Consider the following 57671-nt stretch of genomic DNA (forward strand, 5'->3'; position numbering starts at 1 on the left):
TGAGAGGCGACCCGCCGACCGGCCGTGGATAACTCCTGGACATCAGTTCATGGCGTCCACAAAACGGGGAGTTCGCGAAAGGCCTTGACAACTTCCTGCTCATAGAAGGGGACTTGCACCCCCTAGCTGTTGCGCATGCTCGGCGCACCAAAAAAAAGCCCGTATCGCAAGGATACGGGCGTACCGGAATTACTACTGCCACGCTGTGCTAATGGCGTTGAATCAGACTGACGCGGCGCCGGGTGGTTCCCCGAACGTTCAATTCGTCATGCAGCGCATTGCCTTGCAGCTACCGTAGGCGCTCTACCTGTAGCCGACAACCGCAGCGGTCCCACTACACACGACTGGCACGATTTGACAGCACTCGGCGGTTCATGATCGCGGCGACGCATGCCTAGCGGTTGCGTGCGGGATCCTCGCGCGGCGGTTCCGGCCGCGCGCGTACATTGCTCGCGATATCGCCGCGCAAGTCGCCTCGCGGCACGGGCGGCGTGAAATCGCGGCTGCGTGTTTCATTTTGCTGCCAGGCTTCGGCGGTGGCCGTGTGATCCGGCCGCCAGTTCCTGCCTTGTGGGCGCTGCTGTGCGAGCGCCGGTGCGGCCATTGATGAAACGACAATGCCGCACAGAAGCAGTGACATTGGTTTCATGCTGAGCTCCCGTCAAGCCGATCGACTCAAGGCCTGTTTGCATACACATACGGTATGCCGAGTAACGAAAGCACGCTGTAAGCAATAGTAAATGGATGTTTCACCGGCAACTATCGAGCCGCTGCGGGCAGCTGAAGCGAGTTGATAGGAAGATCGGTGAAGCGGGAAGGGACGACTGTGCTGGGCGCGCCGAGGAGCGGTGCCCATTGCAGGTCGGTCGGGCGTCGACATACGACGCACGGCGGGCGCCCGGAGGCCCGGATAAACGCCGGGCGCCCGCAGGCGCCCGGAGGCAAAGCAATTCGCGTCAGGCCATCTTGACCGGCGCGCGCCACGATTCCGGATTGGTCCAGAATGCGCCACGCAGGCGGTCGCGGCTCGGCGGTGCCGGCGGTTTCGCTGCGGTCGCGCCAATGCGCCCGCGCAGCGAAATTTCACGGCCGCTCGTGCCGAGTCGCTTAACTATTTCGGCGAGCGTACCATCGGCTTGCCATTCGTCGAAGCGACGGCGGCAAGTCGGCGGCGACGGATAGCGGCCCGGCAGTTTCGACCAGCCTTCACCCGTCGACAGCACCCAAAGCACAGCGTTGACAACCGCGCGTGCTTCCACGCGTGGCCGACCGCGCCGTTCGCTCCGTGCTGGCTCCGCACAGAACAACGCCTCGACCAGCGCCCACTCGTTGTCTCTCAAATCGTCGAACAGCATCATGTTTCACCTCAGCGAAGCTAACTCCGGTGCGCTGCCCCGCGCCGCGCACTCTCCATGCACTCGATAGGCGAGTGCCAAGGGGGGTCGGGCTTGCCACGAGCTGCTATTCAGTCAGAAGTCATGGCGCCGACCCTGTGTGCATGTAAATGCAGGAAGTGTGCCAAGTTAAGTCCAACCACCTGAAAGCCCTGTGACAGCGGGCCAGCGCGGGCGCTAGCTAGGGGCGTATAAGAATCCAAAAAACCCATCTCGCAAATCGGGACAATCACCAATCTTGTGCAATCAAGCCCGACCAGCGTGCGTTTGCGCCTTATTGCTGCATTGCAGCGAGATCACTAAACACGGCTGTGGTGCGGCATTTCGCCATACAATGCGCATCAAATGGAGTTATTGATGAGGTTGGTAAATGAATGTGACGCTGCGTCAGCTAAGGGTTTTCATTGAGGTCGCCCGCTTGCAGAGCTTCAGCCGGGCCGGCGATGAGATCGGCCTGACGCAATCGGCGGTCAGCCGCTGCGTACGCGAGCTGGAGGGGGAGATCGGTCTGAAGTTGATCGACCGCACTACGCGCGAGGTGCAGCTAACGGATGTCGGCGGCAATCTGGTATCGAGCGTGTCGCGCCTGCTGACGGATCTGGATGACGCGTTGCGCGAGATCCGCGAAATCGGCGAGCAGCGCCGCGGACGCGTGGTGGTGGCCGCGAGCCCGACGGTCGCCTGCCGGTTGATGCCCGGCGTGGTGGCGTCGTGCGGGCGCCAGTTTCCCTACATCACATTGGGTTTGCGCGACGACGTGCAAAGCGACGTGGTGCGCAAGGTGAAGTCGGGCGAGGTCGATTTCGGCGTGATCATCGGACCGTTTTCCGCCGACGACCTGTGGAGCGAATCGCTGATGACGGATTCGTTTTGCGTCGTGTCGCGCGATGACCACCCCTTGGCGGCGCAGGAGCGGGTGGCATGGACGGACCTCGAGGGTCAGCAGCTTGTCATGCTCGATTACGCATCAGGCAGCCGGCCGATCATCGACGCCGTGATGCAGGAGTACGGCGTGAGCGCCACCGTGGTGCAGGAGTTGGGGCATTCCGCGACCGTTTTTGGGCTGGTCGAGGCGGGTGTCGGTGTGAGCGTGCTGCCATGGCTGGCGCTGCCGCTGCCGGCGGGCGCCTCGCTGGTGGCGCGGCCGCTTGTGCCGCGTGCCGAGCGCACGGTTGAACTGGTGCGGCGGCGCGACCGCTCGCTGTCGCCGGCGGCGGAGGCGGTATGGGGCCTGATTCGTCAATTGCCGGCGCGGGCTGAGGATTTGAGCTGATGCGTGCACGGGGCACGCGTCGTCACCTCGTGACTTCGCCGTCCCAAAAACAGGCGCCGCGCTAAACTGTGGCGCTCCGCCAAGCGTCAGCCTTGACCCATTACCTGTCTATCACCCGTCTGGAAGCCTCGATGAGCGAATCGGATCTGCCTGTGCCCTCCGTCCCCAACGCGCGCGATGCCGTGCGCGCACTGCGTCCTTCGCAGATCCGTGAAGTCGCGAATGCCGGTTTCGGCGTCGCAGACGTACTGCCGTTCTGGTTCGGCGAGTCCGACCGGGTGACCCCGGCCTTCATTCGCGACGCCGCGAGCGCCGCGTTGGCCGCCGGCGCCACTTTCTACACGCACAACCTCGGCATTGCGCCGCTGCGCGCGGCGCTCGCGGAGTACGTCAGCGAGTTGCATGGGACAACCTCGCCCGATCACATTGCGGTGACGAGCGCCGGTGTCAACGCGCTGATGCTGGCCGCCCAGCTGGTAGTGGGCGCGGGTGACCGTGTCGTCGCGGTAACGCCGCTGTGGCCGAATCTGGTCGAGATTCCCAAAATTCTGGGCGCGCATGTGGAAACCGTCGCGCTGGGCTACGGCGAGCGCGGCTGGCAGCTCGATCTCGAGCAGCTGCTGGCGGCGCTGACGCCCGGCACGAAGATGCTGCTGATCAATTCGCCGAATAATCCGACCGGCTGGGTGATGAGTCGCGACGAGCAGCGCGCCGTGCTGGCGCATTGTCGTCGCCACGGTATCTGGATCGTCGCCGATGAAGTCTACGAGCGTCTTTATTATGCGCACGCTGAACCTGGCGCAGGCGACGCCCATTCGCGCACAGCGCCGTCGTTTCTCGATCTGGCCACGCGCGACGAGCGCGTGATCTGCGTGAATTCGTTTTCCAAGGCGTGGCTGATGACCGGCTGGCGGCTCGGCTGGATCGTCGCGCCAGCCTCGCTGATGGACGATCTGGGCAAGCTGGTCGAATACAACACGTCGTGCGCGCCGGATTTCGTCCAGCAGGCGGGGATCGCGGCCGTCCAGCAGGGCGAGCGCTTCACGCAGGAACTGGTGCTCGACCTGAAGGCGTCGCGCGACTATCTGGTGCGGGCGCTGTCCAGCGTGCCGGGTGTCGACGTGAAGGCGCCGCCCGGGGCGATGTATCTGTTTTTCTCGATGCCGGGTGCGTCGCGCAGTCTCGAGTTATGCAAGGCCTTGGTGCGCGAAGTGGGTCTGGGCGTGGCGCCTGGCAGCGCTTTTGGCCCGCAAGGCGAGGGCTTCGTGCGCTGGTGCTATGCCTGCGACACGGCGCGGCTCGATGCGGGTGTCGAGCGGCTTAAGCGGTTCCTGGCGCAACACGGCACGCATTGAGCCGCGGCGGAGCGGGCTGCCGGCCCGGTTTGAAGGCCTATTTCGGCCCGATGCCCGTGCATTTCGGCCTACTTTTCCGCGAAAGCTCGCGGGCGAAGCCAAAGCTAAAGAATGCGCCGGGGATTTCGTCTTTACGCACCGATTGTTTTTGCGTAATATGGCGCTCAGTCACGCGATTCCTTTCAGGAACATCGCTGCTCCGTCCGGCTGGGTTTGGCTCGATTGCCTGTTTCGCCTCCCCCCGGTGCGTGCTCCCATCAATATGACCGATCAGAATCGGGCGAGCGCGTCTTCAGTTCCACATCGTCTGTTTGATCCGGTTCTTTGACCACAGGGTCTGACCTAGCTGCATGAATACCCAAGAGGCGAAGATCGTCCTCGAGACTGCCTTGATCTGCGCGCAGGAGCCGTTAAAGCTCGGCGACTTGCGCAAGCTCTTTGCCGACGGCGTGTCGGCAGACACTGTTCGGAATTTGCTCGAAGACCTCAAGCAGGATTGGTCCGGGCGCGGTGTGGAGTTGGTCGGGCTGGCTTCGGGCTGGCGATTTCAAAGCAAGCCCGCGATGCGTTCGTACCTGGATCGATTGCATCCTGAGAAGCCGCCGAAATATTCGCGCGCGGTGCTCGAGACGCTCGCGATCATTGCGTACAGGCAACCGGTCACGCGCGGCGATATCGAAGAGATTCGCGGCGTCACGGTGAACACGCAGGTCGTCAAGCAACTCGAGGATCGCGGCTGGATCGAAGTGATCGGCCATCGTGATGTGCCAGGCCGCCCGGCGCTGTACGCGACCACGCGGCAATTTCTCGACGACCTCGGTTTGAAGGCGCTCGACGAATTGCCGCCGCTCGCCGATCCGTCGGCGCAGTTGAACGCGGATCTGCTCGGTCAGCATGCGATCGAATTTTCCGAGATCGAGGCCGCACAGGCGTTGGCGCCGGGCGAAGAGGCCCCGCTCGAAGAGCAGGCGGACTCCGCCCTAGGCGAGACAGCGGGAACGGAAATCGCCGGCGAACACGCCGAAGAGCACCAGGTACCGGTCGATCAGGTGCCGCAGGCGGAGTCGACCGAAGCAAACGAGGCAGCTGAACCTGCCGAGGCACTACATGGCGCGACGGATATCGCGCCCGCACCCGAGTCGCAACAGGATGCTGTAGCCACTGCTGGGCAAGAATATGCCGAATCGGCAAACGTTGAGCCGCAGGCCGGCGCCGCCGAGCCTGCACTGAATCACGATCCGGTCTCCCAGACCGATCTGGCAATACCCGCGCACGACTCGGGCGTACTCCGCGATACGGAGCACGCCGCCGAGCCGAACCCGACCACGGCGGCGCACGGCGATCCTGAGGATCGTCGCGATGCGGCGCAGGACGCAGGCATTCTGACCGACGACGAACCTGAGTCGCGCAGCGCCTGACGTAACCGAACTTTTTTTGCCGCGCCCGCAATGGGCGCGCGCGACCTGACATTTTGAGGTTGTTTTGACACATACCCACGACACCGATTCGTCCGAATCCGAGCGCGCCGTGCCGTCGGCGCGCGCCGACGAAGCGCGCACCACGCAAGCATCGGCAGGCGAGGGCGAGCGCCCGGCGCAGACCACGGAAGCAGACGGTGAAGACCGTCCGCGTCGCGGCCTGCGTCGCGGACCGCGCAGCCTGATCGCGCGCCGCCGCGCCGGAGCGAAGACGAAGGGCGCCGAAGGTGCGCCCGCGCAAGGAGCGCCGGTCGTCACTGAAGCGCCGCCGGACGGCGAGGTGGTTGCGCAGGTGCGCATGCCGCGCAAGGATGCCGGCGCCAAGGGCCCGCGCCGCAATGCGGGTGGCGCGAAGCGCGAGGGTGGTCAACGCGAAGGCGGACCTCGCGAAGGTCAGCGTGAAGGCGGTCGCGGTGAGCGTCAGCCGCGCGAAGGTGGTCAGCGTCAGAATCGCCGGGGCAGCGAAGCACCGGTGGCAGCCGCGACTGAAGCGAGCCCGGACGATCTGTTCTCGTACGTCACCTCGCCCGCATTCGATGCGGACAACAGCGCCACCGGCGGCGTGCGCGCCCCGATGCTGCGCCGTGGCAAGCCGGCCGCGCCCAAGCGTGTACTCGCCGCGGACGACGACGCACCGAAGCTGCACAAAGTGCTGGCCGAAGCCGGCATGGGCTCGCGCCGCGACATGGAAGAATTGATCGTCGCCGGCCGCGTGTCGGTGAACGGCGAGCCTGCCCACATCGGCCAGCGCATCATGCCGACCGACCAGGTTCGCATCAACGGTAAGCCCGTCAAGCGCAAGCTGGCCAATAAGCCGCCGCGCGTTCTGCTGTATCACAAGCCGACCGGTGAAATCGTCAGCCACGCCGATCCGGAAGGCCGCCCGTCGGTGTTCGACAAGCTGCCGCCCATGAAGACCGCCAAGTGGCTCGCGGTCGGCCGCCTCGATTTCAACACGGAAGGTCTGCTGATGCTGACCACCTCGGGCGATCTGGCAAACCGTTTCATGCATCCGCGTTACAGCGTCGAGCGTGAATATGCGGTGCGCGTGGTCGGCGAGCTGGCTGAAGGCATGCGTCAGAAGCTGTTGCACGGCGTCGAGCTGGAAGACGGTCCCGCGAATTTCCTGCGCATCCGCGATGGCGGCGGCGAGGGCACCAATCATTGGTATCACGTCGCGCTCGCCGAAGGGCGTAATCGTGAAGTGCGCCGCATGTTCGAAGCCGCCGGGCTGATGGTCAGCCGCCTGATCCGTACGCGTCACGGCCCGATTTCGTTGCCGAAGGGACTGAAGCGCGGTCGCTGGGAAGAGCTCGAAGACAATCAGGTGCGCGCGCTGATGGCGTCCGTCGGCCTGAAGGCGCCGTCGGAAGAAAAGGGCGGTCGCAGAGAGGCGCCGGAGCGTAAGCAGCCGGATCCGATGCAAACGTCGATGGGCTTCATTAGCCGCGAACCGGTGCTGATGTCGCATGGCCGTTTCGACCAGCAGCAGCCGCGCGGTCAAGGCCGCCGCGGTGCGGCGGGCGGCGGCTTCGGCGGCGGTGCGGGTGGTGGTTTTGGTGGTGGCGCCAGCGGCTACGGCAATCGCGGCGCTGGGCGCAGCGCAGGTGGTTTCAGCGGCCCGATGGGCGGCGGCGCGCCTGGTCCGCGTGGTGGCCGTGGCGGTGACGTCGACGGCAATCGCGCGCCGTCAGGTGGTGGCAATCGTGCGGGCGGCGGCGCTCAGCGCGCTGGCGGCCCTGGCGGCAATCCGGGTACGGGCGGGGGCGGTCGCGGGCCGGGCGGCAATCGTGGCGGTAACGCCAACCGCGCCGGTGGTGGTAACGCCAACGTGGGCGGTGCGAATCGTGGCGGCGGCGCGCCGCGCGGTCGCACGCGTGGCCGTTAAGCAGCAGGTGATGTAAGCATGACGGTTGGGCGGCTGATCGTTTCTCAACGATTTACGCGCCGCCACCGTCAGAATCGATCGACGAGCGCCGCGGATTTCATGTAGCGCATAAAACCGCGGAGTGTGCATAAGTAGGGGCAGAGTTTTCTGGCCCTGCTCGTCCGGCGTGGGTCTGGGCAGGCGCAGGCCGCCTTGCAAAAGGCCCGGAGCGTCGCCACATCGTTGAAAGATTCCCATGAAATCAAGCGGAAATGCGCTTCGCGCGGCGTTCTGCGGTTTGCGTTTGTCCCGAAAAATGGCTACAATCGCGGAGTCGCTGGGCGTGCGGCTTTTCATGTGCGGCTCAGGTGCGACCACCGGCAATAAGATGATGGGCGTTTAGCCCATTTTTTTTTGCCGCTCAGTTCTAAGTGGTTCGGCATCTCGGGTAGCACGAACGTGCGCCGGCTTGGCGCGCGGCCCGCATTGGTGTTTGCAGACAAACCCGGCAGGTCTCGCCGCGCGAACATCTTAGAGGGCACTGTGCAACTGACGGAACTGATTGAAACCACGGTCGTGGGACTCGGCTACGAGCTCGTCGATCTCGAGCGCACCGGGCGCGGCAGTTTGTGTATTTACATCGACCAGCCGGCCGGCATCGCGATCGAAGACTGCGAGAAAGTCACGCGTCAGCTCCAGCACGTTCTGACGGTCGAAAATATCGATTACGAGCGGCTTGAAGTGTCGTCGCCGGGTCTCGACCGCCCGCTGAAAAAACTGGCGGATTTCGAACGCTTCGCAGGCAGCGAAGTGGTAATCACATTGAAAAAGCCATTGGACGGACGGAAATCGTACCGGGGCATTCTGCATGCTCCGCAAGGCGAGACGATCGGTCTGGAATTTGAAGGGAAGGAAGGCGCCGCGATGCTCGATTTCACCGTCGCGGATATCGATAAGGCACGCCTCGTTCCGAAAGTTGACTTTAGGAGCCGCAAACAATGAGTCGCGAAGTGTTGATGCTGGTGGATGCGCTGGCACGCGAGAAGAACGTCGACAAAGACGTGGTATTTGCCGCGCTCGAGGCGGCCCTCGCTTCGGCCTCCAAGAAACTCTTCGAAGAAGATGCGGATATCCGCGTCCAGATCGACCGTGAAAGCGGCGAGCACGAAACGTTTCGCCGCTGGAAAGTGGTGCCGGACGAAGCTGGCCTGCAAGAGCCGGATCAGGAAATCCTGCTGTTCGAAGCACGCGAACAGAAGCCGGAGATTCAGCTCGACGAATACATCGAAGAACCGGTGCCGTCGATCGAATTCGGCCGTATCGGCGCGCAGGCTGCCAAGCAGGTGATCCTGCAGAAGGTGCGCGACGCGGAACGCGAGCAGATCCTGAACGACTTCCTCGAGCGCGGCGAGCACATCATGACCGGCTCGGTGAAGCGCCTTGATAAGGGCAACTTCATCGTCGAAACCGGCCGTGTCGAAGCGCTGCTGCGCCGCGACCAGCTCATTCCGAAGGAAAATCTGCGCGTGGGTGACCGCGTGCGCGCCTATATCGCCAAGGTCGATCGCACCGCTCGCGGTCCGCAGATCGAACTGTCGCGTACGGCGCCCGAATTCCTGATGAAGCTGTTCGAAATGGAAGTGCCGGAAATCGAACAGGGTCTGCTGGAAATCAAGGCGGCGGCCCGCGATCCAGGCGTGCGCGCCAAGATCGGTGTGGTTGCTTACGACAAACGCATCGATCCGATCGGCACCTGCGTCGGTATCCGCGGTTCGCGTGTACAGGCGGTGCGTAACGAGCTCGGTGGCGAAAACGTCGACATCGTGCTATGGTCGGAAGATCCCGCACAGTTTGTGATCGGCGCGCTCGCGCCGGCAGCCGTCCAGTCGATCGTCGTCGATGAAGAAAAGCATTCGATGGACGTCGTCGTAGACGAAAACGAACTGGCGGTCGCGATCGGCCGTAGCGGCCAGAACGTGCGTCTTGCCAGCGAACTCACCGGCTGGCAGATCAACATCATGACGCCGGACGAATCTGCGCAAAAGCAGAATCAGGAACGCGGTGTACTGCGTGACCTGTTCATGGCGCGTCTCGATGTCGACGAAGAAGTTGCCGACATCCTGATCGACGAAGGCTTTACGAGCCTCGAAGAGATCGCTTATGTGCCGCTCAACGAAATGCTCGAAATCGAAGCATTCGACGAAGACACCGTTCACGAACTGCGTAACCGCTCGCGCGATGCATTGCTGACGCAGGCGATCGCAAATGAAGAAAAGGTCGAAAATGTAGCGCTCGACCTGAAGAGCCTGGACGGCATGGATGCCGACCTGCTCGCCAAGCTTGCCGAACATCAGATCCAGACGCGCGACGACCTCGCCGAACTGGCTGTGGATGAACTGGTCGAGATGACCGGAATGGAAGAGGATGCCGCTAAGGCGTTGATCATGAAAGCACGTGAACACTGGTTCCAGTGAGAAATGACCATGGCGCACTAAATTGACCGCGGCCGTTAGGCCGCATGACAAGATGCTAACCGCAAGGAATCGGTCCTTGCATTAAGAGGAATGAATGGCGAGTAACAACGTAGCCCAATTTGCCGCGGAACTGAAAATGCCTGCAGGCGTGCTCCTTGAGCAGCTTCAGGCAGCAGGCGTCACTAAAGCGAGCGAAGACGACAGCTTGTCCGAAACGGACAAGGCGCGTCTGCTCGACCACTTGCGCAAGTCTCACGGCTCGACTGATGCGGACAAGCGCAAGATCACGCTGACGAAACGGCATACGTCGGAGATCAAGCAATCCGACGCGACGGGCAAAGCTCGCACCATTCAGGTCGAGGTGCGTAAGAAGCGCACTTTCGTCCGCCGCGACGAATCCGCCGCTGAAGGCGGCGATGCATCGAATCATGTGGCCGAGGCCGATGTCGACGATCTCGAACTCCAGCGTCGTGAAGAGGAAGCTCGTCACGAAGCCGAGCTGCTCGAAAAGCAGGCTCAGGAGCTGAAGGCGCGTCAGGAACAACTCGAACGCGAAGAAGCCGAACGTCAGGCGCGCGAACAGGCTGCTGAAGCCGAGCGCCGTCGTGCGGAAGAAGAAGCGGCGAAGAAGCGTGCGGCGGCTGCGGCCGAAGCAGCGGCTCGCGAGCAGGCTCAAGCGGCGAAGCCGGCTGCCCAGCCGGCGGCTGCGAAGGCTGAAGCGGTAGCGGCCAAGGCTGCGGAGCCGGTTGCTGCCAAGGAAAGCGAGCAGGACGACGAGCGCGCTGCGGCAGAACGCGCGGCACAACGCGAAGCGGCGAAGAAAGCGGAAGACGCAGCGCGTCAGGCCGCCGAGAAGACGCGCGCCGAGCAGGAAGAAATCAGCAAGCGTCGCGCGGCGGCAGAAGCCGAAGCGCGTGCGATTCGCGAAATGATGAACACGCCGCGCAAGGCGCAGGTCAAGGCGCCGGAACCGGCACCGAAGCCCGCTGAGCCGGCCAAGGCCGCGGAAGCCAAGGGCACGCTGCACAAGCCGGCACGTCCGGAAGGCGCAGCGCCGGCACGTCCGGCAGCCAAGAAGCCGGCTGCTGCGGCTCCGGCTGCAACGACCACGCCGGCCGCTGGCGACAAGAAGAAGCCGGGCGGCGGCAAGGGCGGCTGGCAAGACGACGCAGCGAAGCGCCGCGGTATCAAGACGCGTGGCGATTCGAGCGGCGGTGTCGATCGCGGCTGGCGCGGTGGCCCGAAGGGCCGCGGCAAGCATCAGGATCAGAACACCACGTTCCAGGCGCCGACCGAACCGATCGTGCGTGAAGTGCACGTGCCGGAAACCATCACGGTCGCCGATCTGGCGCACAAGATGGCAGTGAAGGCATCGGAAGTCATCAAGTCGATGATGAAGCTCGGCCAGATGGTCACGATCAACCAGATGCTGGACCAGGAAACGGCGATGATCATCGTCGAGGAACTGGGCCACCATGCGGTTGCGGCCAAGCTGGACGATCCGGAAGCCATGCTGGTCGAAGGCGAAATCACGGATGCAGAAGCACTGCCGCGTCCGCCGGTCGTCACGGTCATGGGCCACGTCGACCACGGTAAGACGTCGCTGCTCGACTACATCCGCCGCGCCAAGGTGGCAGCGGGCGAAGCGGGCGGGATCACGCAGCACATCGGCGCCTATCACGTCGAAACGCCGCGCGGCGTCATCACGTTCCTCGACACGCCGGGCCACGAAGCATTTACGGCCATGCGTGCCCGTGGTGCGAAGGCAACCGACATCGTGATTCTGGTGGTCGCAGCCGACGACGGCGTGATGCCGCAAACGAAGGAAGCGATTGCCCACGCGAAGGCTGGCGGCGTGCCGCTCGTCGTCGCGATCAACAAGATCGACAAGCCGGATGCGAATCCGGACCGCGTCAAGCAGGAACTTGTCGCGGAAGGCGTCGTGCCGGAAGAATACGGTGGCGATTCGCCGTTCGTGTCGGTGTCGGCTAAAACCGGCGCGGGTATCGACGAGTTGCTGGAAAACGTGCTGCTGCAAGCCGAAGTGCTGGAACTGAAGGCACCGGTCGAAGCACCGGCCAAGGGTCTGGTCATCGAAGCGAAGCTCGATAAGGGTAAGGGTCCGGTTGCAACGATCCTGGTCCAGTCGGGTACGCTGAACCGCGGCGACGTGGTGCTGGCAGGTAGCGCTTACGGTCGTGTGCGAGCCATGCTCGACGAAACCGGCAAGCCGACCAAGTCGGCAGGTCCGTCGATCCCGGTTGAGATTCAAGGTCTGTCGGAAGTACCGCAAGCAGGCGAAGAAGTCATCGTCATGCCGGACGACCGCAAGGCGCGTGAAGTCGCGTTGTTCCGTCAAGGCAAGTTCCGCGACGTCAAGCTGGCCAAGCAACAGGCCGCGAAGCTCGAGAACATGCTGGAACAGATGGGCGAAGGCGAAGTGGCGTACATGCCGCTCATCGTCAAGGCCGACGTGCAAGGTTCGCAGGAAGCTTTGGTGCAGTCGCTGCTCAAGCTGTCGACCGACGAAGTCCGGGTGCAGATCGTGCACGGCGCAGTCGGCGGCATCAGCGAGTCGGACGTCAACCTGGCTACGGCTTCGAAGGCGGTCATCATCGGCTTCAACACCCGTGCGGATGCACAGGCGCGCAAGCTGGCGGAAACCAACGGCGTCGATATTCGCTACTACAACATCATCTATGACGCAGTAGATGAAGTGAAGGCTGCGATGTCGGGCATGCTGGCACCGGAGAAGCGCGAAGTCGTGACGGGTACGGTCGAAGTGCGTCAGGTCTTCAAGGTACCGAAGATCGGTGCGGTGGCCGGCTGTATGGTCACGGACGGTTTCGTCAAGCGCTCGTCGTCGGTGCGCGTGCTGCGCAACAACGTTGTCATCTTCACGGGCGAGCTCGATTCGCTCAAGCGCTTCAAGGACGACGTCAAGGAAGTCCGTCAGGGCTTCGAGTGCGGTATGTCGATCAAGAACTTCAACGATATCGTCGAAGGCGATCAGTTCGAAGTCTTCGAAGTTACCGAAGTCGCGCGTACGCTGTAATCACGCGGCATTGGCTCAACGGGCGGAGCGGGCTTAAGCGCCCGGTCCGCCCGTTGTCTTTGGGCCGGCGCATTTCGCGTATTGCGCCCCGCGGTGGATTGCTGTCGCGATCAAGCCGCTTTGTCGCCGTCCCGGCAACAACCGCCACGGCTCGCGCGAACAACTTTATTGCATCCGTCAGACGGATCACACAAATACCATGCCTAAAAAACGTTCTTCCCCCAATCGCAACGTGCAGATCGCCGATCAGATCCAGCGCGACCTGTCCGAGCTGTTGCGCGAGGTCAAGGATCCGCGCATCGGCATCGTCACGATTCAAAGCGTCGAGCTGACGCCCGACTACGCGCACGCGAAGGTGTACTTCACGACGCTGACCGGCGACCCGCAACAGACGCTCGAAGCGCTCACGCACGCGGCCGGCCATCTGCACAATCAGTTGTTCAAGCGCCTGCACATCCATACCGTGCCGACGCTGCATTTCCATTACGACCAGACGATCGAACGAGCCGTCGAAATGTCCCGTCTGATCGACGAGGCGAACGCCAATCGCGCGAAAGAAGACTGAGCGCGCTGCACTGCGGTTCTGGTTGCACTGCCTCAGTTGCCGTTTTTTTAGCGCTGTTTCCGACCACTTCGAAGACCCTGTCTTTCTGACATGACCGCACCTCAACGCCCCCGCGTGCCGCGTCGCGCGCTCGACGGCGTGCTGCTGCTCGACAAGCCGCTCGGCCTGTCGAGTAACGACGCGCTGATTCGTGCGAAGCGTCTCTACCTGGCCAAAAAGGCGGGCCACACCGGCACGCTCGATCCACTCGCCACGGGTCTCTTGCCGCTGTGTTTCGGCGAAGCCACCAAGTTTTCGCAAGATCTGCTCGAAGCCGACAAGACCTATGAGGCCACCATGCGCCTCGGTATCCGCACGACCACCGGCGACGCCGAAGGCGAGCCGATCGACACGCGCGATGTGACGTGCGATCAGGCTGCGGTCCAGGCGGCGATGCAGAAGTTTCTCGGCGACATCGTCCAGGTCCCGCCGATGTATTCGGCGCTCAAGCGTGACGGCAAGCCGTTATACGAGTATGCACGCGCTGGTCAGACGGTGGAGCGGGAAGGGCGTCAGGTGACGATTCACGCGCTCGACATGCTTGCTTGTGCGTTGCCTGACGTGACGTTTCGCGTCATGTGCAGCAAAGGCACGTATGTGCGCACGCTCGCTGAGGATATCGGCGAAGCGCTCGGTTGCGGTGCGCATCTGGTCGCGCTGCGGCGCACCGGCGTCGGCGCGCTGACGTTGGAGAATTCGGTGACGCTCGACGCGTTGTCCGATGCGACGGAGAGCGAGCGCGATACGTGGCTGCAGCCGGTCGATGCATTGCTGTCCACCTTCCCGCTCATCACCCTGGACGAAGACGCAACGCGTCGCTTCATGCACGGTCAACGTCTGAAGCTCTCCGAGTTGACGATCACCGGCGACGCTGTGAATGCGCCCCGTGTACGCGTATATGCAGCAGAAGGGCGTCTGCTTGGCGTCGCGAAGCAAGGCGAGGGTGTATTGGCGCCCGAGCGATTGGTGGTCACCGCGGAGAGCTAGTTCGCCGGTCAGCCTGCGAACCTGCTAGCGCGCCAGCCTCAGCTGGGTTTGTGGGACGGCATGCGGCCGGTGCATAGACAACGCGGGTATCGACACGACATGCCACGCACAGGTAACCCATCCCGGCACCACGAGCTACAAACAAAAGGCGGGACCGCTACCCAGCGGTCCCGCCTTTTTTTCACACTATCTGCTGCTGAGGAAAGAGGCTAGAGCCTCAATGCGCCGCCGCAGCCGCCGCACCCGCATCGCCACCGGCGCGTTCCGGCTTTGCCATCCAGATCAGCGCGATCAGCGCGACAAAGATCCCTGCCGATACAAAGAACAGATCATTCACGCCCAACTGCGCGGCCTGCTGCGTAGCCATCGTATTGAACAGGCCATACGCCTGCGGCTGACTGTAGCCCGCCGCACCCATCTGGCGGATCGACTGATCGAACACCGGGTTGTAAGCACTCGCCTGTTCGGCCAGTTGCGCATGATGCATGATGGTGCGGTGATCCCACGCGGTCTGGAAAATCGATGTGCCAATACCGCCGCACATGATCCGCACGAAATTCGACAAGCCCGACGCAGCCGGAATCCGGTTGCCTGGCAAACCCGACAGCGTGATCGACACCAGCGGGATGAAGAATCCGGCCATGCCGATCCCCTGAATCAACGTGGGTAGCAGCAATGAATACGTATCGACGCCGGTCGTATAACGTGAGCGCATCCAGAAGCACAGCGCGAACACGAGGAACGACAAGGTCGCGATATAGCGCGGATCGGTGCGGGGCAGGACCTTGCCGGTGATCGGCGACAGCAGCACGGCGAACAGGCCGACTGGCGCCATCACGAGGCCCGCTTCGGTGGCGGTGTAGCCGATATCGGTTTGCAGCCACAACGGCAACAACACCAGGTTGCCGAAGTAGAGCCCGTAGCCGATCGACAACGCAATCGTGCCGCTTGTGAAATTGCGCCGGCTGAACAGCGACAGATCGACCACCGGATGCTCGGCAGTCAATTCCCAGACGATAAAGAACGCGAGCGAAATCACCGCGACGAGTGCCAGCACGACGATGGTGGTCGAGGAGAACCAGTCGAGGTCCTTGCCCTTATCGAGCATCACCTGCAGCGAGCCGACCCAGAGGATCAGCAGGCCGAGACCGACGCCGTCGATCGGTGCTTTTTTGATGACCGAATCGCGGTTGCGGAAGATCATCCACGTCGCTGCCGCGGCGATCGCGCCGACCGGAATGTTGACGTAGAAAATCCACGGCCACGAGATGTTGTCCGAGATCCAGCCGCCAAGAATCGGCCCGGCCACGGGTGCGATCAGCGTGGTCATCGCCCACATCGATAAAGCCATCGGCGCTTTGGCGCGTGGATAGCTGGCGAGCAGCAGCGTTTGCGACAGCGGGATCATCGGGCCGGCCACTGCGCCTTGCAGCACGCGCGAGGCAAGCAGGAACGGCAGCGTTGGCGCGAGGCCGCACATCCACGACGAGATCACGAACAGAATGATCGACGCCATGAACAGCCGAACCTGGCCGACACGCTCGGTGAGCCAGCCGGTCAGCGGCACGGAGATCGCGTTGGCGACCGCGAACGAGGTGATTACCCACGTGCCCTGGTCGGACGACACGCCAAGGTCGCCCGAAATGGACGGGATCGACACGTTCGCGATCGACGTGTCGAGCACGTTCATGAACACGGCGAGCGACACCGCGATGGTGCCGATCACCAGCTGCGCGCCCTCGAGCGGCGGGTGAGGGACTTGCGCCTGAGCCTGAGCCATTAATAAAGAAGCCTTGTATGAATCGTGGCGCGGCTTACATCAGCTTCGCGGCGGGCTTGGCCGCGGCCGCCTGAGCCGGCTTCAGCGTGCCGCCGTTCGGACCGGCATTTTCCGAAATGATGCGGGCGATTTCCGCGTCGGCCTGGTCACCGTACTTTTGGAACACGTTGGTCTGGTAGACCGTGTTCGGCGCTTCGCCGAGCTGGCCGCCGCTTTGATCCTTGATGCTGACGTCGGCTTGCATCGACAGGCCGATACGCAGCGGATGCTTTTCAAGTTCCTGCGGGTCGAGCGCGATCCGCACCGGCAGACGCTGCACCACCTTGATCCAGTTGCCGGTCGCGTTCTGCGCGGGCAGCAGCGAGAACGCCGAACCCGTGCCCGCTGAGAAGCCGACCACCTTGCCGTGGTACACCACCGACGAACCGTACACGTCGGCGGTCAGTTCGACCGGCTGGCCGATATGCATGTACTTCAGCTGCACTTCCTTGAAGTTCGCGTCGACCCACACGCCGCCCAGCGGCACGATGGCCATCAGCGGCGTGCCCGGCGACACGCGCTGGCCGACCTGCACCGAGCGCTTCGCGACGTAGCCCGTGACCGGCGCCGGCAGGTTGTTACGCGCGTTGTTCAGGTACGCGTCGCGGACCTTCGCGGCGGCGGCCTGCACGTTCGGGTGATTCGCAATCGTGGTGTTGGCGGTCAGTGCGCGGTTCGACGCCAGTTGTTGCTGGGCAGCGTCGACAGACGCTTGCGCGCTCTTCACGGCGTCGCGGGCGTGCGAGATTTCTTCCGCCGACACGGCGCCAGTTTGCGCGACCGTCAGGCGGCGCTTCAGGTCGTCCTGCGCGCGCGACAGATCGGACTGACGCTGGGCAACTTGCGCCTGGTATTGATTGTCGTCGGCGAACAGGCCCCGGACCTGGCGAACCGTCTGCGCGAGATTCGCTTCGGCCTGTTCGAGCGCGACGCGCGCGTCGGCCGGATCGAGCACGACGAGCGGGTCGCCGGCCTTGACGGTTTGCGTGTCGTCCGCGTTCACGGCGATAACCGTGCCGGTGACTTGCGGCGTGATCTGTACGACGTTGCCGTTCACGTACGCGTCATCAGTGTCTTCATGGAAGCGCGCGACGAGGAAATAGTAAAGGCCGTAGGCGATCGCGGCGATCAGGATCACGATGACGAGCAGCGTCATCATGCGCTTGCGTTTGCTGTTGTTCGCCGATTGTGCGGGGGCCGCGGGCTGCTGGGGGGTGCTCATTGATGTGCTCCGGGTTCTCTCAAGCGTCGTCGTTTATTCGGATGTTCGTGCGAGTGTGGATCGCGTCGATGTGGCTTCAGTTTGCAGCGGCCGTCGCGGCGGTGGCCGATGCCGGGGCATCGGTCGGCACGACGAGGCCCGTTTGCGTTGCGTCGAAACCGCCACCGAGCGCTTTAATGAGGCCGATCTGCAAATCGCGGCGGCGCATCTTCAGGCCCGTCACCGTCTGTTCGGCGGCGAGGCGGTTCTGGTCGGCGGTCAGCACCTGCAACTGGGGCGACAAACCAGCCTTGTAGCGGATCACCGCCAGCTGATAGGCCTTGGTCGACGCGTCGAGCGCGCGCTGTGCGTCGCCCGATTGCTGGTCGATGGAACGGATCGACGACACTTGCGTTGCGACATCCGAGAGCGCACTGATCAGCGTCTGGTTGTAGTTGGCCACGTCGAGGTCGAAATCTGCGTAGCGGCCCTTCAACTGTGAGCGCAACGCGCCGGCGTCGAAGATCGGCAGGTGAATTGCCGGGCCGAATTGCATCTGGCGGCTGCTGGATTTGAGGAAGCGGCCCCAGCCGAATGCATCGAAGCCGAAACCGGCCGCGAGGTTGACGTCCGGGAAGAACTCGGCTTTCGCTTCTTTCACGTCATGCATCGCGGCTTCGACCTGCCAGCGCGCGGCGACGATATCCGCGCGGCGGGCCACGAGGTCGGCAGGCAGGTTGTTCGGCAGCGCCACCGTGTTCCCGTTCGTCAGAACCGGCTTGGCGATCTGCAGGCCGCGATCCGGACCCTTGCCGAGCAACGCGCCCAATTGATAGCGCACGACGATGATCTGGCCGTCGAAATCGGTCAGGTTCTGCTGGCTGGTCGCAATGTTGCCGTTCGCGGTTTCCCGTTCGACGTTGGTATCGAGGCCGGCGCTCACGCGGCCGTTGGTGATGCGGCTGACATCCTGGCGGTTGGCGATTTCGCGTGCGGCGATGTCGCGGAACGCGTACAACTGGGCGAGCTGGTTGTACGTGCTCGCCACAGATGCGGCGAGCGTCACGCGCGCCTGCTGCATGTCGGCTTCAGCGGCTTTTTCCTGCGACACGGCCTGGCCCAGACGCTGGCGGTTCTTGCCCCACAGGTCGAGATCCCACGACGCGCTCGCCAGCACGTTGTTCTCGCTATACCAGGTGCCGCCATAGGGAGGCGGGTAGAGCGCATTCTCCGAGAATAGCTCGCGGGTCCACGAATAGCTGCCGTTGACCTTGGGGTACAGCGCCGAGCGCGAGCTTTCGATGTACGACGACGCCTTGGCGAGACGTGCTTGAGCCTGCGCGATCGACGGACTGCCTTCCAGGGCTTCGGCAATCAGCTTGGGCAGTTGCGGGTCGCCGAACTGGTTGGCCCAGTCGAGCGACGGCCACTGGCCGCTCTGGCCGGGCAGGCTATGGGCTGACTCGTACTGAGCCGGCGACGAGATCTGCTTGTCGCTCTTCATACCGAAGTAGTTCGCGCACCCCGTAAGGGCGAGCGCCGTCACCGCGGCGGCGACAGCGGCCCGGCTCGAAAGCGCGGGCGCGGACAGGGAAAGGGATTTCATCGCTCGACTCTTTGAGTGGAATGTAATGATGGACGCTGCAAGCAATTTATTACGATTTGCTGTCAAAATTGCTTGCTGCATCACGGGTTAGTCCCGTATGTTCGCCGGAATTGACGAGTACGCGGCGCAGCATGCTCTTCAGGAAGCCCACTTCCTCGGGGGTGAAACCGCCCAGCAGACTGTCAATTACGCCATTGAAAATGGCGGGCATTTTGGCCGCGATCGCATGACCTTCCGGCGTCAACGCCAAGCGTACGACCCGCCGGTCTTCGTTGCTGCGCACTCTGGTCAGCAGGCCGCGCTTCTCCAACCGGTCGACCAGACGCGTGACGGCGCTTGCGTCAATGCCGTATTCACGCGCCAGTTCGGCCGCCAGCAGGCACTTGCCGCTCGCTACCATGAACAGGATGCTGCCTTGCTGGCTGGTGATGCCCAGTTCGGCCATGCTGCGCTGGGTGATCAGGTTCGACATCGTCGATTTCACTCGCGAGAGCAGATAGCCGACGCTTTCGCCTAGCTGATATACGCTCAGCTCTGAGTCGGGTGTTGAGGACGGATCCGTCATGATTCTCGTGCGAATGCAATGGTTGACTAGGCAGGATTATAGGGGTCGGTTGATTGACGCGGCAAGCGTTATTACAGCTTAGGCAAGGATCTTTTCCCGCTCAAGACAGAATGCGTGCGGCTTTGCGTAGGCTATTGCCAAAGCAGGGCGGTCTCATTTCCTACGCACCGCTGCATGGAAGACGCAGGGCCTATCAGGGAATACCAGAAAGCTCCATTTGGGCGTGCTACAATATTGGGTTCCCAAAAGTGCGCTTTGGGCTTTGTTGGCTTCGTACACAATGCTGCTGCTGGCGCACTCAACTGTCTCCAGGTTCCTATGACTCGCGCCCTACGCAACATCGCCATCATTGCCCACGTCGACCACGGCAAGACCACGCTCGTCGACCAGCTCCTTCGCCAGACCGCCACGTTCCGCGACAACCAGCAGGTTGTCGAGCGCGTGATGGACTCGAACGACATCGAAAAGGAACGTGGCATCACGATCCTGTCGAAGAACTGCGCGGTCGAGTACGAAGGCACGCACATCAACATCGTCGACACGCCGGGCCACGCCGACTTCGGCGGTGAAGTGGAGCGCGTGCTGTCGATGGTCGACTCGGTGCTGTTGCTGGTCGACGCAGTCGAAGGCCCGATGCCGCAAACGCGCTTCGTGACCAAGAAGGCGTTGGCGCTCGGCCTCAAGCCGATCGTCGTGATCAACAAGGTTGACCGGCCGGGCGCGCGGATCGACTGGGTGATCAACCAGACCTTCGACCTGTTCGACAAGCTGGGTGCAACTGACGAACAACTCGACTTTCCGATCGTCTACGCATCGGGTTTGAACGGCTATGCCGGCCTGACGGCGGACGTGCGCGAAGGCGATATGCGCCCGCTGTTCGAAGCCGTGCTGCAACACGTGCCGGTTCGCCCGGCTGATCCGGCAGCGCCGCTGCAACTGCAGATCACGTCGCTGGATTACTCGTCGTACGTCGGCCGTATCGGCGTAGGCCGCATTACGCGTGGCACGATCAAGCCGGGCATGTCCGTCGCCGTGCGTTCGGGTCCCGATGGCGCGATCCTGAATCGCAAGATCAATCAGGTCCTGTCGTTCAAGGGTCTGGAGCGCGTCCAGGTGGAGTCGGCTGAAGCCGGCGACATCGTGCTGATCAACGGTATCGAAGAAATCGGTATCGGCGTGACCATTTGCGCACCGGAACAACCGGAAGCGCTGCCGATGATCACCGTCGACGAACCGACTCTGACGATGAACTTCCTCGTCAATTCGTCGCCGCTGGCCGGCCGCGAAGGCAAGTTCGTCACGAGCCGTCAGATTCGCGACCGCCTGATGAAGGAACTGAACCACAACGTCGCGCTGCGCGTGAAAGAAACAGGCGACGAAACCACGTTTGAAGTGGCAGGCCGCGGCGAGCTGCACCTGACCATTCTGGTCGAAAACATGCGCCGTGAAGGCTACGAGCTGGCCGTGTCGCGTCCGCGCGTGGTGATGACGGAAGTCGACGGTGTGAAGCATGAGCCGTACGAAAACCTGACGGTTGACATGGAAGACGGCCATCAGGGTGGTGTGATGGAAGAGCTGGGCCGCCGCAAGGGCGAAATGCTCGACATGGCGTCGGATGGCCGTGGCCGTACGCGTCTCGAGTATCGTATTTCGGCGCGTGGGCTGATCGGTTTCCAGGGTGAATTCCTGACGTTGACGCGCGGTACGGGGCTGATGAGCCACACGTTTGACTCCTATCAGCCGGTCCGGGAAGGTGGTGTCGGCGAGCGTCGTAACGGCGTGCTGATTTCGCAGGACGACGGCGCGGCAGTGGCGTACGCACTGTGGAAGCTGCAGGATCGCGGCCGTATGTTCGTGTCGCCGGGCGAGCCGCTGTACGAAGGCATGATCATCGGCATTCACAGCCGTGACAACGACCTGGTCGTGAACCCGATCAAGGGCAAGCAACTGACCAACGTGCGTTCGTCGGGTACGGACGAAGCGGTGCGCCTCGTGCCACCGATCCAGATGTCGTTGGAATACGCGGTTGAATTCATCGACGACGACGAACTGGTCGAAGTCACGCCGAAATCCATCCGTCTGCGCAAGCGTTACCTGAAGGAACACGAGCGCCGCAGCGCCAGCCGTAAGGGCGCAGTGGACTAAATCGGCACTGGCCCTAATCCTGGGCAAGCGGCTCGATGTCAGGCAAAAGCCACCTCCGGGTGGCTTTTGCCGTTTCTGGCGCTTATTCGCTTTGCGTGTAGTTGCCCGCAGTTGGCCGTCTGCTTGTCGTGTTTGTCCCCGTTTTTCGCAGAAGTCTGTTGCGAGTCCTGAAAACCCGGCCGAAAGCCCGTCGTAAAAGGCTTGAGCGGCAATCCGTCTGCTATCTGCACTATCCGTTCTGTGATATGCTCCCCGGGTGCAAAGTTTTAGGTCCTTCCAAGCAAGACTTGATTCGCGCAATCCGCTAAACGGTCAGGCCGTGTCGCGGAAGGTTCTGTAACCCGCTATTTCTCGAGAAACTCGAAGAAAGGTGAGCGTAAAAATGATGAAGCAATTCCAGTCGAACTCTTATCTGTTCGGCGGCAATGCTCCGTACGTAGAAGAAATGTACGAAGCGTATCTCGATAATCCGGCGTCAGTGCCCGAGAACTGGCGCAGCTATTTCGACGCGTTGCAGAACGTCCCTGCATCGGATGGCAGCAATGCCAACGACGTGGCCCATGGCCCGATCGTCGAATCGTTTGCGCAACGGGCCAAGGCTAACGCCTTCATCCCGCGCACGGCGGCTGGCGGCGAAGATCTCGCTACCTCCCGCAAGCAAGTCTATGTGCAGTCCCTCATCGGCGCATATCGCTTCCTCGGCTCGCAATGGGCCAATCTCGATCCCCTGAAGCGCCGCGAACGTCCCGCTATCCCCGAACTCGAACCCGCGTTCTACGACTTCACCGAAGCCGACATGGACCAGGAGTTCAGCGCAACGAATCTGTATTTCGGATTCGAGCGTGCTTCGCTGCGCGAGATTGTCCAGGCCCTGCGTGACACGTACTGCGGCACGATCGGCGCCGAGTACATGTACATCAGCGATCCGGAACAGAAGCGCTGGTGGAAAGAGAAGCTCGAGTCGATCCGTTCGACGCCGAACTTCTCCAAAGAAAAGAAAAAGCACATCCTGAATCGCCTGACGGCTGCTGAAGGCCTCGAGCGCTTCCTGCACACCAAGTACGTCGGCCAGAAACGCTTCTCGCTCGAAGGCGGCGAAAGCTTCATCGCCTCGATGGACGAAGTCGTGCGTCACGGCGGCGCCAACGGCGTGCAGGAAATCGTCATCGGCATGGCCCACCGTGGCCGTCTGAACGTGCTGGTCAATACGCTCGGCAAGATGCCGGCTGACCTGTTTGCCGAATTCGAAGGCAAGCACGTCGACGACCTGCCGGCCGGCGACGTGAAGTACCACAAGGGCTTCTCGTCGGACGTCTCGACCGAAGGTGGCCCGGTTCACCTGTCGCTCGCGTTCAACCCGTCGCACCTCGAAATCGTCAACCCGGTGGTCGAAGGGTCGGCCAAGGCGCGTATGGACCGTCGCGGCGACGACAGCGGCCTGCAAGTGCTGCCGGTGCAGATCCACGGCGACGCGGCTTTCGCAGGCCAGGGCGTCGTGATGGAAACGCTGAACCTCGCGCAAACGCGCGGTTACGGCACGCACGGCACGCTGCACATCGTCATCAACAACCAGATCGGTTTTACGACGTCGGACCCGCGCGACTCGCGCTCCACGTTGTACTGCTCGGACGTCGTCAAGATGATCGAAGCGCCGGTGCTGCACGTGAACGGTGACGATCCTGAAGCGGTCGTGCTGGCTACGCAGCTGGCCATCGACTTCCGGATGCAGTTCCACAAGGACGTCGTCGTCGACATCGTCTGTTTCCGCAAGCTGGGTCACAACGAGCAGGACACGCCGGCTGTGACGCAGCCGCTGATGTACAAGACGATTGCGAAGCACCCGGGCACGCGCGCGCTGTATGCTGAAAAGCTGGTGCAACAAGGCGTGATCACGGCGGAAGAAGGCGATGAATTCGTCAAGGCCTACCGCAAGGCGATGGACGAAGGTCATCACACCGTCGACCCGGTGCTCTCGAACTACAAGAGCAAGTACGCGGTGGACTGGGTTCCGTTCCTGAACCGCAAGTGGACCGACGCAGCCGATACGGCCGTGCCGCTGGCTGAGCTGAAGCGCCTCGCTGAGCGCGTCACCACGATCCCGGAAAACTTCAAGGTTCACCCGCTGGTCGAGCGCGTCATCAACGACCGTCGCGCGATGGGCCGTGGCGAAGCGAAGCTCGACTGGGGCATGGGCGAACACCTGGCATTCGCGTCGCTGGTCGCATCGGGCTACGCCGTTCGCCTGACCGGTCAGGACTCGGGCCGCGGCACGTTCACGCACCGTCACGCGGTGCTGCACGATCAGAACCGCGAGCGCTGGAACGACGGCACCTACGTGCCGCTGCAGAACATCGCCGAAGGTCAGGCGAAGTTCACGGTGATCGACTCGGTGCTGTCGGAAGAAGCGGTGCTGGGCTTCGAATACGGTTACTCGACCGCTGAACCGAATACGTTCGTCGCGTGGGAAGCGCAGTTCGGCGACTTCGTGAACGGCGCGCAAGTCGTGATCGACCAGTTCATCTCGTCGGGCGAAGTGAAGTGGGGCCGCGTGTCGGGTCTCACGATGCTGCTGCCGCACGGCTATGAAGGTCAAGGTCCGGAGCACTCGTCGGCACGTATCGAACGTTTCCTGCAACTGTGCGCAGACCACAACATGCAGGTCGTTCAACCGACCACGCCGGCGCAGATTTTCCACCTGTTGCGCCGTCAGATGATCCGCTTGTTCCGCAAGCCGCTGATCGTCGCTACGCCGAAGTCGCTGCTGCGTCACAAGGAAGCCGTGTCGGATCTGTCCGAACTGGCGAAGGGCGCGTTCCAGCCGATCCTCGGCGAAATCGACGAAGTGATTGAAGCGAAGAAGGTCAAGCGCGTGGTGGCCTGCTCGGGCCGCGTGTATTACGACCTGCTCGCACATCGCCGCGAAGCGAAGGCAAACGACGTCGCGATCATCCGTATCGAACAGCTCTATCCGTTCGCGCACAAGCAGTTCGAAGCGGAAATGAAGAAGTACGACAACGCGACCGAAGTGGTCTGGGTGCAGGACGAGCCGCAGAATCAGGGCCCGTGGTTCTACATCGAGCACCACTTGAAGGAAGGCATGAAGGAAGGGCAGAAGCTGGCATACAGCGGACGTCCGGCTTCGGCCTCGCCGGCAGTCGGCTACTACGCGAAGCACTACGAGCAGCAGAAGGCGCTGATCGAAGGCGCTTTCGGCCGCCTCAAGAGCGCGTCGATCGCCAAGTAACCAAAACAGACGAACCGGGAAAGCGCGCTGCGCTTTCCCGTGCTGTGCTCAGTAACCCAATAGTGGTTCGTTCGCGGCAGTTATGGTTCGCAGGCGGTCGTCGCGGGTCCATGGATCGCGCGCCGTCACCCGATACGTATTCAGGATATTCATAATGGCTATTGTTGAAGTCAAGGTTCCCCAGCTTTCCGAGTCGGTCTCGGAAGCCACGATGCTGCAGTGGAAGAAGAAGCCCGGCGAGGCTGTCGCTCAAGACGAAATTCTCATCGAAATCGAGACCGACAAAGTCGTGCTCGAAGTGCCGGCACCCTCCGCCGGCGTGCTTGCACAAGTGATCTCGAACGACGGCGACATCGTCGTCGCGGATCAGGTGATCGCCAAGATCGACACTGAAGGCACGGCAAGCGCCGCTGCTGTCGAAGCCGAAGTGAAGCCCGCTCCGGTTGCCGCAGCTGCACCGGCCGCTCAAGCTGCCTCCGCAACGGGTGCCAACACCGCTGCTTCGCCGGCTGCCGGCAAGCTGATGGCTGAGGCGGGCCTGGGCGCGGGCGACGTCGCCGGCACGGGCCGCGACGGCCGCATCACCAAGGGCGACGTGCTGAGCGCGGGTCAAGCGGCACCGGCACCGGCTGCCAAGGCTGCACCGGCTCCGGCCGCCGCACCGAAGGCTGCGAAGCCGTCGCTGCCGGACGTCAAGGCACCGGCCTCGGCCGACCAATGGCTGAAAAACCGTCCGGAACAACGCGTGCCGATGTCCCGTCTGCGTGCGCGTATCGCCGAGCGTCTGCTCGAGTCGCAGCAAACGAACGCCATCCTCACCACGTTCAACGAAGTGAACATGGCGCCGGTGATGGACCTGCGCAACAAGTACAAAGACAAGTTCGAAAAGGAACATGGCGTGAAGCTGGGCTTCATGTCGTTCTTCGTGAAGGCGGCTGTCCACGCGCTGAAGAAATTCCCGCTCGTGAACGCGTCGATCGACGGTAATGACATCGTCTATCACGGCTACTTCGACATCGGTATCGCGGTCGGTTCGCCGCGTGGCCTGGTGGTGCCGATCCTGCGCAACGCAGATCAGCTGAGCCTCGCCGAAATCGAGAAGAAGATTGCTGAATTCGGCCAGAAGGCTAAGGACGGCAAGCTGTCGATCGAAGAAATGACCGGTGGTACGTTCTCGATCTCGAACGGTGGTGTGTTCGGTTCGATGCTGTCGACCCCGATTATCAACCCGCCGCAATCCGCCATTCTGGGCGTGCACGCCACGAAGGAGCGCGCTGTGGTCGAAAACGGCCAGATCGTGATCCGTCCGATGAACTATCTGGCGCTGTCGTACGACCACCGCATCATCGACGGTCGCGAAGCGGTGCTGTCGCTGGTCGCGATGAAGGATGCGCTGGAAGACCCGGCACGCCTGCTGCTGGACCTGTAAGCGTCGGTTTGACGGGCGTCGACTTGTCATCGCACAAGTCGACGCCATATAAGCAGCACGTCTTTAGCATTCCGCAGTACTTGAACGACGCGCGCCACGAAGCGTGGCCGCGCGTCGCTCCGCCATCAAAAGGATTGTCATGTCCAAAGAATTTGACGTCGTCGTGATCGGCGCCGGCCCCGGCGGTTATATCGCCGCTATCCGCGCAGCGCAGCTCGGCAAGACCGTCGCATGTATCGAAAAATGGAAGAACCCGGCCGGCGCGCTGAAACTCGGCGGCACGTGTCTGAACGTGGGTTGCATTCCGTCGAAGGCGCTGCTCGCGTCGTCGGAAGAATTTGAAAACGCGTCGCACCACCTGGCCGACCACGGCATTTCCGTGTCGGACGTGAAGGTTGATATCGCGAAGATGCTGGCCCGCAAGGAAGGCATCGTCGAGAAGATGACCAAGGGTATCGAATTCCTGTTCCGCAAGAACAAGATCACGTGGCTCAAGGGCCATGGCAAGTTTACCGGCAAGACGGACGCCGGCGTGCAGATCGAAGTGAGCGGCGAAGGCGAAACCGAAGTCGTGACGGCGAAGAACGTCATCATCGCCACGGGTTCGAAGGCGCGCCATCTGCCGAACGTTCCGGTCGACAACAAGATCGTTGCCGACAACGAAGGCGCACTGACGTTCGACTCCGTACCGAAGAAACTCGCCGTGATCGGCGCGGGCGTGATCGGTCTGGAACTCGGCTCGGTGTGGCGCCGTTTGGGCTCGGACGTGACCGTGCTCGAAGCGCTGCCGGAATTCCTCGGCGCGGCAGATCAGGCGTTGGCCAAGGAAGCCGCCAAACAATTCAAGAAGCAAGGTCTGGACATCCACGTCGGCGTGAAAGTCGGCGAAGTGAAGACGACCGACAAGAACGTGACGATCGCTTACACGGACAAGGACGGCAACGCGCAAACGCTCGAAGCCGACCGCCTGATCGTGTCGATCGGCCGTGTGCCGAACACGGACAACCTCGGTCTCGAAGCGATCGGCCTGAAGGCCAACGAACGCGGCTTCATCGACGTCGACGACCATTGCGCGACGGCTGTGCCGAACGTGTACGCGATCGGCGACGTGGTGCGTGGCCCGATGCTCGCGCACAAGGCTGAAGATGAAGGCGTGATGGTGGCCGAAATCATCGACGGTCAGAAGCCGCATATCGACTACAACTGCGTTCCGTGGGTGATCTACACCGAACCGGAAATCGCGTGGGTTGGCAAGACGGAGCAGCAACTGAAGGCCGAAGGCCGCGAAGTCAAGACGGGCCAGTTCCCGTTCATGGCGAACGGCCGCGCGCTGGGCATCAACAAGGCGGATGGTTTCGTCAAGATGATCGCCGACGCAAAGACCGACGAGCTGCTCGGCGTGCACATCATCTCGGCGAACGCATCGGACCTGATCGCGGAAGCCGTGGTGGCGATGGAATTCAAGGCGGCGTCGGAAGACATCGGCCGCATTTGCCATCCGCACCCGTCGCTGTCGGAAGTCATGCGCGAAGCGGCGCTCGCCGTGGACAAGCGCGCGCTGAACATGTAATCACGCGCACGCCTGACTGAACGCAACTCTGGCATTACCACAAAGGCGGGCGGGTTCACTCCCTCCCGCCTTTCTTTTTGCAGCAACAAGATGAACGTCACCGAATACTACGAAAAAGAACTGCAGACGCGGGGTTACCAATCGGACCCGGCGCAACGCGCGGCGGTCGACCGTCTGCAGCGGTGCTATGAAGAGTGGACCGAATACAAATCGCGGCGCTCGAATGCGTTCAAGAAACTGCTCATCCATCCGGATCTGCCGCGCGGCGTGTACATGTGGGGCGGAGTAGGGCGAGGCAAGAGCTTCCTGATGGACAGCTTCTACATGATCGTGCCGCTGCACCGAAAAACGCGGCTGCACTTTCACGAGTTCATGCGCGAGGTGCATCGCGAACTGGAAGATCTGAAAGGCACGGCCGATCCGCTCGACGAACTCGCGCGCCGCATCGCCAAGCGCTACCGGTTGATCTGTTTCGACGAATTCCACGTGTCGGATATCGCCGACGCGATGATCCTGTACCGTCTGCTCGACAAGCTGTTCGAGAACGGCGTGCAATTCGTGATGACGTCCAACTACGATCCGGACACGCTGTATCCGGACGGCCTGCATCGCGACCGCATGCTGCCGGCAATCGAACTGATCAAGTCGAAGCTGGACGTGATCAATGTCGACGCGGGCATCGATTACCGGAAGCGCACGCTGGCTCAGGTCGAGGTGTATCACACGCCGCTTGGTGCGGCCTCGGACAAAGCGTTGCGTGACGCGTTTTCGCGCCTTGCAGCGGTTCCCGATGAGAGCCCAATCCTGCGCATCGAAAAGCGCGAGCTGAAGGCGCTGCGGCGCGCTGACGGCGTCGTGTGGTTCGATTTCGCGACGCTCTGCGGCGGTCCGCGCTCGCAGAACGACTACCTGGAACTGGCGAGCCGCTTTCACGCGGTGATCCTGTCCGGCGTGCCGCAGATGTCGGTGCGCATGGCCTCGGAGGCGCGCCGCTTCACCTGGCTGATCGACGTGTTCTACGACCATAAGGTCAAGCTGCTGATGTCGGCAGCGGTGCCGCCCGATCAACTGTACGTCGACGGGCCGATGGCCAACGAATTCACGCGCACGGTGTCGCGCATCGTCGAAATGCAATCGAAAGAATACCTCGACACGCCGCGCCGGATCGTCGATACGTCGCTGACTTAAGCGGCCGCGCGATGCGGGCGCCGATGCTTTTGCGATAGATCACGGTCCGCTCACCAAATGGGCGGTGTCCGAAGGCGCATTTTCAAGATTCGGATTGGTCTTATATTCCGTCAGCGGACGACTGGATATCTTGTTTGTCATGGTTCTGACAAAGGAGAAACCATGAATCCGTACCGTGATATCAATGATGAAGAATGGCAACGCGTCGCACCGTTGCTCCCTGAACTGCGTCCGCGCTCCGAACTGCGTGGCCGGCCGCTTGCCAATACCCGTTCGGTGCTCAATGGCGTGCTGTGGGTGATGTATAGCGGCGCGACCTGGTCCGCCATGCCGCGTAAATATCCTTCGTATCAGACTTGCCATCGCCGCTTCAAGGCATGGTATGAATCCGGCGTGCTCAAGCGCGTCATGGATCAGTTGTTCGGCGCGGCGAGCGAAGAACTCTGCAATCTGATGGAAGCGCGCATGCGCACGCATGTGAGCGCTGAACAGAAGAGCGTCGACGCGGAAAAGACTTCGGCCACGGTGCCCACGGCACCGGCGTACAGCCCGGCATCGGTCAAGCCGCTGCCTTCTTCTCCGTTCGCGTATTCGTCGCCCTTCAAGCACGCTGCATGACAACCCCAACCAGCCAGACTCAAACAAAAACGGCCGGACGATGGTGATCGTCGGCCGTTTCTTCCGGTTCCATCCTGGCAGCGGTAGCGGCCCTGATGGAACACCAGCTTCGCGCTTCAGGCATCGGCGCCTGAACTACCCGCTCACACTTTATTGCTGACGAACCCAGGTCTGCGAGCGGCCCAGCAGCGAAACGCCGATGTAGCCACGCACCACCAGCTTGTTCCCACCATCTTCCAGGTGCATCTTGCACTTGTAAACCTTGCCGTTCTCCGGGTCGAGAATCTGCCCGTGATCCCAGCCGTCGCCGTCCTTTTTCATATCGCTGACGATCGTCATGCCGAGAATCAGCTGGTCCTTGCGCGCGTCCGTACATTCGGTGCAGCGGCGATCCGGCTGATCGTTCGCATTGAGTCCTTTGACCACCTTGCCGTTCAGCGAGCCGCTGCTGTCCTGTGCAATTTGCACGAGTGCTTTGGGCTGGCCGGTGTGATCGTCGATGGTTTGCCACATGCCGACCGGGGAATCGGTCTGCGCCATTGCGGTGACGGCGCTGGCGAGCAGCACGCCGGCGAAGGCGGCATGTTTGGCTGTGCGAAGCGCCATTGCGCGTGCGCGCTGTGTGAATTGCATCATTGTCTTCCTCCTTGATTAAAGACGGCGCGATCATGGTCGCGTGGCGTTATTGGCATCTCGGGCGGCCTTCAACTGCCGGCCGCCGTGACGCACTGGTAGTGCCCCTCAGGTTCAACTTCGGCGACATCGGTCTGCGATTCGCGGCCAGCGTGCCGCGAGTCGCACATCGTCAGCGCAGAATACGTGAAAGTGCGCGCGGCGTTTGATAGTGGACCCTCTAATCAGGGCGCGGCATTTTTGAGTGTCAGTTCAGTTGATACGAGAATGTCGCGTTGATGCGTGGGTTGCGCGACGCGCTTTCCACCGGCGCGTCGCCGATCGGCTTGGCCACCGACAAATCCAGGCTGTAATACTTCGCGTCCGAGATCCGGAAGCCGAATGCAATCGACGACAGCTTCGACGGTGACGGCGTCCCCGCATGCAGATACACGCGGGCCATGTCGAACGAGACATAGGGTGTGAAGGTGCGCAGATAGGTGAAGCCCGGCGTAAAGCCCCGGTTGACTTCGAATATGGCGCCCCAGCCCGAATCGCCCGACGCCTCGCCCGGTTCATAGCCCTGCGCAAAACGTTGCGCGCCGAATGAGATCTGTTCCGACGTCGGCAGCGAGACGGCGCTGTACTGGCCCGTCAGCGAAACCGAGGTGCCGATCTTCAGCGGCCACTCGTTGGTTTGCGAAAAGCTTGCGCCGGTCCGCACGAAGTTGATCGACGCCGGATTCGTGACGGGCTGTCCGGGAACGTTCGAGTCGCCGGATTTCGATGCGCCCAGGATATCGAATGCCTTCGCCACATTGATGCTCGCGCGACGCACCTGACCCGTGTCCACGGCGGTGTAGTCGGCCTGCAGTTGCATCACCCGAATCTGCGAGCGTAAGCCGATCTGCGCGCCGGTGTCATGGTTGTTATAGCGATCTTCGTCGTGCGAGGCATAGACCGTGGCGGTGCCGATCACGCTTTGCTTGTTGTTCAACAGGAGCGGATAGGCCAGTGAGCCGCCGACCTTGTCGTTGATGACCGTGCGCTCGATGTAAGAGGGCAGGCCGGGGTTGTCGACCGGATTGCCGCGATAGTGTGACGCGTCGATCTTCCCGATCAGTCCATCGCTGCCGATCGGTACCGCGGCGTGCGCGGCGAGATAGGTGACGTTGTCACGGCCCTTCGGCAGCAAGGCCGACACGCTCAGCTGTTCGCCGAGTGCGGTCAGGCCGTTCTCAGTCGCCGTCAACAGGCCTTGCACGCCGGGGTGATTGAAGTCGATACCCGTGCTGACGTCGAACGGTTTGCGGTCCACATTCAACTCGAGCGTGGTGGCGCCGTCGGTATTTTGCGGAGGCGCCACGTTGGCCGCGACTTTCACGCCGGGCAACAGACCCAGCACGTTGATGTAACGTTCGAAGGTGGCACGCCGCAACGGCCGGTCGGCGACGATGTGGTCGGCGATCGCGCGTATCTTGTCTTCGACCGCGCCGGGCTTGCCCGTCACCTTGACTGCGGACACGTAGCCTTCGACCACCGTCACACGCACCACGCCGCCTTCGAAAGTTTGCGCGGGGATGAACGCGAACGAAAGCGCATAGCCGCGATCCTGATACAGCTTCGTGACGCCGTTGGCGACCTGGATCAGATCGCCGATGGTGGTGTCTTTGCCGACGAGCGGTGTGAAGCGCTGCGCGACTTCGTCGAACGGAATGGACTTCACGCCCTCGACCTGAATCTTTGAAGGCGTCAGATGGCGGGCGAGCAGTTCCTGAAGTTGGGGTGCTTGCGGCGTGACCTGCACGGTCACATTCGGGCCTTTGTCGGGCGCCTTGATCTGCGGCAACGTATCGAGCGGATTACCGCTGACTGTCGGGCGTGACTGCGCTTGTGCTTCTACTTGCATCCCGCTCGCCGCGATCGCCGCGAGCAGGAGGGTCCATTTGCTGCCGTACCCGAGTTTCATCGGATTTTCCTCGTATGCCGTTTTTGTCTTGCGGACGCGCCGCCTGGCCGGGCTGGTCGCGATCGCTTATGTGTGGCTCGACGCATACTGCCATGCTGCATGTATTACGTCACGTGCTCCGTCTGGCTTGAGCATTGGCTGCAAAAGCGCGGAGCACGTGATGAGGCGGACTGCTTATGCACGCTGTGTAACGGAACGTCCGACAGGACGTCTGGTACACGCGGCATCGATGAGCGACTTATGCGGACTACTTATGGCTCACCGGCACCAGGCCGCCGAGCAGGGACGTCAAGCCGCCCGTCGCGCTGCTTGAACCGCTCGTCGAACCTGCTGCCGAGCTGAGTGTGCCGGTCAACTGGCCGACGAGGGCGGTCACGGGGGCGAGCGGGTTGCTGCCGCTGCTGCTGCCCGATGCGCTGCTGGTGACGCCGGAGAGCGCGCCGGTCAGCGTCGACAGCGGATTCGATGCGCTACCTGTGCCGCCCAGCGTCGAGGTCAGCGAACTCAAGGGCGTGCCACCCAGCACTGACGTCAGCGAACCCAGCGGCGAGCCGCCCGTCGCCGAAGTCAGCGAACTTAAGGGCGTACCACCCAGCAAGGACGTCAGCGAACCCAGCGGCGAGCCACCCGTCCCCGAGGTTAGCGAACTCAAGGGTGTGCCGTTCAATACCGAGGTCAGGCCGGATAGCGGTGTGCCGCCGAGCAGTGTTGACAGCGAGCCGAGCGGGTTGTTGCCGAGCCCGAGACTCGCGAGCGAGTTTTGCAGCGGGCCGAACGGGCTGCCGTTGGCAGGCGGTCCATTGACGACGGCTACGTTCGTGCTGCCGACGAGGCTCGTAATCAAACCAGGAATCGGATTCGCACCATTCGGGCCGTTCGGATTGACCAGGCCGCCAGCGTTCGTCACCGTGTTGCCGAGCGAGCCGACCAGCGTGCCGAGATCTGCACCGACCGGATTCTTCGTTGCCGCGCCGACTTGCGAGCCGGCCGAGCTCAAGGCGCCGCCGACTTGCGCGAGCACGCCGCCTACCGGCGTGCCGAGGCCGGTCTGCGTGCCGACCGTCTGCGTCACGAGTCCAACGGTCTGCACGATCGGCGTGATCGCGGTGCTGATTGGTTGGGTGATCTGTTGCACTGGTGCCGAAGCCAGCGAATTGCCGAGCGTTGCGCCACCGGCGTTCAGTGCGCCGGCGGTCGTGGAAAGCACGGTTGCAAGCGGCGTGGTGAGCGGCGATAGCGGCGCGAGATTGCCGGTGCCGAGGCCGCCGACAGTGGTGCTCAAACCTTGCACGACACCGCTCGTCGAGCTGACCACCGAGCCGAGTCCGGCGACCGTGGTGCCGACCGGATTGGATGTCGTGCCGATTTGCCCAACCCCGCTGCTCACCGCATTGGCTAGCGAATTCAGCGTGTTGCTTGTGCTCGACACGGTGTTGCCAAGACCTTGCGTGACTTGCGGGCTGAGGCCCGGGATGGTCTGCGAGGCGATTGTGTTGCCGAGATCGCTGGTGGTCTGTGCGGCGGCGGTGGCAAGGCCGGTGGTGCCCGACGTCGCGGCGGTGGGCGTGCTGCCGCTGGTCGAACCCCCGCCGCCCGCGCTACCGCTGCCGGATGCGGTTGGCGGTGAGTTGAGGGTGTTGCCGCCACACGCCGCGAGCAAGCCTGCGACTGCTACGGCGATCAACGGTGCGCGCAACGACGACACGGTCGCGCACGCCGCATGGAGAGTAAAAAAACGTTGGGTGGACATGTGTGCTCCTCAGTGTCTTCTAGGTGTCGTGTGCGTTGTTTCCGTGCGCCGGTGCAACGGATGTCTGAGCGGCGCGGCTCAATTCAGCCAGGGTCCGGCAGAGCCGGGGCGCGGCTGGCAGGCCGCACTCCGGGTTCCTGGCGCCGGGTGCCCGGTTACTACACGTCTTTCGATGGCTTCGACGTCATTGCTTACTTCTTTCCCAGACCGCCGAGCAGGCTGCCTACGAGCGACGTCACCGGAGCAAGCGGATTGCTGCCCGATCCCTTGCCGCTGGTGCTCGACAGCGACAGGCCGGGGCTCGAGCTGGTCGAGGCGGTGGTCGTCGTGGCCGGCGTGGTCGCAACGCTACCAAGTGCACCGGTAACGCTCGACAGCAAGCCGGTGACCGGGGCGAGCGGGCTGCTGCTGCCGCCGGTCGCGCTGCTCAGGCCATTCGTTACGCTCGAGATCAGACCGGTGACAGGCGCCAACGGGCTGCCGCTGCTCGAGGTGCCGCCCAGGCCGCCCGTTACGCTGCCGAGCGCGCCGGTGAGCGGAGCGAGCGGGCCGCTGCTGGTGCCGCCGGTCAAGCCGCCGAGCGCGCTGGTGAGCGGAGCGAGCGGACCGCTGCTGGTGCCGCCGGTCAAGCCGCCGAGCGCGCCGGTGATCGGAGCGAGCGGGCCGCTGCTGGCGCCGCCGGTCAAGCCGCCGAGTGCGCTGGTGATCGGAGCCAGCGGATTGCCGCCGGTGCTGCCGGTGAGCAAACCGCCCACCGATGCGACCGTGGTGCCCGTATCCGTGACCGTATGGCCAAGAGCGGCCGTGATCGGATTGCCGCCGGTTGCGCTGATCAGCGTGCCGGCCTTACCGAGGCCGCCGCCGAGGGTCGAGAGCAGACCGTTCAGCGGCGCGCCGAGGCCGGTGGTGTTGCCGACTGTCTGCGTGGTCGCAGCGACCATCGACGTAATCGGCGTGATCGCAGTGCTGAGCGTTTGCGTGACTTGCTGCACCGGACCCGTCGAGAGCGCGGTGGTGAGGGTGTTGCCGCCGTTGGTGACTGCACCGCCGAGCGTATTGACGACGCCGCCGAGCGGCGTGGTGATGGCTGCCAACGGCGCGAGCGGACCACTGCCGAGGCTCGTCACGAGGCTGCCTGCATCCGTCACCGCGCCACCGACATGACTGACCACGCCACCAAGGCTCGAGACCGTTGTGCCGACCGCGTCGCCGCCGGTGCCGAGTTGGCCGAGCCCCTGCGAGACACCGTTGCCGAGCGTCGAAACCGCCGAGCCGACTTGCTGCACGATGCCGCCGGCGGCCTGAGTGGTTTGCGGGCTGACGCCTGGCAGCGTTTGCGAGCCGATCACAGTGCCGATGCCCGAGACCGTCGCGCCGGCATCGGTGACCACGCCGCCGCCGTTGCCGACTACCGTGCCGAGCGCATTCGCGACCGGGGTCGTGCCGGTTCCCGTTCCCGTTCCTGTCCCGGAGCCGCTTCCCGAGCCGTTGCTGCCGGTGCCGGTGTTGGTGCCGGAACCGCCCGAGCCCATCGAACCGCTGCCGCTGGTGGTGGAAAGCGCGCCGCCGGAGGAGCCGCTACCGCTGCTGCCAGTGCCGGCACTCAGGCTTCCCGAGCCGCCGCAAGCACCAAGAGAAAGCATCGCGGCCACGCTGGCTGCAATCAAGGTTGTTCGTACTGTGGTGTTGGCCGTTTGAATGTTCATGTCGCCCTCGCATCGCATGTGTTTTTGGGTGTTGCTGCGTGCCTACCTCTGCACGAGCCGTGCCATTTCGACTGAGCAATGCGAAAGATTTTTTTAGCGAAGGGTGTGAAGCCATGCGTGTTATGGCTTTGCGGTTGATTGATGGAGTGTCCGCTAACTCAGATATACCGCGTGAAAATGAATTCGCTAAACGTTTGCGAGGGCTGCGTAACGTAACGAGCCACTCGCGCCGTTACGAAACACGGCGTAACGCCAGCGCAACGAGAGGGGTCCGGACGCTTGAAACGTTCTGTTCAAACAAATAATTAGTGGAGCGAATCTAACTTATGGTTATTCCTATGTGCTGCAACGCACGAACTGCCGTTAACCTGAGTACGACGCAAAAACACATATGGCGTGAGGCTCAGGGCAGCGGACAATTGCTTAAATATGATTGTTCGGCTATAAAACCCGAAAGCATCAAGGATTGACGAGGGAGGTGCGTAATCGAACAGACAGGTCATAGACATCTGTTTTATCGAAGCCGGCTGTAAGGCAATGCTTCCGTGGCGCAACACGCAGGACCAGGAATGAGAGACCAATGGTCCGCAGCGTTAAAGGCTCCGTCATCCGAAGTAGCACGTAAACAAACGAACTAAATGAAAGTCCGAGGGTAAAAATGAAAAGGTTCACACAACGCTTCCTGAGAGATAACAAGGGCGTGACGGCCATCGAGTACGGTCTTATCGCGGGGTTAGTAGTGCTTGTCATCGCTGCCTCTGTCACGACAATTGGCGGGAACCTTAAGACCGTGTTGGACGCGGTTGGGGCTCTGATCGTCGTTCCGGCAGCCGCGTAAAGGGCAAACCGAAAACGCTCCGCGAAACAGCTGGCGTTATTGCGTCTGCTCGCTTTGCCGACGTTTTCTAACGCATCGCCAAATTGGCTAATGCGAATTGCATTGCAATTCGCATGGCGTTGCTTCGCCTGTCGAGTGCGAAATGAATGTCTCCGTCGGTACTTTGTTATTTATCGCCTGGGCCGCAGTGGTCGCTATCAGTGACTGCCGCAGCCGGCGTATTTCCAATTCAATTGTCGTCGCCGGTTTGGCGGCGGCATTCGGCTGCGCATTTCTTCAATGCGGGCCTTTCGGTGTTTCGTTGACCCGGGCTGCTATTGGAACGGTGATCGGTCTGGTCGCGTTGCTGCCGTTTTTCGCGCTCGGTGTAATGGGCGCCGCGGACGTCAAAGTGTTCGCCGTCCTCGGCGCGTGGTGCGGCATGCATGCGTTGCTTGGACTGTGGATGGCGGCCAGTTTTGCCGCGGGCGTGCACGCGCTCTGGCTGTTGATTACGACCCGCACGCGCCTCGCCGGTTTGGTCCGGCATCACGGCGCGACTTTCGAACTGGCCGGCAAAACCTCGACGCCGTACGCCGCGTGTCTCACGGTGGCCGCCAGTGCATGGCTTGCGCTTCAAGGACTGGCCGGAGGCCTGCGATGACGCCGATGACGCCGATGGCGATCCCGCTCGCGCGCGCTCCGCTCAAGCGCATCCCCCTGCGTCGCGTGCCTGCGCAGCGGGGCTCCACGGCGATCGAGTTCGCCTTGCTGTTCCCGCTGTTCTTCACGATCCTGTACGCGATCATTACCTTCAGTTTGATCTTCGTGGCGCAGCAGAACCTGACGCTCGCAGCGGAAGAGGGTGCGCGCGCCGCATTGAACTGGCAAAGCAGCACGTCGCTGCAAAACGCGCTTGTCAATCGCGGTAACGCTGCCTGCGCTGCGGCGAAGCTTCTGGTTGCGACTCTGGTGCAAACCACGCAGTGCACGTCGAGTTCCGCAGCCTGCGGCCCGGGTAACGCGATGCAGTGCGTGAATGTCTCGCTGACCTACAACTACCAGGCCAATCCGCTGGTGCCGACCTTGCCGCTGATGAGTTTCACGCTGCCTAACGCTTTGTCGAGCAGCGCCACGGTGCAACTCAACCCGGAGAATATTCAGTGACGCACGCGCCGGCTTCCAGTCTTTATGTCCGTGGATGCGGGTCCGAACGCTCGTACGGCACGGCATTATTTAACCGAAGCAGTGAGTCGTCATGCCGAATCTGACCAAAATTCTTGCTGGCGTGCTGATCGCCGTCGCGCTGCTGCTCGGCCTGTTCGCGTGGACGCTGTCGCGCCGTCCGGCGGCGGTGGTCGTGACCCCTGCGACGCATGCGAGCTTTCCGGTGGTCGTGGCCACTCAGACGTTGCCGGCAGGCAAGCCGATCACTATCGACGAACTGCGCGTGCAGTCGCTGCCGATCAATCCGAACGGCGCCTTCGCCGATCCGGCGCAACTGGCCGGGCGCGTGCCGAACGCGGAGATCGGCGCGGATTCGCCGGTGCTCGAAACGCAGTTATCGTCGGGACTCGCCGAGCGCATCGAGCCGGGTGAGCGTGCGTTGGCCGTGCGGGTCGACGAGGGCAACGCGGTTGGCAACCGGCTGCGTCCGGGTAATTTCGTCGACGTATTTTTCACACTCAAGCGCGACGGTGCGATCGGTAACAGCGGTGAAATCGATCGTACTCAGGCGCGTTTGCTGATGTCGAAAGTGCGCGTGCTCGCGTTCGGCAACGCAACCACCAGCGGCGACAGTGCCGGCGATCCGAACGGCATGGTGCGCACCGCGGTGCTGGCGGTACCGGTCGCCGACGTGGACCGCCTGACGCTCGCCGAAAGCGCCGGCCGTTTGATCTTCGCGCTGCGCAATCCGAAGGATGCCGAAGTAATCGATCAAAGTGTATTGCCGGCCTATCCGGGTGTGTTGAAAACGGCTGCCCGCGCCGGCGCGACCGAGCCGCTGCAAGATTCGACCCGCGCGGCAGCCGGCGTGTCGCTCGACGCCTTGTCGGGAAGCACCAATCCCGCGGGCGCCGGCACACGGCTGCCGCCGTTGCCGCATATGCCGCTGCCGCCTACGCGCGTCGCGGGCAACACCAACAGTACAAAGAGCGGTATCGAAGTGATACGGGGTGGGCGAGCCGAGACGGTCGCCTGGTAAGCGGTTTCAGGGAGCGGACGGCCATACGCGTCCATAACTACATGACACAACGGATTTTTGTTTTCGGGAAGGCGGCGTGGCTCGGGTTGGCCTTGCTCGCCGTATCGGCTGCGACTGACGCGGCCGGTCCGGTGCAGCGAGGGGATTCGGCACAGGCGTTCCAGGCTACGTCCTCGCAGACCATCGATCTGGTGGTCGGCGCGCAGCAGCCGCTCGCGACCGGCCATACGCTGAAGCGGGTCGCGATCGGCGACCCGGCGGTGGCCGATGTGCTGATCATCAGGGGCGACAAGCGTGGCGGCGTGCTGCTGGTCGGCAAGGCGGCGGGCACGACCAACCTGATGCTATGGGCGCGTGATCGCGATGCACCGCTGACCTATACGGTCAACGTCACCACCCCGGCTGCGGCGTCGCTGCTCGGGCCTGACACACCGAACGTCAAGGTGCTCGGCAGCACGGCGGTGATCTCCGGCTCGTCGGCGACGATGGAGGCGCACCAGCGCGCCGCGGTCGCGGCCGAAGGTTCGCTCGGCAAGGATGGCGCGGTGTTCGACACGTCGACGGTGGCGAGTCGCGCGGTGGTGCAGGTCGACGTGCGGGTGGTCGAGTTCAGCCGCTCGGTGCTCAAGGAGGTTGGCTTCAACTTCTTCAAGCAGAACAACGGTTTTTCGTTTGGCTCGTTTTCGCCGTCGGCGCTGACCTCGGTTTCTGCGACGGCGGGGCAGCAGCCGCAAACGACGATAACGACGCCAATATCGTCGGCGTTCAACCTGATTTTCAACTCCGCCACGCACGGGCTGTTCGCGAACCTGAGCCTGTTGGAGAGCAACAACCTTGCACGCGTGCTGGCCGAACCGACGCTGGTGGCCTTATCCGGGCAGAGCGCAAGTTTCCTCGCGGGCGGTGAGGTGCCGATCCCCGTGCCACAGGCGCTCGGTTCGACCTCGATCGAATTCAAGCCGTACGGTGTCGGACTCACGCTGACGCCGACTGTATTGAGCCCGCAACGCATTGCGTTGAAGGTGGCGCCCGAAGCGAGCCAGCTGGATTTCGCCAACGCAGTGACGATCAGCGGCGTGTCGGTGCCCGCGTTCACCACGCGCCGCGCGGACACCACGGTCGAGCTCGGCGACGGCGAGAGTTTCGTGATCGGCGGATTGATCGACCGCGAGACCGCATCGAATGTATCGAAGGTGCCCATGCTCGGCGATCTGCCGGTGATCGGCACCTTCTTCAAGCAACTGAATTACCAGCAGAACGAGAAAGAGCTGGTGATCATCGTGACGCCGCATCTGGTGTCGCCGCTCGCGAAGGGCGCGACCTTGCCGTCGACGCCGGGCGAGCAGTCCGAGCAGCGTAACGGCCCGGTATGGCGCTCGCTGATCGGCGGCGTGGCGTCGCGTGATGCAGCGCCGGGATTTTCGAAGTGAAGCCGGCGGGCGCCCAGACGGCGCGCCGGCTCGGTGGAGCAGTGAGCCAGCGTGCGTGCGAACCGCGTGCGCCTGCTGGCAAGCAGTACGACGCGGGGGCTTCGCAGCCCATGCCGCATAAGGATGTCCAACATGAACGCGAGAACGCATTCATTGACTGAACGCGCGGTCACCGATTATTTCGTGTTTGCGTCGCTGGCCGACGAGCACGTGCATTGGCTCGCCGATACGCTGGTGGGCGCAGGTGTGGTCGAAGCGGCCACACTCGATCCGTCGATGCTGATGCAGCGCATTGCGGCGCTGAATCCGTCGCTGGTGTTCGTCGACTTTTCCGGCGGCCGCGCTGCGGCGGCGAGTGCCGCGGCGAGCGCGGTGCGCACGGTCTATCCCGGCATGCAGATCGTCGCGCTCGGAACGCTCGCCGAGCCCGAAAGCGCCTTGGCCGCGCTGCGCGCCGGCGTGCGCGATTTCATCGACTTGTCCGCGCCCGCCGAAGACGCATTGCGGATCACGCGCCAGGTATTGGACAACCTCGTCGAACCGGTCAGCCGCCATGGCCATGTCACCGCGCTGCTAGGCGCGCGCGTCGGCATGGGCGTGAGCACGCTGGCCGCGAACCTCGCGGTGATGCTGCAACGGCGCGACGTCGCGCAAGGACGGCAGGCTGCCTTGCTCGATCTTGGCTTGCCGGCCGGTGACGGCTCGCTGCTCCTGAACACGCGCAGCGAATTCAATTTCGTCGAAGCCGTGCGCAACCTGCGCCGCTTCGATCAGACTTTCGTCCACACGGCGCTGTCGCACCACGCGAGCGGCCTCGCGCTCACCACGCTGCCGCCCAATCTCGCCGACATGCGCGAGGTCTCGTACTCGTCGTCGATCGGTTTGCTGAACCGGCTGCGCGCGTTCTTTGACCAGCAGATCGTCGATCTCGGCGGCTTCACCAACAGCGAGTTCATCGCTCACGTCGTGCAGGCCGCCGACGAAACCTGGCTGTTGTGCGATCAGGGCGTGGCTTCGATCGTCTCGGCGGTCAGCGTATTGGACGCGCTGCGCGAAGAGGGGGTGGATACGGCCAACGTGCGGCTGATCGTCAACAAATTCGACGCCGACCTCGGTCTCGCCGCCGCACAGATCGCACAGCGTCTGGAGATTCCGTTGCTCGCCACCTTGCCTGAGCGGCGCATCACGCTCGGCCAGGCGGTCAACCAGGGGCATCTGCTGGCTGATGTCGCGGCGCGCGATCCGTACGTGCGCGCACTCGAACCCTTGATCGAGCGGCTCGGCGGCGACGCCTGCGCGGCCGCGCAAGCACGCAGCAAATCCGCGCTCGGCGCGCTCAAGCGCTTCATTCCAACCACTTACAAGCGGTCATAGACGATGGCAAAAGAAATCGAATTTGCCGACGACGCGCCTTCGTTCGCGCATAGCCAGCAGTTCCAGGACATCAAGAACGCTGCGCACGAACACCTGCTGACGCGTATCGAAGAACTCGGCTCCGAGTTCGGCCGCTGGTCGCGTAACGCGATCAACCAGTTCGTCGATCTGGAGATGGACAGCTTCGTGCGGCTGCGCCGGATACCGATCAACGAGAGCGAAGTGCGGTTGATCGCCGAGGCACTGACCAAGGAGTTGGCGGGCTTCGGGCCGATCGAGGATCTGCTCGCCGATCCGGCCGTCGAAGATATTCTGATCAACGGCTACAACGACGTCTACGTGTCGCGTCACGGCATCCTGACCAAGATTCAGGTGCGCTTTGCCGACAACGCGCATCTGCTGCGGATCGTACGGCGCATTCTCGCGCCGATCGGGCGGCGTCTGGACGAATCGAATCCGATGGTCGATGCGCGCCTGCCGAACGGTGGGCGTGTGAATGTGGTGATCGAGCCGCTGTCGATCGACGGGCCGATTGTCTCGATCCGTAAATTCCGCAAAGATCCGATGCGTCCCGAGGATCTGCTTGCCAACGGCACGTACAACCCGGAAATCGGTGCGCTGCTCGATGCGGCGGTCGCCGCGCGCTGCAACATACTGGTGTCCGGCGGCACGAGCTCGGGCAAGACCTCGCTGCTCAACGCGCTGGCGTTTCACATTCCCGAGCCGGAGCGGGTCGTGACGATCGAGGACACGGCCGAACTGTCGCTGAATCACCCGCACGTGGTGCGGCTCGAAAGCCGGCCAGGCGGCTTCGACGGCGCGGGCGTCGTGACGATTCGCGATCTGCTGCGCAATACGTTGCGGATGCGGCCGGACCGCATCATCGTCGGCGAAGTGCGCGGCGGCGAGGTGCTCGAAATGTTGCAGGCGATGAACACGGGCCACGACGGCTCGATGGGCACCGTGCATGCCAGTTCGCCGCGCGAATGTCTGTACCGCCTCGAAATGCTGGCCGGTTTCGCGGGCTTCCAGGGTACGGAGTCGAGCTTGCGCCGGCAGATCGCCAATGCGATCGACTTCATCGTGCAGATTGGCCGGCTCTCGAACGGGCGTCGGCGGATTCTGTCGATCACCGAAGTCACGGGTCTGTCGGACAACATCATCGCGACTCAGGAGCTCTATCGCTACGAACCGGTCGCGACCGCGGAGGGCGATGAACTCGATAACTGGGTGTCGCTTGGCATTCATCCGCACTCGCCGAAACTGGCGCGTTTCCGTCAGGCGCTGGGCGCTGGCGAGGCACAGAGCGGGTTCGGCAACGCGGGCTTTGGCGGTGGTGGCGGGTTCAGCGGCGGTGGCTTCGGAGGCGGCAGCAGCGGCGGCTTCGGCGGAGGCTTCAATGTCTAGCGTGGTACTGGTCTTCGCGGCGCTCGCGCTGCTATGCGCGGCGTGCGCGTTGCTGTTATGGCAGCGTGGCGCGCAACGCAAGGACCAGGTGAGCACTGAGCGCTATATCGATAGCCGTATGGCGGCGGCCATGCCGGCCGGTGCGGGTGCGGGCGGTTCGGTGAGCGGCGCGGCGGGCAATCCGCGCGTCGCGCCCGCGCGCGCCGCCGCGGCGTCTGCCGCGCCCGCCGCGATCGCGCCGCAAGCGCCGCCGGCCGACGCGGGCTGGCTCGCGCATGGGCGCTACCTGCAAGCGCGCGTACGCTTCACGGTGCGGCACGCGATGGCGCGCGCGGGCATTGCCAGCGCCAAGGGTCCCGCCGCGATTGTCGGCGCAATCATGGTGCTGCTGTGCGGCTGGGCCGCGCTGGTAGGCGGCGTGCTCGCCGCCGGTGCGACGCTGATTACGTGCGCGATGTTCATCTATTTTCTGCTGGCGGTGCGCGCGAACAAGCGCCGTCAATTGATCGTGCGGCAATTGCCGCTGTTCCTCGACGGCATCGTGCGTTTGATTACGCTCGGCAACAGCGTGCCCGCCGCGTTTCAGGCAGCGTTGCAAAGCACGGAGACGCCGCTGCGCGAATGTCTGGATTACGTATCGCGGATGCTGCGCACCGGTGTCGAAATCGATCGCGCGCTGACCCAGGTCGCGGTGATCTATGGCGTGCGCGAGCTCGAACTAGTTGGCGCCGTGCTGCGTCTTTCGGTCAAATACGGCGGCCGTGCCGACGTGATGCTCGACCGCATGGCTTCGTTCATGCGGGATCTCGAACAGGCCGAGCGCGAACTTGTGGCGATGTCGGCGGAAACGCGGCTGTCGTCATGGGTGCTGGCGATGTTGCCGGTCGGTATCGGCGGTTTTCTGATCCTCTCCAATCCTAGTTATTTCGCGTCGATGTGGTTCGATCCGACCGGGCGGCAACTCGTCTACCTGGCGTTCGGCTTGCAGGTAGTCGGCGCCTATCTGCTGTATCGCCTCGCGAATCTGAGGACATGACGATGCAAGCCCATCAACTCGTCGCTCTCGCATTGGCTCTGGCCGCGCTCGCGCTGCTGCTGCTCGCCGGATTGGTGCTGGCGCGCGTGGCCGCCGTGCGGCGCAGCGAACGCACGCTCAGACACGCGCTCGACGAACGTGCGATGCAGACCGCGGCGCTCGCGGCCGCGGCGGCTGCACGTGGTGCGGACGGCGCGCAGGGCGCCTCGAAAGCGGCTTTGCGACACGTGCAGCCCAAGGGTTTCAAAGGACTGCTGGAGCGCTTTGCGCACACCGGGATTCGCTGGCTCGACACGCCCTTCGGCCGCCAGGTCGTCGCTGAGGAAGACCGCCGGTTGCTTGAGCAGTGCGGCTTCGTCGATACGCGCACGCGCGGCCTGTTTCTGGTAGCGCGGCTCGTGGGCGCGCTGGTGCTGCCGGCGGTGATGGGCACTCTCGCGCGCGGCTATCTGGACGGCTCGCGCTACGTCGTGCTGGTGGTCATCGCGATCGTAGTGGGCTTCATGTTGCCGAAGATCGTGCTGAAGCGGCGTGCCAGCAAGCGCCGGCTCGGCGTGGTCGACGAATTGCCCTTGCTGGTCGACCTGTTGCGTTTGCTGCAGGGCGTGGGCTTGTCGCTCGATCAGAGCTTGCAAGTCATGGTCAACGATTTCCGCACGATGCTGCCTGTGCTCTCGAGCGAGCTGGAAATCGCGCAGCGTCAGTTCGCGACGGGCCGCACCCGTGAGCAGTCGCTGAACCGGCTCGCTTCCAGTTATGACAACGAAGATTTGCGCGCGGTCGTGCGCCTGCTGGTGCAGGTCGACCGGCACGGCGGCGCCGTGCAGGAACCGCTCAAGCAGTTCGGCGACCGCCTGCGCGAATCGCGCCGGGCGATGTTGCGCGAACGCATTGGCCGTCTCGCCGTGAAGATGACAGGTGTGATGATCATCACGTTGTTGCCGGCGTTGATGATCGTCACCGCCGGCCCGGGTGTGCTGGCCGTCCAGCATTCGCTGGTCGCGATGCATCGGTAAGGATTTTGCAATGAATCACTGTTTATCGTTCGGACTTCTGACGCTCCCGGCCCAACACGCCCGCCGCGCCATGTGCTGTACCGTGGCGCTGGCCGCGTTGTCGCTGCTCGGCGCCTGTGCGTCCAAAGATGTCGTGGGTTACGGCGTCGGAGCGCAGGCCGAACGTGCGGCGATGGCCCAGCTGGCCAATCGCGATCCCGCTCCGGACACGCCCGGCATGTACCTTGGATTGATCGACCAGATGCAGTCGCAGGGGCTTTACTTCGCCTCGCTCGCGCATATCGACGCGTACGAAAAACAGTACGGCGCGAGCCCCGATACGATCTTGCTGCGCGCCGACGCGCTGCGTATGACCGATCAACCCGACGCCGCCGCGACTTCGTACGGACAACTGCTGAAGACACCGCTCGCCACGCGCGGCTATCGTGGGCTTGGCCTGATCGCCGGTGCGGCCGGCGACTTTGCGCATGCCGCGCAGGAACTGCAGCAGGCCGCGCAACTCGCGCCGACCGATGCGGTGACCCTGTCGGACCTTGGCTATGCGCGGCTGCGCGACGGCGATGTGAACGGCGCGCGCGTGCCGCTCATGAAGGCGGCCGAGCTCGATCAGAACAATCCGAAGATCGTCAGCAACATGGTGCTCTACCTGCTCGCCAACGGCGACCAGGCACAGGCGCTGGCGGTGATGAATCAGCAGAAGTTCACGCCGGATGTGCGTGCGGAGATTCGCAACGACGCGGCGAAGGTGGCGGCGGCGGGGCGCGCGCAAGTACGCGGATCGCCGGCGCAACCACAACAACAGTTCGGACAGGCAGGCGCAGGCGCCGGCACGGTCGCGAGCGCGCAGGGTATCGAGCCGGCGCCGCGTTTATTGCAGCGTTTCGCGCAGTGAGCGCGCAGTGACCCGATCAGGCAAACAGGGGAGTCGAGATGAATAGCAGAACAGCGAAGCGAGGCTGGAAGGCATCGGTGCTGTGCTTCGGTGTGACGACGGGCATCGCGCTAGGCGTGACGGCTTCAGCGGTTGCGCAGACAGGCGACGCCGCTCAGCCGGCACAGAGCGCGCAGCCGCCGGTCCAGGCGAGCGAAGTGGGTCACTCGACCCGCGCATGGCTCGACCTGCAAAGCAGCAACACGGAAGCCGCGCCCGCGCTGCCGATGCTCGGCGCCGAGGCCGGGCTTGCCTATCGTCGCTACATGGAATCGTTCAAGAGCAAGATTCCCGACCTGTACGGGTCCGCGCTGAATACCGGCAGCGGCAACGGTGGCGGTGGCGGCAGCGGTGGCGCGATGGGCGTCACCAGCGGGACGGGTCCTGGCGGCGGTTCGAACTGACATGCGCCAACCCTCGACCTTTGCCGCGTCCGCTCACTATCCGCGCTCGTTTCGTGCGCGGCGTGGCGGCGCGTCGATGCCTGGCGCGCGCCGCCAGCATGGCGCGATCGCGGTTCTGGCGGTGATCTGGTTGAGCATCGCGATTGCGGCGCTCGGCGCGATCGACATCGGCAATGTGTTTTTCGTGCGCAGGCAGTTGCAGCGCACGGCGGATCTGGCGGCTGCGGCGGGCGTGCAACTGGTCGCCAGCGCGGGTGGTTGCTCCGCGGCAACCGCAGCGGCCACGCAAAACGCGACGACTAATGGTCTGCCGACCAACGGCACCGTTGCGGTGTCGTGCGGCAGATGGGACCCGGCGACCAGCACGACGCTGACTACTCCTCCGACCGACGGAACGGGTTCACCGATCAACGCGGTGAATGTCACCGTCGGCCAATCGGTCCCGTACTTTTTTCTTGGGCCGGCGCGTAACGTACAAGCATCGGCGACGGCGAAAGCGACGAACGTCGGCACGTTCACGATCGGAACCTCGTTGATTTCGGTGGGCAGTAGCGGATGCACGGCTTCCTCCAGTACCCTGAACAGCATTCTTGGCGGCCTGCTTGGTGTCAATCTGCAGCTAGATGCGGTGTCGTACTGCGGTTTGGCCACTGCACGGATCAAGGTGCGTGATTTGGTGGTGGCGGCCAACGCGGGCACGGTCGACGGACTACTCAAGCTTCCGGTCACGGTGGGCAGTCTTGCCAATCTGATGGTGACCGCGCTGCAGCAGACGTCGATCGTCAATGCTAACTTGAGCTCCAGCATCGGCGCGCTGCAAACAGTGGTGAGCGCAAACGTGCCCGGGGGGTTCAACATCGGCGACAGCTCTTCAGCTTCGGGGTTGCTCTCGCTTGGCCTCGCCAATACGCAAGCTGCGCTGGATGCGACGATCAGCCCGCTGGACGCGCTGGTCGTGGCCGCCGAGATCGCCCAGAAGGGACAGCCGCCGATCAATATTGCGGCCGGGCTGAACCTGCCAGGACTCAGCACGACTTTGCAGGTGCAGGTGATTCAACCACCGGTGCTGGCTATCGGGGAAGCCGGCACGACGCCCGGGAGCAGCACGACGTGGGTCACCAGTGCGCGTTCGGCGCAGGTGCGGGCGTACCTGAAACTGACTCTGGGCACGTCGTCACTGCCGTTAGGTGCGCTTGGGGCGCTGATTCCGATCGATGTCAATCTGCCGCTTTACGTCGAGGTGGCGCCGGGAACCGCGGGCCTGAGTTCGGCCAACTGCGCTTCGACGCGCCAGGCGAGCCAATCTGTGATCGGTGTCCAGACGGGGCTGGCGAATATCTGTATCGGAGATCCGCCGGCCAATATGTCGGCGTCGCAAGCGTTTAGCTGCAGCAACCCCGCCACGCTGATAAACGTGGCGAATCTAGTGACCGTTCAGGCGGCGGCTTCGGTCGCTCTGGTTAATCCGCCGGCACAACCCACCTACCTGACTTTCGATGGCGTAGTCGACAACGAATATCAGTCGACCAATTCGAACCAGGTAGGCGGAGTGATTTCCAATGCTTTGTCTGGTCTCGGGACTCAACTGGCCCAGCCAAACGCGTTGAGCATTGGGCTGCCGCTGGGGATCAGTTTGCCGCTGGGCCCGATTGCCTCACCTATAGTGACGTTGCTCGGCCAGGTTCTTGCGCCCGCGCTCGGCGGCCTCGACACGCTCCTCGTTCCCGTGCTGCAACTTCTCGGCGCGCAGATTGGCGTCAGCACAATTCACGACCTGTCGCTGACATGCGGCGTCTCGCAACTGGTCAACTAGCGTAACCACGACAAGATGAGAACCAACCCCAAAATCGAGGAACTCGATATCTACGTCTGGGAAGGCAAGGCCGACATCGTCGACCGGGTCGCGCGCTGCATGGCGAGCTTCGACGTCGAAGTGATCCGCGCGGACGATATCGCGATCTCGCCTGAACGGACCGCGCTGCGGCCTTCGCTTGCGATCATCAGCGTCTCAGTGATCGACAGCGGCGCGCTGCTCATGCGCGACTGGCAGGCCGCACACGGCATTCCCGTCGTGTGGGTCGGCGCCGCGCCGCGCGATCATGACCCGGCGACTTACCCGTCCGACTATTCGCACATCCTGCCGCTCGACTTCACCTGCGCCGAATTGCGCGGCATGGTCATGAAGCTGGTGCTGCAACTGCGCGCGCACAGCGCCAAGACGCACGAGTCGGATGCGATGATCGCCAACTCGGAGTGCATGCAGGCGCTGCTGCACGAAGTCGACACCTTTGCCGACTGCGACACGAGCGTGCTGGTGCATGGCGAAACCGGCGTCGGCAAGGAGCGCATCGCGCAACTGCTGCACGAAAAGCATACCCGCTACGGCCAGGGGCCGTTCGTCGCGGTGAACTGCGGCGCGATCCCGGACGGTTTGTTCGAATCGCTGTTCTTCGGCCACTCGAAAGGCTCGTTCACGGGTGCGGTGGTCGCGCACAAGGGCTACTTCGAGCAGTCTGACGGCGGCACGCTGTTCCTCGACGAAATCGGCGATCTGCCGCTTTACCAGCAGGTCAAGCTACTGCGCGTGCTCGAAGACAGTGCGGTCACGCGAATCGGTTCGGCCACGCCGGTCAAGCTCGATTTCCGGCTGGTGGCGGCGACCAATAAACATTTGCCGCAACTGGTCAAGGACGGCACCTTCCGCGCCGATCTTTACTATCGGCTTGCAGTGATCGAATTGAAGATTCCGTCGCTCGAAGAGCGGGGCGCGGTCGACAAGATTGCGATCTTCAAGGCCTTCATCGCGCAGATCGTCGGCAGCGAGCGTCTCTCCGCGTTACCAGACCTGCCGTATTGGCTCGCCGACGCGGTGGCCGACACATATTTCCCCGGCAACGTGCGCGAACTGCGCAACCTGGCCGAGCGGATCGGGGTGACGGTGCGCCAGATCGGCGCGTGGGACGCGGCGCGCCTGCAGCGACTGCTCGCGCTTGCGCGCACCAGCCAGCCGGTGCCGGCCGAGAGCGCGGCGGAGGTGCTGGTGGACCGCAGCAAATGGGACATGGCCGAGCGCAACCGCGTGCTGGCCGCGCTCGACGCAAACGGTTGGCGCCGCCAGGATACGGCCCTTTATCTCGGCATCAGCCGCAAGGTTTTGTGGGAAAAGATGCGCAAGTACCAAATTTTTGATGAAGAGCCCGAAACACGCGAAAGTGAGTAATAATGAGACGGTTGTACTAAAACAAAAACTGTTCAAGCAGGATTTACATGGACCGAAAGTCGAAACTACGACAGATTGCCTTGGTTGCATTCATCGTAATGGGGGGTGTGCAGGGCGTGAACGCGCAGGCTCTGCCGGATAGCGGATCGAGCGCCGGCGTCGTTTCCCAACCGGGCACGACGACGGCCTTGCCGGCCACTGGACAGGCGCAGACGAGCGCGTTGACGCCGGACGAAGCCAAGCAGTCTGCCGCGGGCAATGTTGCGGAATTGCAGCAGATGATCCGCGGCTCGGATCTAAGCGAATTGCGCACGACGTACAACGGCAGCTACGGAGCGAGCTTGCTGTTTTACGGCAAGGAGATGACGTACTACGTGGCGTTGTTCCAGCAGAAGAACTTCTGGCGCGTCATCAAGACGCAGGACGCCACACGTGCGGACATGATCTACAAGGATTTTGTGCGTCAGACGCTGCAACTGTCGGACGTGGAGATTCGCCGCACCCAGCTGGAAGCGCAGAAGGCGTTCACTGAGCGCATGATTGCGTTGTCGCAGGACCGTGCAAACCGCTTGCAGGCTGACCTTGACGTTGCGCATCAGCAGCAGACGATTGTCACGAACCAGCAGCAGCAGACGCGTGCCGAAGCAACGGCGCTTGCGCAGCAGAAGGCGGCCGCCCAAGACCAACTGCGCGCCGCGCAGCGTCAGGTTCGCGAACTGCAGCGTCAACTGGAAACCGGCCTGCCGACGCACTGAGCGCGATCGCAGGGAGACCGGAAGATGGGAGGGCGAGGCGGCTTTGAAAGCGCCGCCCGGCCCATCGAACGTATAAGCCGTACACTAAGCAAGTCATCTATCCCGCAGCAAAAAAGCCTCGTTTCCGAGGCATCTCTGCCGCAAGAGCGGCGCCCCCCACACTTCCGGTTTCCCATGCGTACCCATCCGCGACGCACGCAGTGCGAAGCGGGAGCTGACGAGCCCTTTGTCACTCACGCTGAATGAGCGAGGGCACGGATTCCAGATGCACCACTACCCTCTCCAAGCCAGGGGACCGGCTTATGAGCTGGCGGTGTGAGCCGCTTTCTTTGCTTATCTTTCTTTGCGGCGGCAAAGAAAGTAAGTGCCGCCCCGCACAGGGGCAACGCTAATAGACCACTAAGAAAACAAGAAAAGGCCAACACCGCAAGCGCACAGAAAACACCCCCCGCGCAAGGCAAAAAAACCATCCCTAATGCCGCTTCTTCCCCCTCGAGGCTCCGCCTTCCTCCGGCAAGTGCCGTGGCTCACTCACATCGACGGCAATCGGATCACTAGCAGGAAAACTCTCCTCGAGTGCCTCATCGAGTCGGCTATCCGCGGACTCGGCCGGCTGCGTTGATTCCTTAGGCTGAGTTGCGTGGTGCTTCTGCTTAGTCATGACATGCTCCGTTAGAAGAGAGTCGACAATTCAGCATAGCGCAAAGCGGGCCCACGCGAGCATCCGCCGAACGGCCCGGACCCTCACGCCGTAAGCATTTCCTTCAAAACCCAAACCCTCGAAAACCAGATCAGAAAACAACGGGCAAAAAGCAAAACTTAAAACCATTCCGCATCAAGTCGTTCTGAGTGTGTCGCCCGGAAAACAAAAAAAGGCATCCGCCGGCCGCACCGCCAGGCAGACCGCACGGCATCACCGTGAACGGGCAACATCCAGCTCAAGAGGGGAGCCAACAAAAAACAGCGAACAACAAGGCAGCGAAACGACATGGACCGAAAAAACCCTGTGCGCGCGCAGCGCTTCAACGCGTTACACGTGGTGGAAGCCGAACTGGAACACCTGGATTGGGCAACAAGACAACCGGCGCTGCGCATGCTGGACGCCGTGTACTGGCGGCGCCGCGTGCTGGCGGTCAAATGCGGATATGAACTGACGGACTTGCAGGTAACGCGACTGGAGAAGATTTTGCAGCGGCTCGGCCATCCGGCGGAGTAGCCGGCCGCTGCGGCGGCGGTTTATTCGTTACCGCTCGGGGTGCCGCCATTGCCGCCATGATTGCCGCCGCCATGGTTGCCACCGCCATGGTTGCCACCGTCGCCGCCGCCCGTGCCGAACAGACGTCGGCGGCGTGTTACGACCACCGGACCGTCGGACGTACTGGTGCTACGATCGGACGCAGGGCGATCCGAAGACGGCGCGCCATACGACTCGCGCGGTTCACGCGGTTCACGATGGTCGCGCGGTTCACGCGAGCCGTGCGGGCCACGCGTGGTGTGCTCGCCGTGCGAAGGCCGTCCGGCGCGCGGCGCCGGACGCGTGCCGGTGTCGAGCTGGATCGTCGAGATCGCGCGCTTGTAGATGCCTTGCAGGCCGACAGGCGTGCGCAGCATCACCAGATACTGATCGAACGACTCGATGCACCCTGTCAGGCGAATGCCGTTGACAAGATAGATCTCGACGCGCTTTCGTTCTTTGCGCGCAGCGTTCATGAAGTCGTTTTGCGGATGCGATTCTGCGGAAGCCATGGACAATTCAGGTTAGTAAGACGGTTGTTCGCCGCGATTCTACCCTGTGTGGGGGCGGAACGCGTCGGCGGGCGAACTGCGTCCACTATAACGGCTTGCGCGCACATAAGCATCTGATAACTATTAGCTGTAACGTTGAGTTACGAATCTGCCGACGAATAGCGCTTTCTTCGGCCACCGTCGGGCGGTTCCGATGCGGATGGCGGAAAAAGATAGCGCAACCAATGTCGCACGCGGAATAAATCGCAGTCCGCTCACGTTAAGTCATGCATGGCAGCGCTGCATATCGCACGTGGCCGATCGGGTCGCCGGCTCGCGCGCACCGGCCAGGCCACTCATCAGGAGACTCACCATGAAAGTATCCCGCCTTCTTTCCTCCGTCTTCGTACTGCTGGCGCTCGCGCTAGGCTCGCTCGCAACGAGCGCCTGCACCTCCGCCACCGATAGCAGCGCCTCAGGAACCAGCGGTGGCTCCAGCAGCGGCAGCGGCGGCGGCTACTGAGCGTTGCCACGCCGGGTGAATTTCGAAGCGGAAGTTATTTCGTGGCTCCCGCAGTTGCGCCGCTATGCGCGCGCACTGACGGGCGACCGCGCCTGGGCCGACGACCTCGTGCAGGATACGGCGGAGCGCGCGCTCGCGCGCTGGGCGGCTTTCCGTCCGAACAGCAACCTGCGTGCGTGGCTCCTGACGATCCTGCGGCATCTTTACATCGATCAGTTGCGCGGCCGTCGCGAGATTGCCGTCGACGACGAAAGCGCGCCGTGGCGCAATCTCGAAGCGCCGCATGGCGAGGTCGACGGTCTGGTGCTGCGCGATCTTCAGCGCGCGCTGTATTGCCTGCCGGTCGAGCAACGGGAAGTACTGCTGCTTGTTTGCGTGGAGGAACTGTCGTATCAGGAAGCGTCGAAGGCGCTTGGCGTGCCGATCGGCACGGTGATGTCGCGACTCTCGCGGGCGCGGGAACACATGCGCGTGCTGATGACGGAGGGGCCGGTTGAAGGGGGCGCTGAAGGACTGGCGCGTAAAGTCCCGCCGTTGAAAGTAGTGAGAAATCCGTAATGAACAACGACCACGATTCCAGCTTGCCTGAGGGGCTCGATCTGCGAGCGCTGTCGGCCTTTGTCGACGGCGAGTTACCGCCTGCGGAGCGCGCCGCGATCGAGGCGCAACTGCCGCAGCAGCCCGAGGCTGCCGCGAGAGTGGCCACGTGGCGCGCGCAGAAAGCGGCGCTCGTGGCGCTGTGTGGTGCGCCACAACGCCACGAGCGCAATGAACGCAGTGGAAGTGTCGGGCAGAGCGCGGCCGATGAACCCGCTTTCATCGTGGTGCGGCGGCCGACTCCGTGGTGGCAACGCGTCGGCCTCGCGGCTTGCTGGCTTGCGGCGGGCGCGGGTCTCGCGCTCGCCTTGGGGCCGCTCGCACCGCGTCTGACGGGCGGCGCATGGAACGGTCTGGGCGGCCAGCCGCCGAGCTTTGCCGAGCGTGCCGACGTCGCCTATGCGGTGTACACACCCGAGCGGCGTCATCCCGTCGAAGTCGCCGCGAGCGAGGAAGAGCATCTGATCGCCTGGCTGTCCAAGCGCCTGAACCGGCCGCTGTCGGTGCCGTCATTGCAGGAGTACGGTTACTCGCTGGTGGGCGGGCGATTGTTGCCCGGCGAGGCGGGACCGGCCGCGCAGTTCATGTACGAGAATCCCAGCGGTGCACGGCTCACGTTGTACATCACCGGTATTTCGCGCGACGAAACCGCGTTCCGCCTGTTCCGCGACGGTAACCGCAGGACCTTCTACTGGGTCAACGACCGCATGGGCTACGCGCTGTCGGGACCGATTGCGGAAGGCAAGCTGCGCTCGATCGCCATCGAGGTGTGCAGCGCGCTTGGCGGCAAGCCGGAGGACTGGCAGTAACACTGAAAGCGCGGCAAGCACCGGGCTCGGGCATGTAAAACGCCGGCCACAAGATCTCGCTGCAACACGCGGTAACAGAAACGCCTGGCGCTCACGGGCGGCCGTCGGAATAGCGTCGCGCGGCGCTTCGTTTACTCGCTGCAGGACCATGCTGTTCCGCCTTGGATGCGCGCCGGAACGGCATGGTCCAGTGCGAGGCAAACCGACGGGGTCTTCACGGTGCCGATACGCTTTTTGCGAGTCGCAACGCCGGCGCGTCGAGGCAGCGAAATCATGCTTACTTTTCATCAGTTCGGCACAGGGCTGGGTTCCGGCATAGCGTGTCTGTGCCTGTGCGCCGGCTGCGCGGCGCCGGTCGAGGCGCAATCGGACGCAAATGCATCGTTCTATGACACCTCGACGTGCCGGTTCGTCGTGGGTCAGGCTGAAATCGACGGCGTCATGCAGCAGGTCAGCGGCCGCGCTTGCCTGCAGCCGGACGGCAGCTGGCAGATCGTCGAAGACGATGCCGCCGCGCTGGCCTTGAGCCCGGCTCCGGTGTATTACTACGATCCATGGTATTGGGGGCCGCCGGTGGTATTCGCGGCTGGTGTATCGTTCATTTTCGTCGACCGCTTCCATCATTTTCATCACATGGACCATGTGCGCTACGGACATGGATCATATGAAATGGGGGCGCACGGCAACTGGCATGGCGGCGCGTCGACGCACATGTGGAGCGGCATGTCGCACGGCGGCGGTGGGATGCACCGCTAGCTTGCCGCTGCCCGCACGTATGGCCACAAAGGAGAGATCTTGACGCGCAGCTTGCCGCCAAAAGTTTCCGCCACCGAGTTCGATCGCGCGCTCGCCGGCTGGCGTGCGATTGTCGGCGAGCCGCAGGTGGTGACCTCGGCCGCCGGGCTCGCTGCGTATCTCGACCCGTTTGCACCCGGCGAGCGCGAAGCGTTCTCTGCGTCCGCCGCGCTGCTGCCCGCATCTGTCGACGAGATTCGTGCGGTGTTGCGGATTGCCAATCAATTTCATATTCCGTTGTGGACAGTCTCGACCGGACGCAACTTCGCGTACGGTGGCGCTGCGCCGCGGCTGACAGGTTCGGTGGTGCTCGATCTGCAGCGGATGAACCGCATTATCGAAGTGAACGAAACGCTCGCCTACGCGCTGGTCGAACCGGGCGTCAGCTACTTCGATCTCTACGCGCATCTGCGCGATAAAGGCTACAAGCTGTGGGTCGATCCGCCCGCAGCGGGGTGGGGCAGCGTGGTCGGCAATACGCTCGAGCGCGGCTTCGGCTATACCGCGTACGGTGACCACGCGGCGGCGCAGTGCGGCATGGAAGTGGTGCTCGCCAACGGCGACGTGCTGCGCACCGGGATGGGCGGAATCGAAATCGGCACCGCGTGGCAATTGTACCAACCGGGCTATGGGCCTTCCTTCGATGCGATGTTCATGCAGTCGAACTACGGCATCGTCACCAAGCTCGGTGTCTGGCTGATGCCTGCGCCTCCCGCGTATCTGCTCGGCGAAATCCAGTTCCGGCACGAGGAGGATCTCGAAACGATCGTCGATATCTTGCGGCCATTGCGGCTCGATGAAACGATCCGCAATAACGCGGTGATCGAAGGCGGTTTGCGCCGGGCCGCGGGGCTGTCGGCGCGTCAGCAGTGGTACCAAGGCAAAGGCGCAATGCCCGAGAATGCGGTGGCGGCGATGCTCGACAAGCTGAATGTGGGCCGCTGGAATCTGCATTTCGCGTTGTACGGAACGCCCGAATTGATCGATGCACGCTATGCGATCGTGCAGCGCGCGTTCGCCCGCGTGCCACAAGCCAGACTCTCGGCCGCTCGCTATGCGGGCGATGCGCAACCCACCGCGGGCGGTGATCGCAACCTGGCCGGGATCCCGGCGATGAGCGCGTTCCGCATGCTCGACTGGCGCGGCGGCGCGGGCGCACATGTGGACTTCGCGCCGGTGTGTCCGGCGACCGGGCGCGACGCACTGCGCCAGTACACGATGGTCAAGACGCGCGCGGCGGAATACGGCTTCGATTACTACGGCGGCTTTACGGCGGGCGTGCGTCATTTGCATCACATCTTCGCGGCAATCTTCGACCGCAACGACGCGAACCAGGTCGAGCAGGCCGGTGCTTTATTGCGTTCGCTGATGAGCGATGCGCGCGCGGCGGGTTACGGCGAATATCGTGCTCATCTCGCCTATATGGATTTCGCCGCGGCGCAGTACAGTTTCAACGACGGCGCGTTGCTGCGGCTCTCGGAAACGATCAAGGACGCACTCGACCCGCACGGCATTCTCGCGCCGGGCAAGCAGGGGATCTGGCCGGCGGCGTGGCGCGACCGGCGGGGTTATACGTAAGGCAATGGACCGACGCACTTTCATGATGACCGGCGCATGGCTTTCGACTGCGGCAGGTGGCGCGTGGCCGTGGCTCACGCATGCTGCTGCTCGTCACGACACGCTCGCCGTGATCGATTCGACGCTCGCGTGCGGCCCCGCATTCGCCGACTACGTCGCACACATGAAGCTGCCCGCCTTCGAAACCGGCGACGACATCGGCGCGCTCTGGTACACGGTGCTTGCACCGCGTCTCGCGCAAACGCCCGCTTCGCTGATCGGCCTCACACGCGCATCCGATTATTTCGTGCTCAAGGAACTGGCTACCCGCGCAGTCCACATGGTCGAGCACAGCTACGAGCAGGACGCGGGGCCTATTGCGCATGTCGCCTTCGCGCTGACGCCGCGCCTTCTCCGCTAGAACTTATAAGCCTTGTTCTTCGGATCGAAGGTCGAGTCGTCGAAGGTTTTCGGCGTAATGCTTTCGAAGACGATCTTCTCGAAGATTTTGCCGTCGTTGTTATAAGACTCGACGGTGCGGAAATACGGATGCCGCAAATCCAGCCCGAGCGTTTCTTTCTTGGCGTAGAACTGTGGCTGGCCGTTAGGCGTTTCGAAGGTGAAGGCAACCACGCGCACGCCGTCGATCGTTTTCACTTCCACCTGAGTCGAGCGCGGCAAGCCGGCTTCGATGTATTTCTTGCCTTCGGCGAGGTACTGATCGGCAATGTACTCGGTGCCGAGATCGCGCACCTTGTGGTTCGATTGCGCGCGGGCGAGGGCGCCGTTCAGCGAGGTCCACAGCGGCATCACATTCATGATGCCGCCGAGGTGGCCATACATTTCGTCGGTGCGTTTGGACTCGTCGTAGACGATTTCCTGACCGGCGTGCGCCCCGTCAGGCAACCACTTCGCGTAGATTCGCAACGGGTCGTGGGCGATGCGCACCAGCATGTGATCGGGTTTGTCGGGCCACTGGCCGTGAATGCGTTCCGAGCGCGACATGATGAACTCGTACGACGGATAACCGTTCGGTCCTTCCTTGATGTAACGCGGCAACGCAAGCGGATCGAGTGACTGGAACAGGGCAACGAGTTGCGCGTCGTCGAGCTTTTCCATTGCGCCGCTTTGTTGTGCGGCACGCAGCCACTTGACCTGCT

Annotated in this window: 47 protein-coding genes and 1 pseudogene (1 of these 48 running past the window's edge); 36 read left to right on the forward strand and 12 right to left on the reverse strand. The window is 63.0% G+C overall.

The genetic code is table 11. The features are described from left to right. Positions 1 to 394 precede the first annotated feature (394 nt). Both KHO31_RS05145 and KHO31_RS05150 read right to left on the reverse strand, forming a co-directional pair. Entirely contained in the window at positions 395 to 649 is a 255-nt protein-coding gene (locus KHO31_RS05145) for a hypothetical protein (RefSeq protein ID WP_211622848.1), read from the reverse strand. Positions 650 to 959: 310 nt separating this feature from the next. Next, positions 960 to 1355 (reverse strand): annotated as a pseudogene (locus KHO31_RS05150) (transposase); the annotation flags it as partial. 409 nt (positions 1356 to 1764) lie between these two features. Between KHO31_RS05150 and KHO31_RS05155 the strand changes: the two are divergent. The 9 genes from KHO31_RS05155 to truB all read left to right on the forward strand — a co-directional run bounded on the left by KHO31_RS05155 (position 1765) and on the right by truB (position 14487). Beyond that, on the forward strand, positions 1765 to 2667 hold the full coding sequence (locus KHO31_RS05155) for a LysR family transcriptional regulator (RefSeq protein ID WP_201084046.1): 903 nt from the start codon (positions 1765 to 1767) through the stop codon (positions 2665 to 2667). Between the two features lie 131 nt (positions 2668 to 2798). Beyond that, positions 2799 to 4022 carry a pyridoxal phosphate-dependent aminotransferase gene (locus KHO31_RS05160; RefSeq protein WP_211622849.1) on the forward strand — a complete coding sequence of 408 codons (1224 nt, stop codon included), beginning with the start codon at positions 2799 to 2801 and terminating at the stop codon, positions 4020 to 4022. A gap of 350 nt (positions 4023 to 4372) precedes the next feature. Then, positions 4373 to 5440, forward strand: coding sequence for an SMC-Scp complex subunit ScpB (gene scpB / locus KHO31_RS05165; protein ID WP_201084048.1), 1068 nt, complete (start codon positions 4373 to 4375; stop codon positions 5438 to 5440). Between the two features lie 64 nt (positions 5441 to 5504). After that, positions 5505 to 7388, forward strand: a complete 1884-nt coding sequence (gene rluB / locus KHO31_RS05170) for a 23S rRNA pseudouridine(2605) synthase RluB (protein WP_201084049.1) — start codon at positions 5505 to 5507, stop codon at positions 7386 to 7388. A gap of 522 nt (positions 7389 to 7910) precedes the next feature. After that, positions 7911 to 8369 (forward strand): ribosome maturation factor RimP, encoded by a 459-nt coding sequence (rimP, locus tag KHO31_RS05175; RefSeq protein ID WP_074286020.1) that lies wholly within the window; start codon positions 7911 to 7913, stop codon positions 8367 to 8369. Then, positions 8366 to 9841: a transcription termination factor NusA gene (gene nusA / locus KHO31_RS05180; RefSeq protein WP_201084050.1), complete on the forward strand. Its 1476-nt coding sequence runs from the start codon at positions 8366 to 8368 to the stop codon at positions 9839 to 9841. Before rimP ends, nusA begins: the two co-directional genes overlap by 4 nt. A gap of 94 nt (positions 9842 to 9935) precedes the next feature. Then, on the forward strand, positions 9936 to 12896 hold the full coding sequence (infB, locus tag KHO31_RS05185) for a translation initiation factor IF-2 (RefSeq protein WP_201084051.1): 2961 nt from the start codon (positions 9936 to 9938) through the stop codon (positions 12894 to 12896). Positions 12897 to 13095: 199 nt separating this feature from the next. Next, entirely contained in the window at positions 13096 to 13461 is a 366-nt protein-coding gene (gene rbfA, locus KHO31_RS05190) for a 30S ribosome-binding factor RbfA (protein ID WP_120292913.1), read from the forward strand. A 90-nt stretch (positions 13462 to 13551) separates the two neighbouring features. Further along, entirely contained in the window at positions 13552 to 14487 is a 936-nt protein-coding gene (gene truB / locus KHO31_RS05195; protein WP_201084052.1) for a tRNA pseudouridine(55) synthase TruB, read from the forward strand. Positions 14488 to 14704: 217 nt separating this feature from the next. Here truB and KHO31_RS05200 read toward each other — a convergent pair whose 3' ends face one another. From KHO31_RS05200 to KHO31_RS05215, 4 genes are all read right to left on the reverse strand, one after another. Further along, entirely contained in the window at positions 14705 to 16267 is a 1563-nt protein-coding gene (locus tag KHO31_RS05200; protein WP_211622851.1) for a DHA2 family efflux MFS transporter permease subunit, read from the reverse strand. A 34-nt stretch (positions 16268 to 16301) separates the two neighbouring features. Next, positions 16302 to 17528: an EmrA/EmrK family multidrug efflux transporter periplasmic adaptor subunit gene (locus tag KHO31_RS05205; RefSeq protein ID WP_211622852.1), complete on the reverse strand. Its 1227-nt coding sequence runs from the start codon at positions 17526 to 17528 to the stop codon at positions 16302 to 16304. Between the two features lie 76 nt (positions 17529 to 17604). Beyond that, entirely contained in the window at positions 17605 to 19113 is a 1509-nt protein-coding gene (locus KHO31_RS05210; protein ID WP_201084055.1) for an efflux transporter outer membrane subunit, read from the reverse strand. A 49-nt stretch (positions 19114 to 19162) separates the two neighbouring features. Further along, positions 19163 to 19678 (reverse strand): MarR family winged helix-turn-helix transcriptional regulator, encoded by a 516-nt coding sequence (locus KHO31_RS05215; protein WP_201084056.1) that lies wholly within the window; start codon positions 19676 to 19678, stop codon positions 19163 to 19165. Positions 19679 to 19996: 318 nt separating this feature from the next. Between KHO31_RS05215 and typA the strand changes: the two genes are divergently transcribed. The 6 genes from typA to KHO31_RS05245 all read left to right on the forward strand — a co-directional run bounded on the left by typA (position 19997) and on the right by KHO31_RS05245 (position 29872). Next, positions 19997 to 21823: a translational GTPase TypA gene (gene typA / locus KHO31_RS05220; protein WP_201084057.1), complete on the forward strand. Its 1827-nt coding sequence runs from the start codon at positions 19997 to 19999 to the stop codon at positions 21821 to 21823. 382 nt (positions 21824 to 22205) lie between these two features. Beyond that, positions 22206 to 25067 (forward strand): 2-oxoglutarate dehydrogenase E1 component, encoded by a 2862-nt coding sequence (locus KHO31_RS05225; protein WP_201084058.1) that lies wholly within the window; start codon positions 22206 to 22208, stop codon positions 25065 to 25067. 154 nt (positions 25068 to 25221) lie between these two features. Next, a complete protein-coding gene (gene odhB / locus KHO31_RS05230; RefSeq protein WP_201084059.1) occupies positions 25222 to 26496 on the forward strand; it encodes a 2-oxoglutarate dehydrogenase complex dihydrolipoyllysine-residue succinyltransferase in 1275 nt (424 codons plus the stop codon). Positions 26497 to 26635: 139 nt separating this feature from the next. Next, positions 26636 to 28066 carry a dihydrolipoyl dehydrogenase gene (gene lpdA, locus KHO31_RS05235; protein WP_201139189.1) on the forward strand — a complete coding sequence of 477 codons (1431 nt, stop codon included), beginning with the start codon at positions 26636 to 26638 and terminating at the stop codon, positions 28064 to 28066. A gap of 90 nt (positions 28067 to 28156) precedes the next feature. Then, positions 28157 to 29254 carry a cell division protein ZapE gene (gene zapE, locus KHO31_RS05240; RefSeq protein ID WP_201084061.1) on the forward strand — a complete coding sequence of 366 codons (1098 nt, stop codon included), beginning with the start codon at positions 28157 to 28159 and terminating at the stop codon, positions 29252 to 29254. A gap of 162 nt (positions 29255 to 29416) precedes the next feature. Beyond that, positions 29417 to 29872: a transposase gene (locus KHO31_RS05245; RefSeq protein ID WP_201084062.1), complete on the forward strand. Its 456-nt coding sequence runs from the start codon at positions 29417 to 29419 to the stop codon at positions 29870 to 29872. 150 nt (positions 29873 to 30022) lie between these two features. Here KHO31_RS05245 and KHO31_RS05250 read toward each other — a convergent pair whose 3' ends face one another. The 4 genes from KHO31_RS05250 to KHO31_RS05265 all read right to left on the reverse strand — a co-directional run bounded on the left by KHO31_RS05250 (position 30023) and on the right by KHO31_RS05265 (position 35909). Continuing rightward, complete coding sequence (locus KHO31_RS05250; RefSeq protein ID WP_201084063.1) at positions 30023 to 30508, reverse strand: DUF2147 domain-containing protein; 486 nt, start codon at positions 30506 to 30508, stop codon at positions 30023 to 30025. A gap of 244 nt (positions 30509 to 30752) precedes the next feature. Then, a complete protein-coding gene (locus KHO31_RS05255; protein WP_201084064.1) occupies positions 30753 to 32453 on the reverse strand; it encodes a ShlB/FhaC/HecB family hemolysin secretion/activation protein in 1701 nt (566 codons plus the stop codon). A gap of 247 nt (positions 32454 to 32700) precedes the next feature. Further along, positions 32701 to 34203, reverse strand: a complete 1503-nt coding sequence (locus tag KHO31_RS05260; protein WP_201084065.1) for a collagen-like triple helix repeat-containing protein — start codon at positions 34201 to 34203, stop codon at positions 32701 to 32703. 191 nt (positions 34204 to 34394) lie between these two features. Continuing rightward, entirely contained in the window at positions 34395 to 35909 is a 1515-nt protein-coding gene (locus KHO31_RS05265) for a collagen-like triple helix repeat-containing protein (RefSeq protein WP_211622853.1), read from the reverse strand. Positions 35910 to 36567: 658 nt separating this feature from the next. On the opposite strand from KHO31_RS05265, the gene KHO31_RS05270 reads away from it, so the two are divergent. The 15 genes from KHO31_RS05270 (at position 36568) to KHO31_RS05340 (ending at position 51721) form a co-directional block, all read left to right on the forward strand. Then, the gene (locus tag KHO31_RS05270; protein ID WP_201084067.1) at positions 36568 to 36747 is read left to right on the forward strand and encodes a Flp family type IVb pilin; all 180 of its coding nucleotides are present in this window, start codon (positions 36568 to 36570) and stop codon (positions 36745 to 36747) included. A gap of 142 nt (positions 36748 to 36889) precedes the next feature. Then, entirely contained in the window at positions 36890 to 37390 is a 501-nt protein-coding gene (locus KHO31_RS05275; protein ID WP_211622854.1) for an A24 family peptidase, read from the forward strand. A gap of 5 nt (positions 37391 to 37395) precedes the next feature. Next, entirely contained in the window at positions 37396 to 37893 is a 498-nt protein-coding gene (locus tag KHO31_RS05280; RefSeq protein ID WP_211622993.1) for a TadE/TadG family type IV pilus assembly protein, read from the forward strand. 91 nt (positions 37894 to 37984) lie between these two features. Beyond that, complete coding sequence (gene cpaB / locus KHO31_RS05285) at positions 37985 to 38932, forward strand: Flp pilus assembly protein CpaB (RefSeq protein WP_211622855.1); 948 nt, start codon at positions 37985 to 37987, stop codon at positions 38930 to 38932. Positions 38933 to 38973: 41 nt separating this feature from the next. Further along, a complete protein-coding gene (locus KHO31_RS05290; protein WP_201084070.1) occupies positions 38974 to 40362 on the forward strand; it encodes a type II and III secretion system protein family protein in 1389 nt (462 codons plus the stop codon). A gap of 132 nt (positions 40363 to 40494) precedes the next feature. Then, a complete protein-coding gene (locus KHO31_RS05295; protein ID WP_201084071.1) occupies positions 40495 to 41736 on the forward strand; it encodes a fimbrial protein in 1242 nt (413 codons plus the stop codon). Positions 41737 to 41739: 3 nt separating this feature from the next. Further along, positions 41740 to 43143 carry a CpaF family protein gene (locus tag KHO31_RS05300; protein WP_201084072.1) on the forward strand — a complete coding sequence of 468 codons (1404 nt, stop codon included), beginning with the start codon at positions 41740 to 41742 and terminating at the stop codon, positions 43141 to 43143. Then, on the forward strand, positions 43136 to 44179 hold the full coding sequence (locus KHO31_RS05305; RefSeq protein ID WP_201085672.1) for a type II secretion system F family protein: 1044 nt from the start codon (positions 43136 to 43138) through the stop codon (positions 44177 to 44179). The genes KHO31_RS05300 and KHO31_RS05305 overlap by 8 nt, the downstream gene beginning before the upstream one ends. Before the next feature lie 2 nt (positions 44180 to 44181). Then, positions 44182 to 45195 carry a type II secretion system F family protein gene (locus KHO31_RS05310; RefSeq protein WP_201083812.1) on the forward strand — a complete coding sequence of 338 codons (1014 nt, stop codon included), beginning with the start codon at positions 44182 to 44184 and terminating at the stop codon, positions 45193 to 45195. 70 nt (positions 45196 to 45265) lie between these two features. Then, the gene (locus tag KHO31_RS05315) at positions 45266 to 46087 is read left to right on the forward strand and encodes a tetratricopeptide repeat protein (RefSeq protein ID WP_201085714.1); all 822 of its coding nucleotides are present in this window, start codon (positions 45266 to 45268) and stop codon (positions 46085 to 46087) included. A 38-nt stretch (positions 46088 to 46125) separates the two neighbouring features. After that, positions 46126 to 46530 (forward strand): DUF3613 domain-containing protein, encoded by a 405-nt coding sequence (locus tag KHO31_RS05320; protein ID WP_201083813.1) that lies wholly within the window; start codon positions 46126 to 46128, stop codon positions 46528 to 46530. A 1-nt stretch (position 46531) separates the two neighbouring features. Continuing rightward, complete coding sequence (locus KHO31_RS05325) at positions 46532 to 48343, forward strand: TadG family pilus assembly protein (RefSeq protein WP_236061300.1); 1812 nt, start codon at positions 46532 to 46534, stop codon at positions 48341 to 48343. 15 nt (positions 48344 to 48358) lie between these two features. Continuing rightward, a complete protein-coding gene (locus tag KHO31_RS05330; RefSeq protein WP_093632485.1) occupies positions 48359 to 49750 on the forward strand; it encodes a sigma 54-interacting transcriptional regulator in 1392 nt (463 codons plus the stop codon). A gap of 47 nt (positions 49751 to 49797) precedes the next feature. Then, positions 49798 to 50505: a DUF2968 domain-containing protein gene (locus tag KHO31_RS05335; protein WP_201083814.1), complete on the forward strand. Its 708-nt coding sequence runs from the start codon at positions 49798 to 49800 to the stop codon at positions 50503 to 50505. Between the two features lie 988 nt (positions 50506 to 51493). Continuing rightward, positions 51494 to 51721 carry a hypothetical protein gene (locus tag KHO31_RS05340; protein WP_201083815.1) on the forward strand — a complete coding sequence of 76 codons (228 nt, stop codon included), beginning with the start codon at positions 51494 to 51496 and terminating at the stop codon, positions 51719 to 51721. A 20-nt stretch (positions 51722 to 51741) separates the two neighbouring features. On the opposite strand, the gene hfq is transcribed toward KHO31_RS05340, so the two are convergent. Then, positions 51742 to 52251 (reverse strand): RNA chaperone Hfq, encoded by a 510-nt coding sequence (hfq, locus tag KHO31_RS05345; protein ID WP_201083820.1) that lies wholly within the window; start codon positions 52249 to 52251, stop codon positions 51742 to 51744. A gap of 352 nt (positions 52252 to 52603) precedes the next feature. Between hfq and KHO31_RS05350 the strand changes: the two genes are divergently transcribed. The 6 genes from KHO31_RS05350 to KHO31_RS05375 all read left to right on the forward strand — a co-directional run bounded on the left by KHO31_RS05350 (position 52604) and on the right by KHO31_RS05375 (position 56932). Beyond that, a complete protein-coding gene (locus KHO31_RS05350; RefSeq protein ID WP_201083821.1) occupies positions 52604 to 52753 on the forward strand; it encodes a hypothetical protein in 150 nt (49 codons plus the stop codon). A 15-nt stretch (positions 52754 to 52768) separates the two neighbouring features. Next, on the forward strand, positions 52769 to 53311 hold the full coding sequence (locus tag KHO31_RS05355; RefSeq protein WP_201083822.1) for a sigma-70 family RNA polymerase sigma factor: 543 nt from the start codon (positions 52769 to 52771) through the stop codon (positions 53309 to 53311). Then, positions 53311 to 54159, forward strand: coding sequence for an anti-sigma factor family protein (locus tag KHO31_RS05360; protein ID WP_201085674.1), 849 nt, complete (start codon positions 53311 to 53313; stop codon positions 54157 to 54159). The genes KHO31_RS05355 and KHO31_RS05360 overlap by 1 nt, the downstream gene beginning before the upstream one ends. A gap of 273 nt (positions 54160 to 54432) precedes the next feature. Next, positions 54433 to 54915 (forward strand): hypothetical protein, encoded by a 483-nt coding sequence (locus KHO31_RS05365; RefSeq protein ID WP_201083824.1) that lies wholly within the window; start codon positions 54433 to 54435, stop codon positions 54913 to 54915. 39 nt (positions 54916 to 54954) lie between these two features. Continuing rightward, on the forward strand, positions 54955 to 56532 hold the full coding sequence (locus KHO31_RS05370; RefSeq protein ID WP_201122253.1) for an FAD-binding oxidoreductase: 1578 nt from the start codon (positions 54955 to 54957) through the stop codon (positions 56530 to 56532). 4 nt (positions 56533 to 56536) lie between these two features. Next, on the forward strand, positions 56537 to 56932 hold the full coding sequence (locus tag KHO31_RS05375; protein WP_201083826.1) for a hypothetical protein: 396 nt from the start codon (positions 56537 to 56539) through the stop codon (positions 56930 to 56932). On the opposite strand, the gene KHO31_RS05380 is transcribed toward KHO31_RS05375, so the two are convergent. Continuing rightward, positions 56929 to 57671: the 3' portion of a DUF1571 domain-containing protein gene (locus KHO31_RS05380; RefSeq protein WP_236071119.1), read on the reverse strand. Its footprint extends 118 nt past the window's final position; only the last 743 of its 861 coding nucleotides appear in the window; its start codon lies beyond the right edge, outside the window; its stop codon occupies positions 56929 to 56931. The genes KHO31_RS05375 and KHO31_RS05380 overlap by 4 nt on opposite strands.

The organism is Paraburkholderia domus (assembly GCF_905220705.1).
Classification (GTDB): domain Bacteria; phylum Pseudomonadota; class Gammaproteobacteria; order Burkholderiales; family Burkholderiaceae; genus Paraburkholderia; species Paraburkholderia domus.

Excerpts from the sequence above, each read along its gene's own strand:
- KHO31_RS05210 (WP_201084055.1), bottom strand. The coding sequence starts at position 19,113 with ATGAAATCCCTTTCCCTGTCCGCGCCCGCGCTTTCGAGCCGGGCCGCT.
- KHO31_RS05160 (WP_211622849.1), top strand. The coding sequence starts at position 2,799 with ATGAGCGAATCGGATCTGCCTGTGCCCTCCGTCCCCAACGCGCGCGAT.
- KHO31_RS05155 (WP_201084046.1), top strand. The coding sequence starts at position 1,765 with ATGAATGTGACGCTGCGTCAGCTAAGGGTTTTCATTGAGGTCGCCCGC.
- odhB (WP_201084059.1), top strand. The coding sequence starts at position 25,222 with ATGGCTATTGTTGAAGTCAAGGTTCCCCAGCTTTCCGAGTCGGTCTCG.
- KHO31_RS05205 (WP_211622852.1), bottom strand. The coding sequence starts at position 17,528 with ATGAGCACCCCCCAGCAGCCCGCGGCCCCCGCACAATCGGCGAACAAC.
- zapE (WP_201084061.1), top strand. The coding sequence starts at position 28,157 with ATGAACGTCACCGAATACTACGAAAAAGAACTGCAGACGCGGGGTTAC.
- KHO31_RS05310 (WP_201083812.1), top strand. The coding sequence starts at position 44,182 with ATGCAAGCCCATCAACTCGTCGCTCTCGCATTGGCTCTGGCCGCGCTC.
- KHO31_RS05215 (WP_201084056.1), bottom strand. The coding sequence starts at position 19,678 with ATGACGGATCCGTCCTCAACACCCGACTCAGAGCTGAGCGTATATCAG.
- KHO31_RS05315 (WP_201085714.1), top strand. The coding sequence starts at position 45,266 with ATGTGCTGTACCGTGGCGCTGGCCGCGTTGTCGCTGCTCGGCGCCTGT.
- KHO31_RS05225 (WP_201084058.1), top strand. The coding sequence starts at position 22,206 with ATGATGAAGCAATTCCAGTCGAACTCTTATCTGTTCGGCGGCAATGCT.
- KHO31_RS05295 (WP_201084071.1), top strand. The coding sequence starts at position 40,495 with ATGAACGCGAGAACGCATTCATTGACTGAACGCGCGGTCACCGATTAT.
- KHO31_RS05255 (WP_201084064.1), bottom strand. The coding sequence starts at position 32,453 with ATGAAACTCGGGTACGGCAGCAAATGGACCCTCCTGCTCGCGGCGATC.
- KHO31_RS05265 (WP_211622853.1), bottom strand. The coding sequence starts at position 35,909 with ATGAACATTCAAACGGCCAACACCACAGTACGAACAACCTTGATTGCA.
- cpaB (WP_211622855.1), top strand. The coding sequence starts at position 37,985 with ATGCCGAATCTGACCAAAATTCTTGCTGGCGTGCTGATCGCCGTCGCG.
- hfq (WP_201083820.1), bottom strand. The coding sequence starts at position 52,251 with ATGGCTTCCGCAGAATCGCATCCGCAAAACGACTTCATGAACGCTGCG.
- KHO31_RS05300 (WP_201084072.1), top strand. The coding sequence starts at position 41,740 with ATGGCAAAAGAAATCGAATTTGCCGACGACGCGCCTTCGTTCGCGCAT.
- KHO31_RS05320 (WP_201083813.1), top strand. The coding sequence starts at position 46,126 with ATGAATAGCAGAACAGCGAAGCGAGGCTGGAAGGCATCGGTGCTGTGC.
- truB (WP_201084052.1), top strand. The coding sequence starts at position 13,552 with ATGACCGCACCTCAACGCCCCCGCGTGCCGCGTCGCGCGCTCGACGGC.
- KHO31_RS05200 (WP_211622851.1), bottom strand. The coding sequence starts at position 16,267 with ATGGCTCAGGCTCAGGCGCAAGTCCCTCACCCGCCGCTCGAGGGCGCG.
- rbfA (WP_120292913.1), top strand. The coding sequence starts at position 13,096 with ATGCCTAAAAAACGTTCTTCCCCCAATCGCAACGTGCAGATCGCCGAT.
- typA (WP_201084057.1), top strand. The coding sequence starts at position 19,997 with ATGACTCGCGCCCTACGCAACATCGCCATCATTGCCCACGTCGACCAC.
- KHO31_RS05290 (WP_201084070.1), top strand. The coding sequence starts at position 38,974 with ATGACACAACGGATTTTTGTTTTCGGGAAGGCGGCGTGGCTCGGGTTG.
- KHO31_RS05250 (WP_201084063.1), bottom strand. The coding sequence starts at position 30,508 with ATGATGCAATTCACACAGCGCGCACGCGCAATGGCGCTTCGCACAGCC.
- KHO31_RS05270 (WP_201084067.1), top strand. The coding sequence starts at position 36,568 with ATGAAAAGGTTCACACAACGCTTCCTGAGAGATAACAAGGGCGTGACG.
- KHO31_RS05365 (WP_201083824.1), top strand. The coding sequence starts at position 54,433 with ATGCTTACTTTTCATCAGTTCGGCACAGGGCTGGGTTCCGGCATAGCG.
- KHO31_RS05275 (WP_211622854.1), top strand. The coding sequence starts at position 36,890 with ATGAATGTCTCCGTCGGTACTTTGTTATTTATCGCCTGGGCCGCAGTG.
- KHO31_RS05280 (WP_211622993.1), top strand. The coding sequence starts at position 37,396 with ATGACGCCGATGGCGATCCCGCTCGCGCGCGCTCCGCTCAAGCGCATC.
- KHO31_RS05260 (WP_201084065.1), bottom strand. The coding sequence starts at position 34,203 with ATGTCCACCCAACGTTTTTTTACTCTCCATGCGGCGTGCGCGACCGTG.
- KHO31_RS05375 (WP_201083826.1), top strand. The coding sequence starts at position 56,537 with ATGGACCGACGCACTTTCATGATGACCGGCGCATGGCTTTCGACTGCG.
- KHO31_RS05335 (WP_201083814.1), top strand. The coding sequence starts at position 49,798 with ATGGACCGAAAGTCGAAACTACGACAGATTGCCTTGGTTGCATTCATC.
- lpdA (WP_201139189.1), top strand. The coding sequence starts at position 26,636 with ATGTCCAAAGAATTTGACGTCGTCGTGATCGGCGCCGGCCCCGGCGGT.
- KHO31_RS05340 (WP_201083815.1), top strand. The coding sequence starts at position 51,494 with ATGGACCGAAAAAACCCTGTGCGCGCGCAGCGCTTCAACGCGTTACAC.
- KHO31_RS05350 (WP_201083821.1), top strand. The coding sequence starts at position 52,604 with ATGAAAGTATCCCGCCTTCTTTCCTCCGTCTTCGTACTGCTGGCGCTC.
- KHO31_RS05325 (WP_236061300.1), top strand. The coding sequence starts at position 46,532 with ATGCGCCAACCCTCGACCTTTGCCGCGTCCGCTCACTATCCGCGCTCG.
- KHO31_RS05245 (WP_201084062.1), top strand. The coding sequence starts at position 29,417 with ATGAATCCGTACCGTGATATCAATGATGAAGAATGGCAACGCGTCGCA.
- KHO31_RS05305 (WP_201085672.1), top strand. The coding sequence starts at position 43,136 with ATGTCTAGCGTGGTACTGGTCTTCGCGGCGCTCGCGCTGCTATGCGCG.
- KHO31_RS05330 (WP_093632485.1), top strand. The coding sequence starts at position 48,359 with ATGAGAACCAACCCCAAAATCGAGGAACTCGATATCTACGTCTGGGAA.
- scpB (WP_201084048.1), top strand. The coding sequence starts at position 4,373 with ATGAATACCCAAGAGGCGAAGATCGTCCTCGAGACTGCCTTGATCTGC.
- KHO31_RS05145 (WP_211622848.1), bottom strand. The coding sequence starts at position 649 with ATGAAACCAATGTCACTGCTTCTGTGCGGCATTGTCGTTTCATCAATG.
- nusA (WP_201084050.1), top strand. The coding sequence starts at position 8,366 with ATGAGTCGCGAAGTGTTGATGCTGGTGGATGCGCTGGCACGCGAGAAG.
- infB (WP_201084051.1), top strand. The coding sequence starts at position 9,936 with ATGGCGAGTAACAACGTAGCCCAATTTGCCGCGGAACTGAAAATGCCT.
- KHO31_RS05360 (WP_201085674.1), top strand. The coding sequence starts at position 53,311 with ATGAACAACGACCACGATTCCAGCTTGCCTGAGGGGCTCGATCTGCGA.